This is a genomic window from uncultured Gulosibacter sp. (genome assembly GCF_963509965.1).
In the GTDB taxonomy this organism is placed as follows: Bacteria; Actinomycetota; Actinomycetes; order Actinomycetales; family Microbacteriaceae; genus Gulosibacter.
This window is the reverse complement of sequence record NZ_CAUPDE010000012.1, coordinates 1-57,671: the sequence shown is the minus strand read 5'-3', so window position 1 is coordinate 57,671 and position 57,671 is coordinate 1. Positions and strand designations below refer to the sequence as shown.

The window sequence follows — 57,671 nt, the reverse complement described above, 5'->3', positions numbered from 1 at the left end:
GTACTCTGGCGCGCCCTCGTCATGCCCGATCAGCTCCGTCACTGGCTCGGACACGTTGCCGAACCGCTGACCGAAGGCACCGACTTTGTGCTGAGCTACCTCAACGGCAGCGACCACCGAATCGTCGGCACAGTCATCCGCGCCGACGAGCCGAGCACCCTTGAATTCACCTGGCGCTTCAACGGCGGCTCTGAGTCGCGAGTGCGCGTCGACTTTGAAGAGACCGACGCGGGCACCAGGTTCATCCTCACCCGCTCGGGTGTCGAAATCGACCAGGCCGCAGCTGACGCCGCGAGCTGGCACGCCCAGATCGACTTCCTGTCGTTCTGGTTGCACGACCGCATCGCTCTGGGTGCCGCCCTCCGCGAGCGCCGGAACGAACTCATCGGCCAGTACGAGGCTGAGCTGGCAAACGCGCTCGGACAGCGCGTCTAGTTCTCGGGTCGGGTAGCACCCCGATTTGCCGGGCCAGACGCTATCCCGATGCATGCAGCGCATGCGCTCACAACCGAGCGCATGCGCTGTTTGCGTTCAACCACCCTGCCGCGAGGCGACTTAGAGCAATTCGCCGATCGCACGCAGTGGAATCTGCAGCCATTCGGGCCGGTGCTGCTGTTCATACAGCGCCTCATACACAGCCTTGTCGAGCTCGTAGGCTCGCAGCAGCGCGTCGCGAGCGCGCGCCTGCGCCCCGGTGATCGAACCAGCGTTGCCGAGCCCGGCACGATAGCCCGCCAAAAACGCCTTGCGCGCCGCCTGCGCCCATTTACGCGCATTCTGTAAGTGCCCCGGGCGCACCTCGAGTGCACCGGCAACATAGTCAAATGAGCGCAGCATCCCGGCCACATCGCGCTGCGGCACATCGGGCGCACAGCGGTCGGCAAGCGGGCGCAGCGGCTCGCCTTCGAAGTCGAGCAGCACCCAGCCGCGTTCGGGCACTGCGAGCACCTGGCCCAGGTGGTAGTCGCCGTGGATGCGCTGCAGCTGCGGCCAGTCGACGGTGGCTGCTTCGTCGTACACGGCGTTGATCCGCTGGGCGTATTGGCGCAGTTCGGGCACCGCTTCGGCGGCCATCCGGTAGCGGTCACGCATCTGGTTGATCGCATCCCGCACGATGGCGCCGCTCGGTTGCACGGTTGGCAGCACTCGCTGCAGCACCTCGTGCACCTCGGCGGTTGCTTTACCCAGCGAATGCGCCAGCTGCGAGAAGTCGTCGCCGCGTTCGGCCGCACGCAGCGCCACCCGCCACGCATCCTCAACACCGAAGAAATATTCGGTTGCGAAAGCGAGGTGTCCGGCAACCTGTTGCCCGCTGGCTTCGGGCCACACGCCCGCGAGCGCCCCGAATGCGGGCGGCACCCGATACGAACCGGCGGCGGCGATAGCGGTTTGCAGCACCACGTCGGGATTCTCGCCCGGGTGTAGGCGCCGGAAGATCTTAATAATGAGCGGGGGTGCGGCGCTGCCGTCATCGGCGCGGAACTCGCAGATGATCGACGTGTTCGACTGTTCGCCCTGCAGCACCCGCGAAGTCACAAATTGCCCGATGGTCGCCCCCGGCATTGGCTGCCCGTAGGCCCGCACCTTTTTGTTCTCGCCAGCAAGTTCGCGCTCGTCGGCGATGGTTTTGATCAGCGCGCCCACAAAAGCAGTGTCGTGGCAGCCATCCACTAGCGCCGCCCGGTCGCCGTGTTCGCGCACCTGACCGATATAGCCGAGCGCTTCGACTTCAGCGTCGACATCGCGCACCACCAGTGGCACCTGATAGGTGGCGCCGGTGGTGTCGTCGTAGACGATTGCGACGGTGATGAGCCGCACCTGCTCGGGTTCGGATGTGGCGAATTCAAAACTCCCCAATAGCCGCAGCTTGGCTGGTGCCTCCCCGGCCGCGTACCAGCGCTGTTTGGGCATCCATTCGGCCAGTAGGTCGAGCACCTTTGACATGAGTCTCCTTGATCGGGGGTTTTAGGCTATCGCCGAGCAGCTGGCAGCGGCGTGTATCGGCGGCATTGACGTACGCTTTCTACCATGGTGTTGCCACAGGTATGTGTCACGTATTTGCTGCGCGAAGCTGAGGGGGTTCCCGAGGTGCTGCTCGGTAGAAAACGGCGCGGCCTCGGGCTCGGAAAGCTTGTGGGGTTGGGTGGCAAGCTACATCCCGGCGAGCATCCGCGCAGCGCGGCGGTGCGTGAGATCGACGAAGAGTCGAGTGTGTTTGTCGCCAAAGAGTCGCTGCAGCCGGTGGGGATGCTCACCTACCTGTTTCCCGAGAAACCGGCCTGGTCGCAGGAGTCGTGGGTGTATTTGTGCCGAGATTGGATCGGTGAGCCGGTCGACTCGGATGAGTTGTCGCTGAGCTGGTATCCGGTGTCTGCGTTGCCGCTGGGTGAGATGTGGTCGGATGCGCGGTTTTGGTTGCCGGGCGCGCTGGGCGGCAGCTTTACCCGCACGAGTTTTGTGTTTGGAGCTGATCTGTCAACGGTGGTTGCCTGTGACAACCCCAACTATGGGTTGCCGGCGACGCCGCCGCCCGGTTCATTCGGCAGTTAGCAATTGGTGCGCGTGCTGCGGGTGACGATGAATTTCGCGTTGGCCGCCAGTTGCTCGGTGGGGCCGACGAGCCGTTCGAGCTGTGGCCGGTGCCGCAGATGCGAGTTGAACACGGTGTAGAGCTCGCCGCCGGGTGCGAGCAGCCGGGCTGCCGCTGCGAACAGGTGGTTTGCCATCGTGCGATCCACCTCGCGGCCCTCGTGAAATGGCGGGTTGAGCAGCACCAGGTCGGCGCAGGCATCGGGTAGCCCGGCTGCGGCGTCGGCCCGGTGTACGGCCACGGTCACCCCATTTGCGGCCGCGGTTGCTGTGGTCGAGCGTAGCGCGGCCGCTGAGCGGTCGGTGCCAATCACTCGCGCTGCGGGCCAGCGGCGTGCCGCCCAGCTGGCGAGGATGCCAGTGCCGCATCCCAGGTCGATTACGGTGCCGGGTTCTGCGGCCGGGGGTGTGGTTTCGAGCACTTCGAGCAGCAGCCGTGTGCCGATATCGAGTTTCGCACCGGCGAAGGCGCCACCAAATGCGCACACTGTGAGGTTGAGTTCGGCAATTTTTGCGGTGGCGGGGATGCGTTGCGGCTGCTTGGTGAGCGCTTCGCTTGCCACCAGGGCCCGCGATTTGCGGTATCCGAGGGATGCGCGCACGCGAGCGTAGTGCAGTTCGAGCACCTCGTTCATCGACCGGGCGAGGTGTTTCTCACGGGCACCGAGGATCACTCGCGCCCGTGGCAGTTGCCGGGCAAGTTCCTGCGTCTGTTCGCTCAGTTCACTCAGTGATTTGGGTAGCAGCCCCACCGCGAGTGCGATCGGGACGGTTGGGTCGGCAAGCTCGGTGATGTCACGTTCGATGGCGCCTTCGGGTAGCGGCACCGCAAAGCCCGTATCGCAGCAGGCGATCACCCGTTCGGCGCCGGCTGCGAGGGTGGCTCGCACGAGCTGTGCATCGGGTGCATCGAGCACCACGACTGTGCCGGTTAGGCCACCGGTTGCTTCGGCTTCACGCAGCACCACGTCGATTGGGCCGGGCACAGTCAGCGGAGTTGTCACAGATGACAAGTTACCGTCAACAGTGGTTGGTGGTTGTTGGCTACTGTGCGACGCCGAAGATTGCAAGTTCCCGTTACCCAAGCCCCGTAGCATGGTCGGAATGTGCGCCGCGTTCGTGACCGCACACTCGTTTCTACGGCACTACGGGAGATTCATTTGAAGATCGCAATTCTCGGTGGCGACGGCTTCTGCGGCTGGCCCACCTCGCTGCACCTGTCGAACCTGGGCCACGATGTCGTGATCGTTGATAACCTGTCGCGTCGTCGTATTGATGAGGAACTTGGCGCATCTTCACTCACCCCGATCACCAGCATCGAAGAGCGAGTGTCGACCTGGCGTGAGCTGACCGGCAAGTCGCTCGAGTTCGTCAACATTGATGTGGCGCAAGACTATGACGGCTTGCTTGCGTTCTTGGTCGACCAGTCGATTGACGCGGTGGTGCACTTCGCCGAGCAGCGTGCCGCTCCCTACTCGATGAAGAACGCGACCACCAAGCGCTACACCATCGACAACAACATCAACGCGACCAACAATTTGCTCACCGCCATTGTTGAGTCGGGTCGCGACATTCACCTCGTGCACCTGGGCACTATGGGCGTGTACGGCTACGGCACCGCAGGGATGAAGATTCCCGAGGGCTACCTCACCATCCAGGTCATGAGTGATGAGGATGCCGACGGTAACCCCACCGACGAGCACCTGGTGAGCCAGGAGATTCTCTACCCCACCAACCCGGGCTCGATTTACCACCTCACGAAGGTGCTCGACCAGAATATGTTCGCGTACTACGCGAAGAACGACCGGTTGCGCATCACCGATCTGCACCAGGGCATCGTGTGGGGTACGAACACCGCAGAAACCGCGATGGATGAGCGGCTCATCAACCGTTTCGACTACGACGGTGACTACGGAACCGTGCTCAACCGTTTCTTGATGCAGGCGGCCGTTGGCTATCCGCTCACCGTGCACGGCACCGGTGGCCAGACCCGCGCGTTCATCCACATCCAAGACACTGTGCGCTGCATCCAGATTGCGATCGAGAACCCGCCGGCAGCTGGCGAGCGGGTGAAGATCTTCAACCAGATGACCGAAACGCACCGGGTGCGCGACCTGGCGGCGCTGATCGCGAAGATCGCCGACGCCAAGGTTGAGAATGTGCCGAACCCGCGTAACGAGGCTGCCGAGAACGAACTACACGTCGTGAACGAAGCTTTCCTCGACCTGGGTCTCAACCCCACGAAACTTGCCGAGGGGCTGCTGCTCGAGGTCACCGATATTGCGCGTAAGTATGCCGACCGCGCCGACCTGTCGAAGATCCCGGCGCGGTCGCTGTGGACAAAGAACCAGCATGCCGGTGTGCCCGAGTCGGTGGCACAGGCAGCAAACAAGTAGTTACACCATGCGGATCGCGCTGTTCACCGAGGTCTTCCTGCCAAAAATTGACGGTGTGGTGACCCGCGTGCTGCGCACGATCGAGCAGCTCAGTGCCATGGGCCACGAGGTGCTGGTGTTCGCGCCGGGCCACCCGCCCTCGAACTATGCCGGTGCGCGGGTGGTGCGTGTGAACTCGGTGCCGATGCGGCCCTGGTATCCCGAGTTGAAACTCGGGCTACCCACCCCGAACATTGCCCGCGAGATTGAAGAGTTCGCGCCGCATGTGGTGCACCTGGTGAATCCGGTGGTGCTGGCTGCCTACGGCGCGCTTTCGTCGGCTCGGCGCGATCTGCCCATGCTCGCTTCGTTTCACACCGATACGCCGCAGTACGCGGATGCGCTGGGGCTGGGGAGCATTCGAAAGGCCGGCACCGCCTATCTCAGGTGGATTCACAATCTCGCCGAGGTGAACCTGTGTACGTCGCCGCAGATGGTGGCTCGGGCCGAGCAGATCGGTTTTGAGCGGGTTGATCTGTGGCCGAAAGCGATTGACACGGTGACCTACCGCCCCGACGCCGCTTCGACGCAGATGCGTGAGCGGCTCACCGACGGGCATCCCGATGACAAGCTCATGATCTATGTGGGCCGGATGTCGAAAGAGAAAGACCTGCGCGAACTGATTGCGCCGATCAAGCAGCTGCAATCGCGCGGGGTGCGGCTCGCGATGGTGGGTTCGGGGCCCGATCGTGACGAGCTGCAAGCCGAGTTCGCCGGCACCAACACGGTGTTTACGGGGTATATGTCGGGTGAAGATCTGGCTTCAGCGTTCGCTTCTGCAGATGTGTTTGCTTTCCCATCGACCACCGAAACGCTCGGTTTTGTGGCACTTGAGTCGATGGCTTCGGGGGTGCCGGTGGTGGGGGCCCGGGCGGGCGGTATCCCGTTTGCGGTGACCGACAACCAGTCGGGGCTGCTGTTTGAGCCCGGCGACACTGACGATTTCACCGCGAAACTCGAGCGACTGCTGTTCAACGACGAGCTGCGTCACGAAATGGGTGTGGCGAGTCGTGCCGAGGCGCAGCGGCACTCGTGGCGCAGCGCCACCGAGAAACTGGTGGAGTTTTATGAGCTGGCGATTTCGCGCCACTGGCAGCGCTCACATTTGCTCGACACCTATTCGATTCCGATGCGCTTTTTTGGTCGGCCACTGCCCCGCCCCACCGATCTTGATGCGGCGCTCACCGGCGATGCCGCATCCGGAAACTAGCCTCGAACGCAAGGGCCCACGGCTTATAACCGTGGGCCCGTGACGTTGTCGTCGAGTGCAGACCTACTCTTCGACGAGGGTGAACTCGACGTCGTTTTTGAGGTGGTTTTCAAAGTCGCTCTTCGAATACGACGGCCAGTCACCCGAGCTGGCGCCGGTGCCGCTCATATCTCCGCAACCGGCGATGAACACCACCGAGTCTTCCGACTCGGGGAATACCCGCATCGCCAGCCAGAACTCGCCCGATACCTCGTCGCTTTCGCCCTTGACGGTGGCCAGCTGAAATTCGACCGGGATGCCGTTGGTGTCTTCGAGAGTGATGGTGCCCTCGATCTTTTTCTCCATCCCCTCGGGCATCGGGCCGCTGTTCACCAGGTCTTCAAATGCTTCTTCGCGTGATTTGCCCTCGAAGTCGCTCGCATCAAATGACTGCAGGTTTCCGAACGCGAAGCAGGTGTTGTCGTCGTTCATCGCGGTGAACGATCCGGGGGTTTCGTATCCCGAGAGGGTGTAGTCGCCGGTGTATTCGATCGACATATCGGCAATACCGGTGTCGGCATCGAGACTGTATTTGCCTGCGCCGCCACCGAACAGCGCCATACCGCCGAAAATACCGCCCACAATCAGGGCAACGGCGGCAACCGCCACACCAACCCACACCCACGGGCTGGTCTTCTTCTTGCCGCTTGGTGTTGGTTGTTGGCCGTAAGCGCCCTGGGGTGGCTGTTGGCCATAACCGCCCGGCTGGCCATAGCCACCCTGGGCTGACTGCTGCGGTGCGCCGCCATAGGGGTTTTGCTGGGGCGGCTGACCGTCACCGGAGGGTGGGAGCTGGTTCGACACGGGATCTCCTTCACGTTGCTGCTTCACATCAAACGCTGCGGCGACTCTACCGGCCCCGCCTTACCGCGAGGGAGAAATCTGCCCACTCGGCGGCAAATATCATTCGCACGAACGAGAAGGCCCACGGCTTGTAACCGTGGGCCCTAACGTTTTCGCTGAGTGGAGAACTACTCTTCGACGAGGGTGAACTCGACATCGTTCTTGAGGAAGTCTTCGAACTGTTCCTTCGAGAACGAGGCGTCACCGCCGCCGCTGGTGTACGAAGTGTTCATGCAACCGGCTGTGAGCATCAGAGCATTCTCGCTGTCTCTGAACACGTGCACGGCCACCCAGATCTCGCCCTTCGACCCATCAGCCTCGCCCTTCATGCGGGCGAGCTGGAACTCAACATCGATGCCCTCGGTGTCTTTGAGCGTGATCGTGCCCTCGGTGGTGACCTCTACCCCATCAGGCATATTCCCGCTAAGGAGTTCATCTTTGATGCCCTCTTCGACCGACTTGCCCTCGATCAAACTCATATCAAGGTTGTTGAGGTTTCCCGCCGCATAGCAGGAGTAGTCACTCGTGGAAGCGCTGAACCCGTTATCGGGACCGTAACCGCTATCCTCATAGTCGCCGGTGTACTTCAGCTTCACGTCGGCAATACCGGTTTCAGAGTTGACGCCGTACTTGCCGCCGCTACCGCCGCCGAACAGGGCCATGGCACCGAACACACCGCCGACGATAAGTGCCACCGCGGCAACTGCTACAACGATCCACACCCACGGGCTGGTCTTCTTCTTACCGCCCTGCGGGGGCTGCTGACCGTAGCCGCCATAGTTCTGCTGCTGCGCGTAGGCACCGTAGCCCTGCTGCGCATCCTGGCCCGGTTGACCATACGCACCATAACCGGGCTGCGCCTGCTGGGCACCCTGGTCACCATACGAGCCATAGCCGGGTTGACCCTGCTGGCCATACGCACCATAACCAGGCTGCGCCTGCTGGCCACCCTGATCACCATACGAGCCATAGCCCGGCTGCGCCTGCTGGCCCGACTGGCCGCCCTGGTCACCGTACGAGCCGTAGCCTTGCTGACCGGGCTGGCCCTGCTGGCCATACGAGCCATAACCCTGCTGGTTGTAGTTCGACTGCGACTCGTATCCCTGGTAGCCGGGAGTCGAAGCGCCGTAGCCGCTGTTCGACTGTCCGCCGCCGTACGGCTGGTTCGGGTTCTGGTTCTGCTGTCCGTCGCCGGTGGGCGGGAACTGGTTCGACATTCCTTCTCCTCTGCGTCGAGCCGCTACTGCGTAAACGTGAACGGCATCGTCGTGAACGGGCGTTGTCATTACTCACTACATCAAGTGTCGCCTTAACCCGTGCGACGTTACCGGATAAATGTGTCAGCTTTGTGTGAGGTGGGTAAATCGGGGCAATTCTCGCCACAATATCCCCCGTTGGCCGTATTTTTTCGGCATGCGGCTAGGACACCGGAAAAATACGCACCATCACATCAGTGAGCACCTCACTCATTCCCTCGAGTGAGACATCCTCCTGCTTGGCACACAGCAGGGTGAGCAGCACATAGTCACCCGAACCGGCAAATACCCGCGCTGCGGTTGCCGTGTACACACCGTCCTGATATCCCTGCGGGAAATAAAGCAGCTCGGCGGCGGTGTGCTCGGCATCGATATCCACCTCGGTGCTACCTGCCGGCTGCGATTGCAAACCGCCCACCCGCATCACCTCAACCGTTGCATCCGCATCGTTATCGAAACGGTCGAGGTCGATTGTGCCGCGCACCACTGCACCGACCTGCCAAGTGAAGGCACACACATTCTCACCCTTGGCCGCAAGGCTCGCATATTGCGGCCCCTGACCAGATTCGGGATCGGCCGCCACAACATGCTGCCACGATTCGGAGCTGGGATCGAAACGCACCCGCGGGCTCGCACTGAGCGTGATGCGCTGCTCAATACGAAGATCTGGTTCGAGTCGCTGAAACCCCAACCAGAAAGCCAACACGACGCCCAGGATGAAAACGACCGTGCTGATCGCGGTGACAACGGGCGCGTTGCGGGGGTTATCTTTCGGTCGCGGAAGTCGCGAAAACAGTTCGCCAATCACGCGGTTTTGTCCGATTCAAATGTTTCGGGATGCGGTTTATCACCCGCGCCTTGCGGCTCGGGATCGTCGAGTTTCGGTTTCGAGTCGAGCAGCAACCCGATCCAACGCTTGTCGGGATCGGCATCGATGAGCACCGCCTTCACAAACAGCGTCGCCGGCAGCGCCAGCAACGCTCCCACCGGGCCGAGCGCAAATGCCCACACCAGCAGCGAAACAAACGACACCGTTGGGGTCACACCCACCGCATCCCCGGCCACTTTCGGTTGAATGAGCGATTGCAGCACGAAGTTGATGACCGACCAGATCACGATCACTAGCAGCGCACTCATCGGGCCGTTGGCTAGCAGCGCCATCAACGCCGGGGGAATAAGTCCGATCACGAAACCGATGTTTGGGATGTAGTTGGTCAAGAACGAGAACACACCCCACACCAGCGCCAGTGGCACCTGCATGAACTCGAGCGCGATGACGTCGAGCACCGCGACAATCACCCCGAAGAGCGTGGTCACCACCCAGTAGCGGCTCACTCCCCGCGAGAAAGTGTCGAGTGCGCTGCCGGCGTTGGGGCGCATCCGGCGGATGGCCTGCATCCGCGGTTCGAAGCTGATGGCATCAAAGAAGATGAAGAAGATCACCACCAGCAGCGTGGTGAGTAGCGCCGCAACCCCACCGATATTCGATGCCAGCCCCTGCAGCATGCTCACTATCGCGCTGGGTGAGAACGCTTGCTGCGCCTGCCGCAGAATCTCATCCTGGGTGATGCCGAAGGTACCCAGCCACTCGATGAGCGAGCTGTAGAGGGCACCGAATTGGTCGGAGTATTTTGGCAGCTCTTGAATGAGCATGGCGACCGACCAAATCATCAACAGCACAAAAGCAATCAGCAGCACATATACCGTCAGCGCACCGATGATGCCGGCGAGGATGCGCGGCACCCCGCGGCGAACGAACCAGTGCATCAGCGGGGCAACGGCCAGCACCAGATTCAGCCCCAGGAAGACCGGCGTGATAAACGAAGCCACCTGTTGCAGCGCCACCAGCCCGATGACCGAGAGCACAAAAGCGGCAAGCAGATAGAACGCGCGAGGATGCCGCCCGGTCACGGTTTCGTTCGAAGCTGCACTCATCTTTTGCCCTCCGCCCGTCATCGCATCCGGCGGCTAGTGATCGGGCCGGATGCTCACTGTGCGGAATTCTACGCGGGCGGTGGCGCAAATCCACCGCTTACCGGCGGCTGCTGACCGGGTGCGTAGTCGACGAATCGTGAGAGGTGCCCCTGGAAGAGCACCGTGACCGTGTCGGTGGGGCCGTTGCGGTGTTTGGCCACGATGATGTCGGCTTCGTAGGCGCGCGGGTGGTCTTTGTCGTAGGCGCCCTCGCGGTGCAACAGGATCACCATATCGGCGTCTTGTTCGAGCGAACCCGATTCGCGCAGGTCGCTGATGGCGGGTTTCTTGTCGGCGCGCTGTTCGGAGTTTCGGTTGAGCTGTGACAGCGCGATCACCGGCACTTCGAGTTCTTTGGCGAGCAGTTTCAGGGCCCGCGAGAACTCCGAGACCTCTTGCTGACGCGACTCGACACGCTTACCCGAGGTCATCAGCTGCAGGTAGTCGATCACGACGAGTTTGAGGCCAACTTTCTGTTTAAGTCGGCGGCATTTGGCGCGGATTTCGACGAGGGTCATATTGGGTGAGTCGTCGATATACAGCGGTGCATCCACGATTTGCCCCTGGGTGCGGGCAATGTTTTGCCAGTCTTCGTCGGTCACCTTGCCGGTGCGCAGCGACTGCAGTTTCACGCTGGCCTCGGCTGAGAGCAGGCGCATCGCGATTTCGGCGCGGCTCATTTCGAGCGAGAAAAAGATGGTGGGCAGTTGGTTATGCACCGCAGCGGAGCGGGCGAGGTCGAGCGCGAAGGTCGATTTACCCAAACCTGGTCGGGCCGCGATGATGATGAGCTGACCGGCATGCAGGCCGTTGGTGAGTGCGTCGAGGTCGCGAAACCCGGTGGGGACGCCGGTGAGTTCGCCGCCGCGGTTTTGGGCCGCTTCGATTTCGTTTTGAGCGTCGCCGAGGGCGATGCTTAGTGGCACATAGTCTTCGGTTTCGACGCCACCGGTGACGCCGTAGATTTCAGCCTGTGCCTGGTTGACGAGTTCAACCACTTCACCCTCGGCGCCGTAGCCCATTTGCACGATGCGCGTGCCGGCTTCGACGAGGCGCCGCAGCACGGCGCGTTCGGCAACGATGCCGGCGTAGTAGCCGGCGTTGGCTGCTGTGGGCACGATACCGGCGAGCGTGTGCAGGTATTCGGCGCCGCCGGCGCGTTGCAGATCGCCGGTTTTGGTGAGCTGGTCGGTGACGGCGATGACGTCGGTTGGTTCGCCGGCCGCGTAGAGAGTTTGTACGGCGTCGAAAATGATTTCGTGTTTGGGCACGTAGAAGTCGATGCCGCGTACGCTTTCGACCACATCGGCTACCGCGTCTTTTGACAGCAGCATTCCGCCCAGTGCCGACTGCTCGGCGAGCAGGTCGTGTGGCGGCGTGCGAACACTGTCGTGCTCGTCACGCGAGGTGTTGCCACCGGTGTGGGTGTCGAAGTCTGTAAGCGTCATTTTGGGGTTGAACCGTTCTTGTGCACTGAGCGAACCATACGATGATTTTCGCGGTTCCACGAGTCGACCTGTGGATAACTTGTGGAGCGATTGCCAGCATTTTGCACCGCTGTTGTGGATAACTATTGCTTCGCTGTGGATGTATCTGGGATGATTGCTAAAATAACCCTCGCCACCTGGGATTATTTTTCATTTTCAGCTGGCTTAATCTACTTCAAGTCGAGCTTGAAGGTTGCTGCTTTCGTCACTGTCATCAAACATTCAGCGACTTTTCCCACAGTCGTATTGACAGTTATCCACAGATCTGCAACAGAAACGGTGCGGGTCGCATCCCTTATATCAGGATGCGGCCCGCACCGTTTTTGATGCGCGCGGCGATCAGGCTAGCGAGCCTGGATCACCTGCAGTTTGGTGTTGGCCTCGATGTCGTTACCGAGCTTCACGGTGATGAAGTGGTCACCGAGGGTCTTCACCGGAGCCGGGAAGATCACCTTGCGCTTGTCGATGCTGCCGATGCCCTGCTCGGCAACGGCGTCGGCCACGTCCGCGGGACGAACCGAGCCGAACAGGCGGCCGTCGGCGCCAGCCTTGACGTAGACCTTGACGATCGCGGCTTCGAGCGAAGCCTTGAGCGCCTTGGCCTCTTCAACGGTCTTCAGCTCGCGGGCTTCGCGTGCCTTGCGCAGCGCGGCAACCTGCACCTCGCCACCGCTGGTCCAGTGCACGGCATAGCCCTGCGGAACCAGGTAGTTGCGGGCGTAGCCGTTTTTCACCTCGACAACATCGCCGGCCTCGCCGAGACCGTTCACTTCATGAGTGAGGATAACCTTTGCCATTTCTGTATCCCCTTTCGCTTAGCGGCCCGAGCCGGCGTAGGGAAGCAGTGCCATTTCGCGAGCGTTCTTCACCGCGCGAGCGATGAGGCGCTGCTCTTGAACCGAGACGCCGGTGATGCGGCGTGCGCGGATCTTGCCACGTTCCGAGATGAACTTGCGGAGAGTTGCGACGTCTTTGTAGTCGATGACGCCAACCTTGATGTGCTTTGCGGGTGCGACGGGCTTAGCCTTGGCGCCGCGACCCTTGCGGCGGTCGCCGCTTGACTTTCCAGCCATGGTTGCGAATTCCTTTACTGAGTTTCTCTCACGCTCACCGCATCCGTTCGTGGATGCGCGTGTTGCGCTGCATAGGTGAACGAGCGCGCCCTAGAACGGCGGCTCGTCGGTGAATCCATCCGACATGGGTGCGGCCCAACCGCCCTGCGATTGGCCACCCTGCTGAGGGCGCGAGCTACCCCACGGTTCTTCCGCCTGCGGGGCGCGCTGCTGCTGGGGGGCAGACGACTGCATCTGTCGCTGTTGGCCGCCGCCGCTGGTCGATTTGGTGACCTGTGCGGTGGCGTAACGCAGTGACGGTCCGATCTCGTCGATGTCAAGCTCGTAGCTCGTGCGCTTTTCACCCTCGCGGGTTTCGTATGAGCGCTGCTTGAGTCGACCCTGTGCGATCACTCGCATACCGCGAGTCATCGATGAAGCGACGTGTTCAGCGAACTCGCGCCATACGGATGCGCGAAGGAACAGCGCTTCGCCGTCTTTCCATTCGCCCGACTGGCGGTCGTACACCCGCGGCGTGGAGGCAATGGTGAAATTTGCCACTGCCAGGCCGTTAGGGGTGTAGCGCAGTTCGGGGTCGGCGGTGAGGTTTCCCACCACGGTGATGATCGTGTCGCCTGCCATGTTGACTCCCTGATGTCGTCTGGATGCTGCTACAGCTGAAGGTAGCTGTTACGCCTCTGATCCAGCTGCGTCGTCTTCGGCCTTGGCGGCCTTGAGGCGAGCGACAGCTTCTTCGGCACGCAGCACCTTGGTGCGCATGACGGCCTCCGAGAGCTTGAGCTGGCGGTCGAGCTCGAGAGCTGCATCGGGGGTCGAGGTGAAGTTCACGACGGCGTAGATGCCTTCGCTCTTCTTGTTGATTTCGTAGGCCAACTTGCGGCGGCCCCAGATGTCGGTGTTCTCAATCGAGCCGCCAGTGCTGCGGATTACGTTGAGGAACTTGTCGAGGCTCGGTGCGACGGTGCGCTCGTCGATGTCGGGATCGAGGATCACCATGAGCTCATACTGATGCACGAGTAACCCACCTCCTTTGGTCTTGAACGGCTGCAGGCGGTCTGCAGCAGGAGGGTTGTTGCATCGCTGCCACGGCACGGATGTGACGGGGCAACCTGTCGAGCGTAGCAGTTGCTACGCCCGACACGCCACCTATTTGTTGGTTGCTATTGCGAAACGGGATGCGGTTTACGCGACCTTATCGGCCGCATCCTGTGCCTTTTGTAGGCCTTCTTTCACCGGGGTCTTGCCGAGGAAGACCTCTTTGAGCGGCGGGGTGAAGGCTTCGGCCTGGGCGCCGTAGTTTTTGCCGAGCACCGGCGGGAAGGGTTCGCGGCCTTCGAGCACGGTGAAGAACGGGCTGGTGTCAACGCCCTGCTCGTCCCAGTAGGCGTCGTAGGCGGCGCGGGCGTCGGTGACTGCGGGGATCGCGGTGCCCGATTCGGCAATGTATTTCGCGCCCTCGGTCGAGCCGAGCCACTCGAGCAGTTTTTGCTGCGCTTCGGGGTACTTGGTGTTGACGTTACCGGCCACGATCACTGCCGGTGCGGTGGTGCCCTTTCCGGCGGGGCCGGCGGGGATTTCGGTGGTTTGCCACTCGAAGTCGGCGTTGTCGTTCACCTGGGCAAGGTTGTAGGTGCCCGACTGGAAAACGGCGAGCTTGCCCTGCAGGAAGAGTTCGCGGGTGTAGTCACCGTCATCGTTGGTTGATTCAGCCGGTGGTGCCACGTGGTACTTGTTGATGAGGTCGACGATGTACTGGTAGGCCTCAACGGTTTTGGGGTCGGTGAAGGTGAGCTTGCTGCCGTCTTCGGTCTGGTAGGTGCCACCGTTCGACGCGATGTAGTTGAGCTGGATGTTTTGCAGCTCAAGCGCGGCACTGTAGCCGTAGGTCTTCACCCTCTTCGCGTCGAAGTCGGGTGAGGCGGCGTTGTTGCCATTTTCGTCAATGGTCAGCTTTTGCAGCAGTGGCAGCAGCGTGTCTTTTGCGGGGTCTGGGTGCCAGGTGGCAGCTGAGAGTTCTTGTGGGGTGACGCCTGCCTCTGCCAGCAGCGCGCTATTGACATAGAGTGCGGTGCCGCCGTCGGTGAGCTGCGGAACACCGTAGAGCGCATCTTCGTAGAGGTATTGCTGTACAGCCGAGTCGGCCCAGCCTTCGCGGGCGTCTTTGCCGAGGGCGTCGTCGATGTTCACGAGCGATCCTGCTGCGGCATAGTCTTCGAAGTAGGCGCCGTTGAGCCAGAACAGGTTGTCGCCGCCACCCGAACCGACCTCGCTGCGGAGCGTGGTGAAGTAGTCGCTCCACGGCACCACGTTGAGTTCGACGTTGATGCCGGGGTTGGCTTTTTCGAATGCGGCGATCGACTCTTCGTAGACGTCGGCCACCTTTTCATCCCATAGGCGCAGGGTGAGTGTGGCTTCGTCGCTGCCCGCGCTGGTGCAGCCTGCCAGGGCCAGCGCGGTGGCGCCGACGGCTAGGGCCGCGGTGATCTTCCGAATGTTCATGACAACTGCCTCCAGTTAGGTGGTACACCGCTGTTTGTGACGCCGCCTCGGACGCGAAGCGCGGAGCATGAAAAATCATGTTGCGCCTACAACTTATGATGGCGCATTGATTTTTGCCATTGTGGCACCTTTCGTTGCGAGCTGCGCAGATGCATTCGTTCGCATGTAGTACGGCGTCATATTTCTCGGATGCAGCCCGCGCTCGCAGGTATGAATCCCAGCCACTTCTCGGGTGCCAAAACTAGGGTTCGGAGCGACAGGCCATACAACTCAAGGGGGAACGAAGATGTTTGGAAAAGAGCTCAAAGATCGCGTCGCACTCGTCACCGGCGGTGGCTCGGGTATCGGTGAGGCAACGTGCAAGCTGCTCGCCGAGTACGGCGTAAAGGTGGTTGTGTCGGATATCAACAAGGAGGGTGCCGAGCGCGTTGCCGGTGAAATTGAGGCGGCCGGCGGTACCGCGATTGCTGTTGTGGGCGACACCTCGTCGAAGGAAGACAACGAACGTATGGTGCAGGCGACCGTCGAGACTTTCGGTCAGCTCAACTATGCCGTGAACAACGCGGGTATCGGTGGGCCGCAGGCACCCGCCGGTGAGACCGACCTCGAAGCTTGGGACAAGGTCATCGGCATCAACCTCAACGGTGTGCTGTACGGGATGCGCTACCAGATTCCCGAGATGCTGAAGGCGGGCAGCGACAAGTCGGCGATCGTCAACATGGCTTCGATCCACGGCACGGTGGCGGCCATCGGCAATGGTGCGTACACCGCAGCTAAGCACGGTGTTGTGGGTATTACGAAGAATGCCGCTGCCGAGTACGGCCCCGAGGGTCTGCGCATCAACGCGGTGGGCCCCGCCTATATCGAGACGCCGCTGCTGCAGAACCTGCCACCCGAAGCCTTTGATGCGCTAAAGGCCAAGCACCCGCTGGGTCGTCTCGGACAGCCCGACGAGGTTGCGACGCTCGTAGTGTTTTTGCTGTCGGACTACGCATCGTTCATCACGGGTAGCTACCACCTGGTTGACGGTGGGTACACCACGGTTTAAGCGATACACGTCGTGCGGCTGAGCGCCTGCACGGGCTGAACATAAGCGGCAGCCACCGCCCTGGCCATGCCTCACGCATGGCGGCGGTGGCTGCCTCAGTGGCATCAGCGACCAACACTCCGAAGCCAAACCCGCAAATGTCCAGAACGTGCACGCTGCACATTCCGGTTTGCTAACCGGCCATTGCCACTCCCCTTCGCCAATAGCCCATGAAGGCCACTTGGCCGCGGTCGATTCCAAGTTCGTTCACCAGATGTCGTCGCAATGTGGTCACGACACCGCTTTCTCCAGCGATCCAAAAATATCGTCTCGCATTCGGCATCGTGCCGAATACAGGCTCACCGAGACCCGAGTAACCGGGAGTCTCCCAGACCAGGTCGACGCCCTCGGCAGCAGCGATCTCAGTGTCGGGAACTAGGGCATGTTCGGGTGCGGGAGCGTCCAGATAGTTCAGCACAGCTGGAAGCAAACGCGTCCCATGCGGCGATCCCGACCGCGGCAGCCACCGCACCTCGACGTCGGGCGGGGCATCGATGGCGAGTTGATCTGCATACTCCGGCACCTCCACGAAGGCCACACCCTGAAGATCCCTAGGGGCATCCTCCAAGATGCGCGCGATCGCCGGTGCAGCAGTTTCGTCGCCCGCCAAAACCACTGTTGTGGCATCCCCTGGGTCGTATTCAATCCCAGATCGGTCAGTACGCCCGCGCTGCGGTCCCAGCACGATCACCTCATCGCCTGGCACCGCCCGAGCGGCCCATCTTGAAGCTGGCCCGGTAGCGCCCGGTTCCAGGTGGAGCACAAAATCGATCACCAATTCGGTGTCGGCCCCATCGACTCGCAGCTCACGAATTGAGAAGGTACGAATCGGCCCTCGTTCCGCCGTAGGTAGAGCGAAATATTCCTGCCACCCTCCCGGCCCACTCGTCGTGAAATCCGGTAGCGTGCCGCCGCTTGGCGGGAATCCCACTTTAATGCGCACATCGTAGACGTCATTCGGGGTACCGATCCTGTTGACCTCGGGGCCGGTAAGAGTGATACGCGCGAAGTTCGGCGAGATGCGCGCGACTTCTTTGACCACCGCTCTGGCTGGAACATAAGAGACGCGCGAGCTTTTTCTAGCAGACATGATGCCTTCCAATTGCTGTGACCATAGGCTTTCCAGACACCGGATCGGTAGTGATCTGGTTCGATAGTCCAAAAACATCTTTCACGAGTTCCGCCGTCACGAGTTCGGACGGCGCCCCCGCCGCGTAGATGCGTCCGTGTTTTATCGCAACTATTACGTCGGAGTATCTGATCGCCAGATTCAGATCGTGCAGCACCATCACGATAGTGGTGCCACGAGTTCGACACAGGTCGGTGAGCAGATCTAGCACGTCGATCTGATGCGCAAGGTCAAGGAAGGTGGTGGGCTCATCGAGCAGCAAGATATCGGTCTCTTGCGCCAGGGCCATCGCAATCCATACCCGCTGTCGCTGGCCTCCTGATAACTCGTCAACGCTGCGGTCTGCAAGTTCAGTGGTACCGGTGGCCTCGAGTGCGTCAGCTACGGCCTGATAGTCGTGCTCGCCCCAGCGAGCAAGCACTTTCTGGTGGGGGTGGCGACCGCGTCCCACCAGGTCCGCCACCGCGATCCCCTCTGGCGCGATCGGCGACTGGGGCAAGAAACCAAGAATTCGCGCCACCTGCTTTGTCGGCTGCGTGTGGATGGCAGCCCCGTCGAGTACAACTTGGCCACCTGAGGGCCTCAGCAACCGTGCCATTGCCCGCAGCAGAGTAGATTTGCCACAGCCATTGGCGCCGACGATAGAAGTGATTTTTCCCTGCGACACGTTCAGGTCAAGCCCATCAATGATGGTTCGCTGCCCGTAGCCGAGCGTAATCTGCTCAGCACGTAAGGAGTGCAGGCGGGTCATAAAGAACCTCCCGATTGGTTCGTGCGGACCAGCAAGTAAATAAGGTATGGCGCACCCAGGACACCTGTGATCACGCCGACGGGGTATCGAGTATCGAAGGCGAACTGGCCCACAAGATCGCCGCCCAGCACCAGTAGGGCGCCGACCAGCGCGGACGGTGCCAACAGGTTCGCACCGGGGCCGACCAGCCGCGCCGCAATCGGCCCAGACATGAACGCGACGAACACGATTGGCCCGGTGGCTGCGGTGGCAACCGCCAGCAGGCAAACCGCACCGATGATGTAGGTGAGCCGGGTCGAATTCACTCGAACACCAAGACCAGCGGCCGAGTCGTCGCCCAGCTGCAACTTGGTCAGCGCACTTGCGCGCAACACGAGGAACGGCCAAATCACGACGCTCGCCAGGAGCACGGGGAGAACATCATCCCAGGAGGCATTATTCAAACTGCCTGTAAGCCAGCGCATCGCCGTCTGGATATCCCACTGAGAGGCGCGGGACAGGCTGTACGCGACGACGCTTTGAAGCATCGCAGCAATGCCAATACCAATCAGAATCAGCCGGGTGCCGGAGAAGCCACTGCGATAGGCCAGGAGATAGATCAGCCCCGCGGCGGCTAGGGCACCGATCAAGGCACCGGTCGAAACGATAAGACCAGAAAGCTGAAACACCGTTATCAGCACCACTGCCGCAGCACTAGCCCCCTGAGTGACGCCGATAATGTCGGGGGACGCGAGGGGATTTCGCAACAACACCTGAAAACAAATCCCCGCCACACCGAACGCCAAGCCTGCGAGAATTGCTAGCGCCGTGCGCGGAAGGCGTAGTTCGCCAACGGCGAAGGAAGCCCCGGGTACAGTTTCGCCCAGGATGACCTGCATCACTTCCGCGAATGAGTAGAACGTGTTTCCGACCATTAAAGCCGTGATGGCAAGAGCGATTAACGCCCCGGCCAGAACGAGCGACACGAAGATGTGCCGCTTGCGACGTCTACGTCGTCCCACGATGACTACGCTCACACTCATAGTTCCCGCACCTTTTGCCGTCGCACGATCCAGATAAAGAAGGGAGCTCCGATCACCGCGGTAATGATGCCGACCTGCACCTCTTCGCCCGATGGTGAGATCACCCGGCCGATAATGTCGGCCGTCACCAGCAGCACTGCCCCCGCCAACGCCGCGACTGGCAGCAACCATCGGTAATCACTGCCCACTAGGGCGCGGCACAGGTGTGGGATGACCAGACCGATGAAGCCAATTGGGCCAGCGATAGCGGTTGCTGCGCCCGCCAAGATAACTGCTCCTAGCGATGACATGAGCCGAGTGCGAAACACGTTCTCGCCGAGACTTGCGGCCATGTCATCGCCTAATGCCAGGGAGTTCATACCGCGTGCGGACGCGATGCAGATCAACGCACCCGCCGCAAGAGCAGGCGCGGTGATCGCGATGCGTGACCATTCGGCACCCCCCACGCCGCCAATCTGCCAAGACTGGAAACTCATCAGAATATTGACCCTGGGCAGCAAGATGACCGTGATGAGTGAGGCCAAGGCTGCTGATGTAGCTGCCCCCGCTAACGCGAGCTTGAGCGGGGACGCTCCACCACGTCCCAACGAAGCGATCGAATAGACGAACACCGCTGCGCCGGCAGCCCCAAGCACTGCCAGCCCCATTTGTCCCAATGGCGCCGTCAGCTCAAAGAACGCCAGGCCAATCACCACAGCCAGCGATGCGCCGCTAGTGACCCCCAGAATTCCCGGATCGGCAATCGGGTTGCGAGTAACCGCTTGCATGGCACTGCCGGAGAGCGCCAAAGCCGCGCCCACAATCACACCCAAGACAGTCCGCGGGATGCGTTTGGCCACCGCAGCCTGAGCGATGCTGTCACTTTGGCCGTTCAGTGCCGCTGTGATGTCATTCAACGACACTGAACGAACCCCGAATGAGATCGACAGAATGCATACCAATACGAGGAGTGCCACAAGGACAAGAATCCAGACAACGCGGGCCTGCGCCGAGCGTCGCAGTCTAACGGCGCTCGGCGCAGGTGCTCTAAGCGATGAAGTCACTGGTTGCGAAGCGGCGCCTCGAGCAGGTCAAAGTATTCCTCGAGCCCCCAAGCGATCGAAAGTGGCGACACAATCGCCGAAGCGGCAAGCGGTGTGTTGTCAGCCAATACGGCGACACGCCCCTCAGCAACCGCGGGGATCTTCGACAGTAGCGGGTCGGCTTGCAGCGCCTTCAGAAGAGAGTCGTCCCCGTAGGTGACGATGAGGTCGACGTCGTTAAATACATCAACGTTTTCGGAGCTTACTGACAGGTAGAACTCTTCAGAGTCAGAGTTATTCGCCACCTCTTGGGGTGCGGCCATTCCATGCTGAAGCAAAAAGCCCGTGCGGGGATCGGCTGCAGTGTAATACCCCACCTGACTCAGATCGCTGGGATCAATATAGGCGAACAAGACCTTAGCGCCCACTAGCTTTTGGTGTGCATCGAACGCCGTCGTGATCTCGCCGTCGAGCTTGTTGACCAGCTCCTCGCCCTCTTGCCTAGCGCCCAGAGCGGTAGCATTCATGCGAATAACCTCGTCAAGGGGCGTGGCCCAGGGGGTATCAGGATAGGCCACTACCGGTGCAATCTTCTAAAGCGTCTCGTAGTCCTCCTTGGTGATCCCCGAGTAGGCGGCCAAGATGACATCAGGTTTGGTGTCGGCGATCGCTTCGAAGTCGATGCCATCGCTCTCGTCGAACAACACCGGTACTTCACCGGCCTTCTCTGCCGCTTCGTCGCCAAGCTTGGAAGTATCGACACCCAGGTCGCTTAGTGCATCCTCCACCCAGGGAAGCACACCGTTGCCGTCGTCATCACCCCAAGTGACCTTGGCCATCCCCACCGGCACGATGCCCATCGCGATCGGCACTTCATGGTTAGCCCAGGCCACTGAAGCCACACGTTCCGGCTTTTTCTCGATCACGGTCTGGCCAAAGGCGTGATCGATGGTGACTGGAAAGGTGTTCGCTGTGTCTGCGGTCGCGTCGGGCGCGGAGTCGGCTGAGCTGCCTGCATTCGAGCAGCCAACAAGTCCGATAGACACAAGTGCCGCAAGGGCAATAGACAGGGTACGTGATATGCGCAACGGAGTTCCTTCGCTGTTGTGTTGTGCGCGCAGCGAGCCTAGATCCGACTCACCGCAAACCTCGGTAAACCTTAACTAAGGTTAGCCTTACCTAAGCTAGCAAGACCTTTGGGGTTCACGCAACGCGCACATATCGCCCGGTCAGGCAGCCGTTCGCTGTTACTGATCGCGTAAGCATTCGTATTTGCAGATGGTGGCGGAGGGCTTCTCACGGATGGTGCGGTTTGCCTGCAGGTGACGGGCCTGAGTCTTGGCTATGGTTTTGTTTCGATCGAGTGGCGGAAGAATTGGAATCGGGGCCTGCCAAAGAACTGCGCCCCAGAGCCCGCGTTGACGCGTTGAACCCCCGCGTATCACCGACTGGGCGCTATCGGGCTCCATGTCGACTTTGGCATTGCCGATGCAGGCGTTGACGTTGACGCCAGCACCTGGTGCGAGCTGGGGTCATTGAATCCACCAGCTCGGTTGGTGACAGCCACGACAACGCTTTGGCCGGGACTGTCAGCACGTCGTGCAAGAACGAGATCATTCACGGTCGTCGCTGGGGCGAAGAGCCTGACGGTTAGCAGCGTCGATGCGGGATGACCTGACACTCAACACGACCAGGCTGGGGCAGGAGTTAGAGGTGAAGAAGCTCTACCGGACGGTGGTTTTTAACTTCCCACTTAACTTCCCACTCGACATAACACTTTGGGAAGTTAGTGGGAAGTTAAGTGTGAAGCTTGTGGGAAGTGCGGCAGCGCGGCGTCATCCTCGATACCCGTCCGAGAAGATATTGCCGTTGATGTTGTCGCGGAACCAGATGTGCTGGGCCTCCTTGGGCAGGTAAAGGATCGGCCGCTGCTGGGGCAGCTGCTGCAGGTAATCGTTTTCTCGGGCCTTATTTGCCTCACTGAACGTGGGTAAGTTCCTACCGGTTTCGGTGAACGGCACCTCGTGAGCCCGTCCATCCTGGTCGCGGTAGTGCACCGTGAAGCGGTACGCAATGCTGTCTGATGAGTAATGCGTTTGTTTCCAGGTGTATCCGTCGGTTGTGGCAGGCATGCCGGCGAGCACAAAATCAGTTTTGGATGCCCCGGTGGGGCCACTGAGTCCGGCGGATTTGCTGCAACATATCCACACCAAAATGAGGGTCAGTGCCGGCGCGTAGATCCAGTGCGCCACATCGGTGACAACTCGCGGGAGTTCATCGAACGACACCGATTCATGCTGCACGATCCAGAGTGCAGGACCAACGATATGCAGCGCGGTGATGATCAAAAAACCCAGAGCCCACAAATAGTCAGCCTGTGTGCGCCAACCATTCTGGAACGCGAAGGCGTATCGCGGTTCGGCAATTCGCGGGTTCAGCCAGATCGGCACGAAGTAGGCGCCCTGCCGCTGTTGCCAGCCAAGGTGCTCTTTCAGCTGCGGCAGTGAGCCGTTACCACCAAGAAAAACAACACTATCGCTAACCTCGGTGCCGTTCAGGTTTGGAAAGCGCAACGCAAGTTTCCGATATGAATGCGAAGACTGGTTCACAGCGACAACGCGGGCAAACACCTGCTTCCCTTTTACCCGCAGGCGCCGCACCCAACCCGTGGCCACGCTGCGGATCAACCACCTGTGGTAGCCGCGAACGCCCAGGCATCCCATGTCCCCTTCTACAGGGTGGGCAGTCACGTTAGTGACTGCCCACCCCTATTTTGTGCCAGCAGCGACACAGCGCCGCTAGAAGTTCACGTTAGCCGCCGAAGATGGCGCGAAGGGCGAGAACGCCGACCGCTCCCAGAATCGCGGCCACCGGAACCGTGATCACCCACGCGAGCGCGATGGGTTTCATCAGCTTCCAGTTCGCAGCCCGGTTAACAATGCCCACACCGAGCACAGCGCCGATGAGGATGTGCGTCGACGAAACTGGCAGGCCGAGCACCGATGCCAGCATCACGATACCGGCGGCTGACAGCTCAGCAGCGAAGCCAGAGGCAGGGTGCATTTCAGTCAGCCCCGACCCCACAGTCTTGATGACGTAGCGTCCGATAAACCACAGACCGGCAATCAGGGCAACACCCGCGGTCAGCATGATGGCGGGCGGAATACCGGCCTCATCACTGATCTGATTGGTCTTGAACACATCGAAGATTGCCGCGAGCGGGCCGATCGCATTGGCGATGTCGTTCGAGCCGTGACTGAACGCGAACGCCGAAGCCGTGAACACCTGCATCCAGCTGAACAGCAGGAATGTTGACCGTGACAGGTCGCGCTTTTTCAGCGAACGCGCAAAGATGAACACCGCCATCCACACGGTTGCCGCGATCATGCCGAGGATCAGGAAGTTGCCAACCGAACTCAGCTCGAAGTTGAGGTTCTTGAGCCCCTTGAAAAGCATCATCGAGCCGATCACGACGGCACCGAATGCGGCCAGCAGCGGCACCCAGGTTTCGAGCGCGCGGTGCGCCTGAATTTCCTTCGCGCGCGTTTCTACCCGGTGCAGGTCGCGGTAATACTCAGATTCGAGCTCTTCCGGGTCGCAGTCTTCCCGCTGGTACACCGAGGCATCACGCGCCATAGCGTTGGTGTACGAGATCTGCTGCAACTCGTCGAGACGTTCAAAAGCCTGCTTGTGGCGGGTGCGCAGTTCGGCGCGTTCACGCTTGAGCTCACGCAGCTTGGCATCCATCTGGTCGTTGTAGACGAGAATGTGCTTCTTAATCTGCCCAAACAGCAGCCACGCGACAATGCCGCCAAGCAGTGGCGAAAGCACCCACGAAATGACGATCTTGCCGATTTCGCTCCACTGCACCATTTCGAAACCACCGGTGCCGGTTGCCAAACCCAAGCTCAGGGCCGCGCCGACAATACCACCGACGATCGAGTGCGTTGTCGAAACCGGCCAGCCCATGCGGGTAGCGACCAGCAGCCAGATGGCTGCGCCCAGTAGCGCCGACATCATGATGAACACGAAATCCATGGGTGCCAGGTCGATCGCACCCAGGTCAACGATGCCCGAGCGCACAGTCTCGGTCACCTCACCGCCAGCCAATACGGCGCCGCTAACTTCGAAGATGGCGGCGATGATGAGCGCCTGCTTCATCGTTAGGGTGCCGGCACCGACGCTGGTTCCGAACGAGTTTGCAACGTCATTGCCACCGATGTTGAAGGCCATGAACAGACCAAAAAGAACGGTCAGCACCAGGATGACCTTGTTCGTGCCCGCATCCACGTAGCTGAACGACCACATCATGAACACGACAAGCGTGACCATCATGAGGGTGCCGAAAGAAACATGCCACCAGCGGTCGGGCCCTAAGAACCCGTGACCGCCCGGCTTCACCGAAAAGTCTTGCTGGGGTTTGAACGAATGCGCCATAGAAAGCCTTTCCCTGATGGGATCATCGTGGGGCAGACGGTTGAAATGTAGGCTGCAACTACGTGAACGGTGAGTGACAACTCGGCGCGGAATGCGTGTACCAGGATGCGCAAGCAGGGGCCAGAGAAGTGACCCTGCGATGCGAATAATTGTCATCTCCGAGGCACACCGGCGCTGGGGTTGTTTTTGTGCTCGACATCTTCGTCAGCAAGCCGCGCAGGGTCAGCAGAGTTCCGCAGATCACCGCATACAGACCGAGTCGGCAGCAGAACACCAAGAAACCGTTGACGTCGCGAACATAATTGCCGTCGGCATCCAGATCGCTACCTAAAGCTCGTGATCCGAATCGACCGCACGATCTGCCGCTGGAAAATCACAAACATCACGATCAGCGGCAGCATCGCCGCCACCGAAGCCGCCATCACCAGCGTCGTGTTATTTTCATACTGGCCCTGCAGCGACGCCGCCGCCGTGGTCAACACGTGGATGCGGTTGCGCCCCACCATCAGCGGCCACATGAAATTATTCCAGTGCGTCACCACCGTGATCAGCAGCAGCGTGACCAGCGTCGGCCGCGACAACGGCACCACCAGCCGGCCGAGGATGCTCCACGTGCCCGCCCCATCAATGCGCATCGCATCGATCAGCTCCTGCGGAATCTGCCGAAACTGCTCGCGCAGCAAAAACACCGCATACGGCGACGCGAACACAAACGGCAGCACCAGTCCCGTAAAGGTACCGACCAGGTCCACCCTGGCGAACATGAAATATAGCGGGATGACGGTCACCACCTGCGGCACCATCAGCGTCGCCAATAGCACCCAAAACAGCAGCTCACGCCCGGGAAAACGCAGCCGCGCAAACGCGTAGGCCGCGAGCACCGAAAACAACAGCTGCCCTGCAGCCACCACGACCACCACCGCGACGGTGACCCAAAATGCGGCCACGAAATCAACCCTGGTATCACCCAGCGCCAAAAAGTTCGCGAAAGTGGGTGCATCCGGCACCCCCACGCCCTGCCGGTTAAACTCACGCTTATCGGTGAACGCGGTCAACACCGCCAGCACAAACGGAAACAGCGTCAGCGCAGCCGCGGTCAACAGCACCGCATACGTGCCGAAGATCGACAGCGGATTGCGGCGGGTGCCCGGCGCGAGTTTCGTGCCCTTAACGCTCATAGGTCGTCTTCCGTGAGAAATAGGCGTTCTGAATCAGCGTGATGATGATCAGCGCCACAAACAGGATGATCGCCAGCACCGCAGCCTGGCCGATATTCGACTGCGAAATCGCCTGCGAATACACCCGCGCCGCGATCAGGTCGGTGGTGCCGCCCGGCCCACCGTTGGGGGAGAGTGAATACACCAGATCGAATGACTGGAACGCCGCGATTATGCCGGTGACCAGCACAAAAAACATGGTCGGTTTCAGCAGCGGCAGCTTGATGCGCCAAAAAATTTGCCGCGCGTTCGCGCCATCGATGCGCGCCGCCTCAATCACCTCGTTGGGAATCGACCCGAGCCCCGCCATAAAAAACAGCGACACGTAGCCGATCTGGCTCCACGCCTGCACAAACGCCACGATCGGCAGCGCCGTCGCCTCAGATTGCAGCCACGGCACATGAATATCGAACAGATTGTTGACCACACCGTCGTACTGAAAAATCCAGCGCCACACGATACCGAGCACCACCGGCGCACACACCCACGGCAACACCAGCACTGTGCGAATCAACGCCGACCCCGGTAGTTCCCGCACGAGCAGCGTGGCAAGCCACAGCCCAATCGCGATCTGCGCCGGCACCACCAGCAGCACAAACATTGCCGTCACGCCCAGCGATCGCCACACCGCCGGATCGGTAAACGCGGTCTGCCAATTGTCGAAACCAACAAGTCTCGGTTCCGACAGCACATCCCAGCTGCTGAACGACAGCACCACCAGCACCAACACCGGCACCAGCATGAACGCCGCCACCCCAAACAGGGTCGGCGCCACGAACGCGTAGGCGGTCGCCGTTTCGCGCCGCCGCAGGCGACGAGACTGTGGACGTGCCAGCTGTTTAGGCTTCGCCGCGCTCATGCCACCAGGCTCGCAATCGACGCTCAGCTTCTTCGGGCCCCAGCGGGCCCTCATCCAGCCGCAGCTCCAGCAAATAGTTGCGCGCCTCGCCAACCGCACGCGACGGCTTCAAATCGAGGATGCGCATAATCTCGTCGCCATCCAAATCGGGTCGAATCGCGTCGAGCTCTTCTTGCTCACGCAGCTGCGCGAGCCGATCTTCAAGATCATCAATTGCGAACTGTAGGCGATCCATCTTGCGACGGTTGCGGGTGGTGATATCGGCGCGGATGAGCAGCAGCAGCTGGTCGAGCTGGGGGCCGGCATCACGCGCGAACCGGCGCACCGCCGAATCGGTCCAGCCAGCCTGTTCATAGTTGTAGAGCCGCATATGCAGTTCAATCAGCCGCGACACCGCTTTAATGGTGTCGTTATCGAACCGCAGCTTGTCGAGGCGCTTGCGCGCCAGCCGCGCACCCTTCCAGTCGTGCCCGTGGAAGGTGACCCGGCCGCCGGCAACAAACTTCCGGGTGGCGGGTTTACCGATATCGTGCAGCAGCGCCGCAAGCCGCAGCTGCAAATCGGCATCCCGGCCGCGTTCGCCCTCAAGCGCAATAGCGTTTTCAAGCACCTTGATCGAATGCTCGTACACATCCTTGTGCTGGTGCGCATCGTCACGTTCCAGCTGCAGCGCCGGCAGTTCGGGTAGCACGAGCTCGGCAAGCCCGGTCTCAACAAACAGTTCAATACCGGCGCGCGGCGAGTCGGTCAGCAGCAGTTTGACCAGCTCATCACGCACCCGCTCAAGCGAAATATTGTGGATGCGTGGCGCCAGGTCAACCACCGCCGAAAACGCGTCGCCGTCGAGATGAAAACCCAGCTGCGAGGTGAACCGCAGCGCGCGCATCATCCGCAGCGGATCATCCCCAAACGACACCTCCGCATCGATGGGGGTGCGCAGCACACCGTTCAGTAGGTCATCAAACCCGCCGGTGGGGTCAATCAATTCCAGCCTCGGCAGAGCCAGCGCCAACGCGTTGACCGTGAAATCACGCCGATGCAGATCGCCCGCAAGCGAATCACCAAACGACACCACGGGCTTGCGTGACTTCCCGTCATACACATCGGCACGATAGGTGGTTATCTCCACCTGTTCGCCGTGGATGCGGGCACCAATCGTGCCGAACTCGCGGCCAATATCCCAGTGGGCGCTGGCAATCGGACCAACGATTTCGATGATGCGATCGGGGTGGGCATCGGTGGTGAAATCAAGATCGGTGACCGGCTTACCCAAAAACGCATCCCGCACCGGCCCACCAACCAGTGCCAGGTCGTGCCCGGCGTCAGAAAACGCCGCGGCAAGCGTCGCCACAGGCTCGGATGCGGCCAGGTCGCGAAGCCGAGTCATGGCTGTCTGGACGTGTTGCATCTGGTCATTCTACGAGGGACGCCTAAACTGAACGCCATGTATGACGCGCCGCTACTGCGCGCGCCGCGACCCCTCCGTGGTCGGGCGCGCCCTCAAGTGGCCGTATTTATTGCACTGCTTGCGCTACTAGTTGCGGGCCTGCCGTGGAATCTGGGCACCGGTTCGGCAGTATCGATGGCGCATGCCGCCTCGCACGCGGCGCCAAGCACGGTGACTGCCGATGACGAAACCCAAAACCCACCCGTCGAGATCGCGCTGCTGCTCGACCACAGCGGCCGAGTCGACCCCACTAGCGACAAACTCACCGGCTCAGTGGTGTTGCGCAATAACACCGAGCAGCAGTTGCGTGCCGGCACAATCCGCTATCAGCTGCGCAAACAGCCGCTCGGTGGGCTTGCCGACTACGAGGCGTGGTCAAGCGGCAGCGACACCCCACAAGAGCTCACCACCCTGCTCACCGCCAAAACACCCGAGATCGCGGCCGGTAAATCACAAACCGTGTCGTTCAGCATCGATCTGACAACCGCAGAGTTGCCCTGGGCTGATGCGCCCGATGAGTTTGGGGTGTATGGCATCGCGGCCGACTGGCGCGTCGGTAACGAGCAGAGTCAGGGGCGCGGCGCACTCATCAACGGCAGCATCAACGGTTCAGCCATACAACTCACCACGGTGGTACCGGTAGTGGCGCCGATGGGTGACTCGGCGCTGTTGAGCGCATCCCAGCTCAAACAATTAACCGCACCCGATGGCGAACTCACCCAATTGCTCGAGGCCATCGGCACACACCAGGTGACCCTGGCCATCGACCCGCGCCTGCTCGCATCCATCCGAGCGCTCGGCAACGACGCCCCCGAAAGCGCGGTCAACTGGTTGCGCGAACTTGAGGCGCGCCAGCTTCCCGCGTTCCCTCTCGAGTTTGCGGATGCGAACCTGGCGCTGCAGGCCCGGGCCGGTGTGGATGCACCACTTACGCCCAACGGGTTTCGTTTTGTGAGCGACAAACACCAGCTACCCGAGGTCGAACCCGTCCCACAACCAAGCGCTGCACAGCCTGATGATGCCACTCACGGCCCCGATAACGGCACCGAACCAACCGGCACCCACCAAACCAGCAGCCCCGAGGCCGATGATGTTGCGGTGCTCACACAGTTCCCCTACAGCAGCGACGTGCGCTACCTGCCCGGCCCCGGCCTCGACGACGAGACCTTCCAAACACTGCTGCAGTGGCGACCCCAGCGGCTCATGGTCGATAGCGACCGACTCAGCGGAGTTGAGCGCTGCACCACCCAGGTAAACCTTGCCAACCGCGAAGTGATCGTCGCCGATAACGCCGTGGCCGAACGGCTCGCCGCCAGCGGCAGCACCGACCACACCCGCTCAGCCCTCGCCCGCAACGATGCGCTCGCACAGCTGGCCCTCACCGCAAACAACGAACAGCCCTGCCAGCTGGTCACGGCACTACCGCGAGCGCATCTTGAGCTGAGCGACGGATTTAACGAACTTCTCAGCGACGCCGAAGCGGTCGGAGCGGTCACCCTCGCGTCGCTACCCGAACCGATTGCCCCCGCTGCGCTCAGCAGCGTCAAACTCGACCCGCAGCCCCTTGCAGACGCCACCGTCACAGAACTCCGCACCGCCATCGACAACGAACAGTCGGGGTTGGCGCTCGTCAGCCTCTACGACAATCCAACCGGCACCAAACAACAGCTGCGCGCCGAACTCGTGCGGCTCTCGTCAGCATCCTGGCACGACAACCCCGATGCGCTGACTGCCGCGGCCGACAACTACACCACCTTTGCTATCGGCGCCCGAGACGGTGTGCGCATCGTCTCGGGCAGCGAGGCGCAGCTGATCGGCCACGAACTCACCCTGCCGGTGTTCATCGAAAACACCACCTCACGACGGGTAACCGTCGATGTGTCGCTTCGCGCCAAAACCGGGCATCTGCGTGCCGATACACCGGCAACCGTCACCATCGAACCGCGCAGTAATGCGCGCGCCCAGCTGCCGGTTACCGCCATCGCCAACGGCACCACCGAGGTGGAGATTCAGCTGGCCACCCCCGACGGGATGCAGCTGCCGAGCGACGCAGTGCTGCAGGTGAACATCCACGCCGAGGTCGAGACTGTGGTGCAATGGCTGCTCATCGGTGGTGCCGTAGCGCTGGTGTCGCTTGGCACATTCCGCATGGTGCGCCGCCGACGCCGCCTCGCCGGCCGAGCTCAAATTCGCGCGCGAGTGCAGCGGCAACGGCAACGTGTCGGCTCGATTGCTGCCGACAACCATCCAGCAACCCCTGACCAACCCGCATCCGGAACCGACTAATGGCAAAATCTCTCGGACGTACCAGCCTCATCCTTGCCTCGGGCACGATGATCTCGCGCGTGCTCGGCTTCGTGAAAGCCATCGTGCTGGCACAAACCATCGGGCTGGTGGGTTCAGTTTCGGCCGACGCGTTCGCCAACGCCAGCTCGCTGCCCACCAATATCTACAGCCTGATTGCGGGCGGATTGCTCAACGCCGTGCTCGTGCCGCAGATCGTGCGCGCAACAAAAAACGTTGACGGCGGCAAACAGTACGTTAACCGGCTTATCACCCTCGCCATCGTCGTACTCGGTTCACTCACGCTACTCATCACTCTCGGGGCCCCCCTTGTTGCCCAGCTATATGGGCTCACCCTCGATGACGAGCAGCTCAGCCTTGTGATCGCCTTCGCCTACTGGTGTTTGCCGCAGGTGTTCTTCTACAGCCTCTACGCGGTAATCAGCGAGGTGCTCAACGCCCGCAGCATCTTCATGCCATTCGCCTGGGCGCCGGTGATGAACAACGTCATCAGCATCGCCGGGCTGATCATGTTCTCACAGCTATTTGGTGCCGACCCTTCCGGCCATGGGCGCACGGTCAGCGACTGGACGCCGCTGATGACCGCAACCCTCGCCGGCTCAGCCACGCTCGGTGTGGTCGTGCAAGCAATGGTGCTGTTCGTCTTTCTGCCGCGCGCCGGGTTCCGCTACCGGCCCGACTTCCACTTCCGTGGCACCGGGCTCGGACGCATCGGCTCGGTGGCAAGCTGGTCGCTGGGTATGGTCGTGGTAATTCAGGTGGTGGCCTGGGTCGAAACCCTGGCCATCAACGTTGCCTTCGGTCAGACCGTGTCGCTTGCCGCCAGCCGCAACGCCGAAATGATATTCCTGCTGCCGCACGCGATCATCGCCGTGTCACTGACCACGATGATGTTCACCTCGCTGAGCGAATACGCGGCCGAACGAAAAACCGAAACCGTCATTAGCGAGTTCTCGCGCGGCGCCCGCACCATAACTATGTTCATGGTGTTCTCAACAGCGGCACTGATGGTGATGGCGCCACCGTTCGCACGTATTTTCTCGTCGTCGGCCGAGCAGGCAAACCAGCTGGCGGTGGTGCTGATGGCGCAGCTGCTGGGGCTCGTGGGATTCTCGCTGTTCTACTTCTCAAACCGCGTCAACTTCGCCTACGAAGACACCCGCACCGTCTTCATCATCTACGCGTCAACCGCGCCCATTCACATTGCCGGGGTGACGGCCGCCGCCATGTTCCTGCCGGTAGAGTTCATCGCCGTCGGAATCGCCCTGCTCAACGCCTTCCTCACCACACTGCGGCTGTTAATTCAGCTGCAGGTGCTGCGCAAACGCGTCCTCGGACGCATCGACGGTCACCGGCTGGTGAGCTCGACCGTGCGCTTCACAGTTGGTGCCATCCCCACCGCGGCCATCGGCGTTGTCATCGTGTGGGCCATGGGCGGCTACAGCCTCGACGGTTGGGGACGCAGCACGCTCCTCAACGCCTTCATCACCTGTGCACTGTCGGGCATCGCCATGATCGCCGCCTACGCGGCCGCCATGGTAATGCTGAAATCACCCGAGTTCGACGCCTTCTTCGCCCCCGCGATCCGCCGCATCTTCGGTGCCCCCGGCCGCCACGCAGCCAACGCCAACCGTCACGCCGCACACACTGCCGCAGCCGACCGCTTCGCCGCCGAACACGGCACCCTGTTCACACTCGAGTCGGTGGCCGCCGACTACGCCGCCGCATCCCCGGTGGTGCCAAGCAACCCCGACACCGAACTCGCCTCAGATGCCATGACCACCACCGCGCGCATCCCAAGCCGCCGCGAACTGCGCGATTACGCGCGACAGAAACAGGTCGAGGCCTACCTCAACCGGGTGGCCGATGATGACGAGACGCTGATCTAACACCGAACACCCAGACGCAACCACCCGAAACCGCGGCGGGAATAAGGAAGCACACGGATGCGTCAGCAAAGATGGAAGCATCCGGCGCGCCCCACACCGGCGCGCCGCGCGATCTCGAAGGAGCACCCATGCACAATGTCGCAATTATTGGTTCTGGACCGGCCGGCTACACCGCCGCCATCTACACCGCCCGAGCCGGGCTCAAGCCGGTGCTGTTCACCTCATCTGTGACCGTCGGTGGCGAATTGATGAACACCACCGACGTTGAAAACTTCCCCGGCTTCCCCGAAGGGGTGCTCGGCCCCGACCTGATGCAGAAGATGCAAGAGCAGGCCGAACGCTTCGGCGCCGAACTCGTCTACGACGATGTCGAAGCCGTCGAACTCGACGGCGATATCAAACGCATCCGCACCGCCTACGAGGGCGAGTTCGAGGCGCTCAGCGTTATCATCGCCACCGGCTCGGCCTACCGCCGACTCGGCCTCGAATCAGAAGACCGCCTCGCCGGGCGCGGTGTCTCGTGGTGCGCCACCTGCGACGGCGCGTTCTTCAAAGAGCAACACATCGCCGTCATCGGCGGCGGCGACTCGGCCATGGAAGAAGCAACCTTCCTCACTCGCTTCGCCGACCGAGTCACCCTCATCCACCGATCCGAAAACTTCCGCGCCAGCGAGATCATGCTTAACCGCGCCAAGAACGACCCGAAAATCGAGTGGCGCACCAACGCCGAGGTCGTCGAGATCCTCGGAGGCGACCAGGTTTCGGGTGTGAAACTGCGCGACACCGTCACTGGCAACGTGAGCGAACTCGACGTCACCGGCCTGTTCGTCGCCATCGGTTCGATTCCGCGCACCGAACTGGTCGCCGAGCAGCTCAAGCTCACCGAAACCGGCGTTATCCAGGTTGAGGGCCGCAGCTCACGCACCTCACTCGCCGGAGTGTTTGCCTGCGGCGACGTGGTCGACGACCACTACCGCCAGGCCATCACCGCCGCAGGTTCGGGATGCACGGCAGCCCTCGACGCCGAACACTACCTTGCCGCGCTCCCTGCCGAACTACTCGCGCAAGTCGATGCCGAAGCATCCGACACCCCGTCAACCAACACGGCCGAACCGGCCAGCGGAATCACCCTGAACCCCGTCGCCCTCAACATGCAGGCACTTGGAAAGGACCAGTAATGAACCAGCCAATCGACGCAACCGCCACCACCTTCGACCAGGAAGTGCTGCAGGCCGACGGGCCGGTCATCGTCGACTTCTGGGCCCCCTGGTGCGGGCCCTGCCGCCAGGTTGGCCCCGTGCTCGACCAGATTGCCGCCGACAACCCCGCGGTGAAAGTGGTTAAAGTCAACGTCGACGACGAATTCGACCTCGCCACGAAGTATCGCGTGACCAACATCCCGGCGATCAAACTCTTCAGCGAGGGCGAAGTGAAGGCCGAGATCGTGGGTGCTCGCCCCCGCAAGGCCATCGAAGACGAGTTCGCCGACTATCTTGGCGCCTAGTTGCAACCGCCGGTCTCCGGTTGCCAAACGCCTCCCTCGCCACACAATTTTCGCGGCAGACATAGACTGGAGCATCCGCTACTAAGAAGGACTCATCGTGACGTCGGCACCCCAGTCGAATAGTGCGGGCCAGAATTTTGACCCGTGGTACTCCAGTTACGCCTCGCGCACGCGAGGTCTCACCGTAAGCGAGGTTCGCGCCCTGTTCGCGGTGGCCTCGCGTCCAGAAGTGGTTTCGCTTGCCGGTGGTTCACCGTTTGTCGAGGCACTTCCCGACGAGCTGGTTCGGGCCGCATTTGACCGCATGATGGCCGAAAGCGGCCCGAAGGCGTTGCAATACGGCGGCGGCCAGGGGCTGCCGCAGCTGCGCGAACGCATCCTCGACCTCGTTGCCCTCGAGGGCATCACCGGTGTATCAGCCGACGATGTGGTCACCACCACCGGGTCGCAACAGGCGCTCGACCTGGTAGCGAAACTCTTCCTCGACCCGGGTGATGTGGTGCTTGCCGAATCACCGAGCTACGTCGGGGCACTCGGCACCTTCAAGTCGTATGAGGCCGATATCCGCCACCTCGAAATGAATGCAGACGGGCTCGACCCCGAACAGCTCGCCAACACCATCCACGCGCTGCGAGCCGAAGGCAAACGCATCAAGTTTCTCTACACGGTGCCGAACTACAATAATCCCACCGGCGTGACCATGTCGGCCCGGCGCCGCCAAGAGATTCTCGACATCTGCCTGCGCGAAAACGTGCTCATCCTCGAAGACAACCCCTACGGGCTGCTCTACTTCGATCAGCCGGCGCCAAATGCGATCCGCTCACTCAACGAGTCGCATGTCGTTTACCTCGGCTCGTTCTCGAAGATCCTGTCGCCAGGCGTGCGCGTCGGGTTCGTGATCGCCCCGCACGCGGTGCGCGAAAAACTCATCCTCGCTGTCGAATCATCGATTCTGTCACCCTCGATGATCAACCAGTATCTGGTCACCGAATACCTCGAGGGCACCGACTGGCGGGCACAGATCGACACCTTCCGCGGCATCTACCGCGAACGCCGCGACGCCCTGCTGGGGGCAATGGAAGAGCACCTGCCGCAGCTGAGCTGGACCACCCCCATGGGCGGATTCTTTTCGTGGGTCGACTTACCACCGCAGCTCGACTCGAAGCAGATGCTGCCGCGCGCGGTGAAAGAACTTGTGGCGTACACACCCGGAACCGGCTTTTACGCCGATGGCCGCGGCCACACCCAGTTGCGGTTGTCGTTCTCGCTGCCAACCCCCGACCGCATCCGCCAGGGTGTTCGCCGACTCGCCACCGTGATCAACGACGAAATCGAGCTGCTCGAAACATTCGGTGACCTGGGCAGCCCCGCCGCCGAAGCGGCCCGGTTCGACCAGGCCCCGCCCGATCTGCGCTAGCCGCTCGGTTAGCGTTCGAAAATTGTGAACCTGAACGAATCAGAAGGAATCCGAATGAGTATCGAAGGTCGTCACGTTGTTATTCTGTCGGGCGGTATTTCACACGAACGCGAGGTATCGCTGCGCTCGGGCCGCCGCGTTGCCGATGCGCTCACACAGGCCGGCGCCCGCGTCACCGTGCGAGAGCCCGACGAGACACTGCTGCCGTGGCTGCAAGAGGCCGAGTACGACGTTGTCTGGCCCGTGCTGCACGGCGCCTCGGGTGAAAACGGCGCACTCTACTCGCTGCTGCGTGCACTGGCTGTGCCCTATGTCGGTTCGCGTCCTACCGCGGCGAAACTCGCATGGAATAAGGCCACCGCGAAAGCGCTCGTGAAGCGCGCCGGGTTTTCGACGCCGCAGTCGATCGTGCTGCCCAATGAAACCTTCCGTGAGCTTGGTGCCGCAACCGTCATTCGTGCGGTCGCGCAGGGCATCGACTATCCGGCCGTGGTGAAGCCCGCAGAGGGTGGCTCTTCGCAGGGCGTGACCTTCGTGAACAGCCTCGCTGAGTTCTCGCGCGCGCTGGTGACGGCCTTCACTTACGGTGAGACCGTGATCATCGAAAAGCAGATCATTGGCACCGAGGTGACCGTCGGTATCTTCGACCGCGGCAATGGGCCCGAAGTGATGCCGCCGGTTGAGATTGTGCCCAACAACGGTGTCTACGACTATGCCGCCCGCTACAACGCCGGTGAAACCACCTATTTCGCGCCCGCGCGCCTCAACGACGACACCCTTGGCCGCGTCAAGCAGGTGGCGCTCGACTCGTATGCGGCGATCGGTCTTGCCGATATCGCGCGCATCGACTTCATGGTCGACGAGCAGGGCGAGCCATGGTTCATCGAGGCCGACCCGATCCCCGGGATGACCGAGATGTCGCTGGTGCCGCTGGGTATCGAAGCCGCCGGCCTGCAGATCTCGGATGTGTATGCCGACATCGCCGAGCATGCAGCCGATCGCGGACCACGAGGACAATAACATAATAGGACGGTGATCAGGGATTTATCTGATCACCGCCCTATTGCTTTTGGGCGCCGGCTGGTTGTGCTGCCGGGGCTTGAGTGCGAGCCTTACTGTTCGCTATCTTCACCCAGCTCGGCAAGGATGCGACGCAGATCGGCCAATGACGCGTAGTCGATCGTGATCTGCCCCTTGGTTTTGCGCAGGGTCACCTTCACGCGAGTGTTCAGTCGGTCGCCGAGACGCTCACCAACCTCGTTGAGATAGCCGGTGACCGAATCGTTCTCGAACTCGGGTTTGGGTGTGTTCGTGTGAGTGGTTGCACGCATCGAGCCACGCGCGGCAGCCTGTTCTGCGTCGCGAACCGAAAGGTTTTCGTTGACGATCTTGTCGGCAAGCTGCTGCATCGCTGCCGGTTCACCCATCGAGAGGATGGCGCGCGCGTGCCCTGCGCTGAGCACACCGGCTGCGACCCGCTGCTGCACCTCGACCGGCAGTCGCAGCAGCCGCAGCGTGTTCGAGATCACCGGCCGCGAACGGCCGATGCGTTCGGCGAGCTCGTCTTGTGTGCATCCGAAGTCGTCGAGCAGCTGGCGGTAGGCGGAAGCCTCTTCCAGCGGGTTGAGATCGGCGCGGTGCAGGTTCTCGAGGAGGGCATCGCGAAGCATGTCTTCGTCTTCAGTTTCGCGAATGATTGCCGGAATCTCGGTGCGACCAGCAGCCTTCGTGGCTCGCAGACGTCGCTCACCCATGATGAGTTCGTATTCGGCCTCACCAGCACGCGGATCGTCGCTGCGAATCGGCCGCACCACGATCGGTTGCAGCACGCCGAACTCGCGCACCGAGATGATCAGTTCGTCAAGCGCATCCTGGTCAAACTCGTGACGCGGCTGCCACAGGTTGGGAACAATCGTCGACGGGTCGAGCACCCGCAGCGAGGCACCGGGAACCGGCAGCAGTTCGGCATCCTCGGGCTGCTGTGGCGTCTCGCTCACCGCATCGTCGCTGGTCTTGATCCCCTCGACGTTCTCTTCGCGGTCAGCGCTTTCTGGCCCCTGTGAGCGCTCAGCGGTTTTGGTGTGCTTGGCGCTCGGGGTGGTTGCTCGTGCCTTGGGTTCGGTCTTTGGTGCGGCCTTTTTCGCGGGTGCGCGCTTGGCGGTTGCGGTCTTTTTCGGCTCCGACTCGGTGGTGGTATTGGGCTGCGTCTTCGCTGCTGCCTGGGTGCGACCACTGGGGGCACTGCCATCGAAAAATACATCGACTGCGCGCTCATCTTCGGGAGTGTTGGTGGGGATGAGTGCGCTGAGTCCGCGACCGAGCCCTGCCCGCTTCTTCGTTGCCATTATTTCGAGTGTCCTTGCTGAGTGATTTCAAGTGCCGCTTCTTTGTAGGCAACGGCACCGATGCCATTGGGGTCGTAGGTGAGCACGGTCTGCCCGTAACTCGGAGCTTCTGAGATGCGCACCGAACGCGGGATGATGGAGTTAAGCGTCTGTTCGGGGAAGTGTTTGCGAACTTCGTCGCGAACTTCCTGCGAGAGATTGGTGCGCTTGTCGTACATGGTGAGCAGGATGGTGCTCAGGTGCAGATTTGGGTTCACGCTGGCGGTGAGTCGAGTGATGGTTTCGAGCAGCTGGCTGAGCCCTTCGAGTGCGTAATACTCGCACTGGATAGGGATGAGCACCTCTTTTGCGGCGGTGAACGCGTTCATCGTGAGCAGGCCGAGCGACGGCGGACAGTCGATGAACACGAAGTCGTAGCGTTCACCGGCGCGCTCTGTCTCTTCGAGATGGGCGTTGAGCACTCGGCTCAGCCGAAGATGACGGTCATCCAGTTCGATGAGTTCGATTTCGGCTCCGGCGAGATCGATCGTTGCCGGTAGGCACAAAACGTTAGGAATTTCTGGCGATTGTTGGATGAGCTCGGAAAGCGGGGTGCCGTCAATGAGCGCCTCATAGGTGCCGGCAATGTCGAGGCCGTGTTCTACTCCGAGCGCCGTGGATGCGTTGCCCTGCGGGTCGAGGTCGATTACCAGCACTTTCATGCCGAGCACACCAAGTGCTGCAGCCAGGTTGACGGCAGAGGTGGTTTTACCTACGCCGCCCTTCTGGTTGGATACAGTAAAAACCCTGGTGGCAGCGGGTTTTTTAGTCTTGGTTTGATTCAGTTGACGGCGCCGTTTGTTGAGCTCTGCCAGTTGGCGAGCGATGGGCGAATCGAATATGTCGTTCATGAGTGGCAGTCCTTCACGTTGGCGCTAGGCAACCGTTGCTCGGATGACGTGGGTGGGTTCGGTGTCGAGCGCTGCGCCGACCAGCTCAACGCGCACATCCTCGAGATGAAATTTGCGGATGAGTTTCGCGGCTTTGGTGACCTCGGCTTCGGCGTTCTTGCCTTTGAGCAAGACGAGCTCGCCGCCATATTCGACCAGCGGCACCGTCCAGGGAATGAGCTTTGAGAAAGCCGCCACGGCGCGCGCAGTAACCACATGAAAGGCGTTCTGATCAGCGATTTCTTCTGCTCGTGCGCGGATTACGGTGACGTTGTTTAGGCCGAGATCGGCGATAGTTTGCGTGAGCCAATCAGAGCGGCGCTCCATAGGTTCGATGAGCGTGAACTGCAGCTCGGGTCGAGCGATAGCCAGTGGGATGCCGGGCAAACCGGCACCCGAACCAACATCACCGACGGTGCCGCTGAGCAGTGGTGCGATCAGAGCTGAGTTAATGATGTGCCGAGTCCACAGTCGAGGGTATTCTTGCGGCCCGATAAGTCCGAGTTTTTCACCATCTCGAACGAGCAGATTTGCGTACTGATCTGCGATTTTTACTCGTTCGCCGAAGATTTCTTCGGCCACTGCGGGGCGAAGTTCCACGTGAAACGTTTTGTCGTGATTTGCCCCGTCGTGCTGTTCAGCATTGGACACCACGCTGCGCTCCCTCCTGTGTGCGTTCAGTACGCTCGAATGCCCATTCTTTCATGCTCCAGGCCTGCACTGCAGATTCCCCAGGTTCGGTAATGATCGTCCTATATCTGGCTGAGAATCAGCGAGTTATCCACAAATTTGTGGAGAGTTTGGTGGATACCTGTGGATTACTTGTGGATGGCTTGTTAGTGTCACCGGCACACGTGCATTTTCTGTCGATGAGGGCGTGATATGCAGCCGATTCGCGTGGAGGCATTGCAGACTTCGCCGATAGAGATTGGTTTGTTTGACAACGCAGTTTCACGTGAAACACGTTTCAGGGCTGTGGATGAGCCAGTTATATGTCAATGCTGCCAGTTCGACTTATGTTGAATTGGTGTTGTTGTCGGATTTTCTGCGGTCTACCGACCGGATGCGACCCTGGTGAGACCTCCCCGGTATGACGTTTCCTGTTCTGCGTACGGATGGTCTCGGCTGCTTCTGCAGTCACCTACTTAGAACTCACTTTGGTGCATTGCGCGCAACAGGTCCGTTTCACGTGAAACGTGTAGGTACTTCATCAATGCACTCTCAGTCGATCTTGGTTCGTTGCCGACTTGCGATTCAGTGTTTTGGCATCAACACACTCTTCGCATGGGTGCGTCTCGTGACAGTCGCCCGAACCTACACCACCGTGACGTTGCGAGAGTGGTGTTGTTTCATAGTGCTGATTGGGTAGTGCGTTACTGACGAAATAGAACCGGCCGCGGCGCAAGTATGGCTTACCCCGGATGTTGTGACGTCTGAGTTTCGGGGTCTTTGTTCCAGCACACGAGCGGTGTTTCACGTGAAACATGCGAGTGCTTGTTGGGTGCACTTTTGCTCTGTTTCGTTAGCTGCACTTTGGCATCTGGTACGCGTCTGAGTCATGAATGTTCCACTTCTGTGATGCGTCCGCACGTTATTGATTCTGACGCGTCCTTCGAGGAATGCTGCGGCGCGAGCGTGAAAGGAAACCGGTTACGTCAAGCCTCACCATTTGATGCACGATCGTTTCGGGTGCGGGCGTGGAGTGCCTCGCTGTCCGGGGAGATTCGGGGGCTATCGTCAGCTTCCGTGCACGGGTGCCCAGAAACTGCGCAGTGAAAGTGGTGACTGGCTCAAACGTATGTTCTCAGGGATGAACGGGTGGAAAGTTTGGTCGGTGCTGCTCTGCTGCGCTGGGCGCACAGTTACACACACTTGGTTTAGACATTCTCGCCCAAACGCCGATGAGAGTGCGGTGTTGCCTTCGGTCTTGACGCTTCCATTTGTGCGCCGTCCATTAGCGGCCCGTGTTTCACGTGAAACACTTCTGTGATCAATTCACTGCTTCGGCCGTGAGTTTCGGCTTGCATCTTGCCTGATCAGCGCAGTTCACACCTTTCGTGCCCGCATTCGACCGGGTCACTGTCCCTCTCGCCGATATCGGAAGAGGCTCAGGTGCCCTCGCTTTGTTCGTATTCTCGAAACCGTCCCATGCTCGTTATTTCGAGAGCACCCTTTTTGGGTTGCCTGGGTATCCACTAAGCGACCAGTGTTAGGTGGTCATGTTTCACGTGAAACATAGGTGCACTCGTTCGGCTATGGGTGTGCTCATTCAGTACGGCGGTGCCGTGTGTCAGTTCGCCAGGTATTGCAACACGTCATCGTTGCGCTCGGGTGCTGTACAGAGCGAGGCGCACGCGTCCACTGATTGTAGGCAGCCGCGCGCAGGCATTGGCTACCGCACCTGCAGTCCATACTTTTCGACTGCGCAGCACGGTTGGTAGCGACCTCGCACACTGCATGCCACGCAGCTTCGAGTACGCCGGCTTCGTATTTGTGGCTCTCGCGAACATCATCGACAACTGTCAGTGCTCTCAAGTGACGTTTCACATGAAACATGATCATTGGTTATACGCACTAGGCGCACTGCGTCAAATTCCCCGAGATAGTTCCGACTCGATGTAAGTGGCCGCGGGTGCCGACGTAGCGACGGGCCCGCCGTAGTTCACAACGAGACACAGTCACCGTTGATCGCTCCGTTTCACGTGAAACCGAATCCAACAAATGTGCACCTTGCCAGGCACGTGCCGGGTCGAACGCCATTGTTGGTCTGTCAGCTGGTACTTGCCCGGGCATTGGCCTAAATGAATTGCAAGTTTTTGCAGGTCTCGGCTACGCAAGCTCGGCACCGATGCTTCCCATGCCCTACGCTGCATTGGCGGTTTGTTTCGTCCACCAATTATTGCCTCTACACGTACAAACGTACAAACCTCTTGTGCGGTGTGATCGACTCGTAGTGGAGAAGCTAGGGAGCCCCCAATTGAACCGGCCTTCGCCTGGTGTCACTCGGGTCATCCGGGGTCGATTGAAGAGAACCTAGCGAACTCGTCCTTCACTCTACCCGCGTTGTACCGCCGCTGCGGTACGCACCTACAACTCCGATGGTGGAGCACGTGTGGTACGACGCAGCTTCTGTTTCACGTGAAACAGCGGCGAGGGCTAACACCTTCTAATTTCCCGGCTTGTTCTGCTAACGGCTAGATCACTCGGAGCGGCACGTTCTCGCGCATCGCTGGCAATGGCTAGACCATTGTTCGGTAATGCCAATCTTTGTTGTTGAGCTTGATGCCTCTCGAGTAAACCACCCGCACCGTGTTCCGCCACACTGAAGCCGGATAGGCATAGGATCACAGCGCCATTCGTTTCACGTGAAACACGAGTGGTGGGTTGCACGCGTGAAGTTCCGGATTGATAGGAATCGATCCTGGCGAGTCCGAGCGCTGCGAGAGGTCGGCACTTTCGTTGCCCGTACCGTCTTCGCACTGCTGGGGGCGACTCACGGTCGCTCGCGTTCAGCCCATCGCTACTTATCACGCAACCTGCACGCCAAGAAGCTGCCTAGCAACCTGCGCGCCAAGAAGCATTCTCCAAGCCAAAGTGACCTGCGCCCCGGTTGCGGAGGCCGTTTCACGTCAAACACCGCCAGGCAAGTATTGCTGACAGCATCGGGGGTTGACTTCCCACAGCGACATCTTCGTCAGCAGCGGATTGAACCCTGCGGTTCAGCAAGCCAAAATCTCCTGCATGCCAGATATCGCCCCTGCAATTCGCCTCGCTAGTACTTGCGAAGTCAGCCTGGCAATCGCTCCCCATACCGACATTGGCCTGGTGGTGAACTACCGCGGTTTGGTTCACGTGAAACATTCAGGCCAATGCCACAGGCGACAGGCCAGTAAGTTCAGCGACGATATTGACGCACGTGAGGTTCTCGAAGCTCTACAAGCCGTGTGCGAGAGGGTTGCTGCCGGTGAAGCCCCGCGAATCCACTCGCATCCAGTCACTCAGCGTCAGAAGTAGAACGAGCGCGCGTGGCGCCTCGCCAGATGCCGGCCGCAGCCTCTAGTGGTTAATGCACTTCATCGCCCAAGCAGGCAGCTACGCCGTTAATCTTGTCAGATAGTCGGCGGGCGCCAACACATTCCGTTTCACGTGAAACAGTATTCAACTGGGAACTCTAGCCGTGCTCCCAATCCGCACGTACGGAACATCATGATCTGTAAGACGCGAACGGGCCGAAACCAGCAATACGCTCTGCAGCGAACACAACAGACCACCGTCAATTTGCACGTCTCCGCTGTTCGCGCGAACACACTTCCCAAGCTCGCACGCTCTTCGATTTGCTGCAGCCCGCCACCGGCATCATCCGTTTCACGTGAAACAACGACAATCAAGTTTCACGACCACAGACAGTCATGGGTTCTTGCCCCGCGGGTGAGCGTTCAGAGCCACGCGATTCCAGAGGTGAAACGCTCCCGCTCGGTCAGCACCAACCGTCTCTTGAGTTCACATCTCGAGGCCACACATACACAAGGCGACCCTTGAGGCAGTATCCGCACTGGTTAGTGCTCCAGCAGTCCACAATCACGCTGAACTTTGTGCCACCCCTTTTCTGAGAGCGCCACTTTGAAGACGAGCGTGTTTCACGTGGAACACCCAAAGACGACCTTGCTCATCTAGATGCAGTTGACGGTTTGCGGGCATCCAGATTGATAGGGCCACAGCTAACCTGACGATGTCTTCTTTCTGGATGGATCGGTCAACCAGCTACACCTTCTAGGCAGCCTTCGCCGACCGCCTGCACCCGGAATCCGCACACCAAGCCCTCCACCGGATTGATCGAAAGCTGAGGCAGAAGCACTTGCGGTATCACGTGAAACAATCACGTGAGATGCTGTCCATATCGTTCGAGCACCCGACTCACTCCACGCGGTGGTTGAACGAGATTCAGATTCCCGCAGTAATAATCCGCAGCGTCTACGGCTCGGCGGCTGTGACGTATATGGGTGTTTGATAAGCGGAAGTGCACTCCAGCCGCCACACATCTGCGGAACTCTTTCTTAATCCGTCTCGGACAAGATCGTCGAACAACCTCATGCGTTTCACGTGAAACAACTGACTGATGCCAGCAAGCCCCTGACAATCGCTCGAGAGGTGGCTATCGAGCAATACACCGGGTCAGCCGGATAACAAAGTGGTGGGGCACCAAATCTGGCACCCCACCACTCAAGAAATCGCTACCTGGCCTGCAAAATCCCTATCTGATCAGGCATTTTATCGCGAACAGGGTGACATTTCACCTCAAACGTTTTTATGCTCTGACCTGGGATTTTTTACAGGAGCGATTCTAAGCAGAAGTTTCTGCAATAGGACGGATCACCGTGTGGCGTTCACGCCCCTCACCCTCACTGTCAGAACTGTATCCACGTTCCGCCGCCACATCGTGCACGAGCTTCCGCTCATACGAAGACATAGGCGGCAGTGCCGCCGATGCAGCACCCGCTTCAATACGGGCGATTGCCTTCTCGACCAGTTCATCGAGTTCACGCTTGCGAGCCTCACGCGAACCATCCACATCAAGAATCAGCCGCGAAAACTCACCAGTCTCGGCCTGAACCGCCAGGCGCGACAGCTGCTGCAATGCATCCACGGCATCCGCACCACGCAGTCGCTGCAGGTTCGACTCACCCTCGGTCACCACCGACACATAGGTGCGACCATCGCGAACGTCGATTTCTAGGTCACCGTCGAGATCAGCGATATCGAGTAGTTCTTCGATGTAGTCGGCAGCGATATCGCCCTCATCGCGAATTTCGTCATCCTCAAGCACTTCATCGCCGGCAGCCGCGTCGACCTGCGACTGTTCACTTTCGCCCGCCACCGGCTGCTTGTCACGCTCAATCTCGGTCATACTCATTCACTCCATCCACGGTGCCAATCGGCGTAATTCGACCATACTGCGAGATCGTCAGAACTACTTGCCGCCCTTATTCTTCTTTTTCTTCTTCGCGCGGGCCTTCGACATCGGCTGCTGCCGCTGACCGCTCTGCTGGCGCACAACCGGGTTGCCATTGGCATCCTTTCGGTTGGCCGGGTTATCGGGATGCGTGTCCCACTTGCCCTGCGCGCGCAGGCGTTCCTCGCGCTTCTTCGCGGCCTCCGAACCGGGAGTCGGCATATTGCGAATGGTCCACCACTGCTGACCCATGGTCCACAGGTTCGACATCATCCAGTAGCTCATCACACCGATCGGGAACATGACGCCCGTTACCGCCATGACCAGCGGCAGCACGTACATCATGATCTTCTGCTGGCGGTACATGGGCGATTCCTTCGCCGCCTGCGAGACGTTCTGCGCGGTGATCTGGAACTGAGTGAAGAACTGGCTCACCACCATCAGCACGATGATGGTGATTGCCACCACCACCACGGCGCCGTTATCACCGTTGGTGCTGAGCGTGTCGCTCAGGCGGGCGCCGAAGATAGTCCCGTTCGAGAACGATTTTGCCAGCTCAGCGCTCATCAGACCGACACCGGCCTCGTGGCGGTTCGCCGCATTCAACACTTGAAACAGAGCGAAGAAGATCGGCATCTGAATCAGCATCGGCCAGCAACTGGCAAGCGGACTCGAACCATGCCGCTTATAGAGTGCCATCATTTCCTGCTGCATGGCCTGCTGCGAGAACTGGTCGCGCTTACCCTTGTACTTCGTCTGAATCTTTTTCAGCTCGGGCTGCAGCTCCATCATGCCGCGCATCGACTTAATCTGGCGCAGCATGAGGGGAATCATGGCGGTGCGCACGACGAGCACCAGCACGAGAATCGATAGAATCCACGTCCAGCCACTGTCGAAGTCGAGTCCCAGCGCGGTCAGCCCGGTGTGCGCGCCCACGAGGATGAGCTCGATGACCCACCGCAGCGGCCACAAGATGATTTGGAAGATATCCATTCGCTCGGATCAACCTTTCCTTTGCAGGTTCGAAAGCACAAAACCGTGTTTCGTAAGTCTGATGCGCTCGGGCCGCTTGAGCTCGGGCACGTAGTCAAAATCGGGCTTCGCCCACGGGTTGCAGCGAAGAATCCTCCAGGCAGCCATACAGCTACCGCGAAGCAGTCCGAATCGCTGCACTGCACCTAAACCATACGCGGAACACGTGGGGTAATACCGACACACGTCACCATAAATGGGTGAGACGAACCGCCGATACAGCAGCAGCAAGACCACACCGGCATTCCGCGGTACGAGCGCGACATTGTGCAGGGCGCGCCGCAGCTGCACCTCGACGTCACGCATTGGTGACCTCATCGCCACATGAGCCACAGTCTTCAGCTTGCGGGCGAATTTTCTCTGACGCCGCCAGCAGTTGCCGGCGGCAGTGTGTTCGAAGTGTCTGAAAGTCACCTGCGGCACCATCCGGATGCACGCGAATCACGAACTCCATCCCGGCCGGTAGTAGCGGCAGTGCCTCGAAACAGATGGCTTTCAGTTGCCGACGCAAGCGATTTCTCACAACAGCAACACCCACCCGCTTGGTGATGATGAATCCAAAGCGGGTGGGTGCGTTTGCGTCATCGCGCAGACATGCGTGAACGGCGACAAGGCGACCCCCAACTCGAGCACCCCGCGAGATTCGTCGATAATCGACGCCCCGGGTGACTCGATGCTGTGGTGCAAGCACCGCCGACCGCGCAGCCGGGCGCTTAGACCGACAGGCTCTTGCGACCCCGTGAACGACGGTTCGCGAGGATCGCGCGGCCCGCGCGGGTGCGCATACGTGCGCGGAAGCCGTGCTTCTTGTGACGACGACGGTTATTAGGCTGGTAAGTACGCTTCGACATGAGAATTTCTCCGGTTCGAGGCCCCTATGGGCGCACTACGAATCTAGCCCGGGTACTGGGCAACCAAGCCAGATTACGCCCAAGCACGATCTTGGTCAAGACCGTCGAACATATTCCGTCGATGACTAACACCGCGTGAAGCGATTCGACCGGCGACTCGCCGTGAACTCAGAAATGGACTGTCTTTTCCAGGCTCGGTGGTCGTATGCTTGAGCACCTAACCCCCCGATCGCTAACTCAACCGGTTACGAGCGAGTGGGGTTATACACAGCACTTGTGGATAACTTCCACACGACGCAAAATGTATATCGCCCGTTCTCAGTGCAAGTACTTCGACGATCCTCGAGACTGCGTCGACGGGTTCTATTTTCATGCCCATAAGCGAAGGGAGCCCGGTTGTCGCTCGATGTTGAAGCCATTTGGCGAGCTCTCTTTGACACCATGCGCACCAACCCGGATGTGCCCGCCTCAGTGCGTGGTTTTTTGTCGCTTGTCACACCGAAAGGCGTGATGGGAGGCACAGTATACCTCGAAGTTGCGAACGATTACACCCGCTCAACAATCGAGCAGCGCGCACGCGTCCCGCTGCTCGATGCAATCGGTAAGCTCGACAATCCCGAGGTGGTCAACTTTGCCGTGATCGTGAACCCCGAGGTCGAACCGGTTCCGGCAGCCACGCCACCCGATTACGAGGCCGAGACGCACCAGAGTGCCACCGAAGCCGCTGAAACCGTACTGCAACAGACATCGTTCACCGATCTCTCCACAAGTTATCCACAGCCTGGGACGCAGGCGATCACCGCCGACACCGCGGTCGATCTCCCGCCGCTCGGTTCCGGTCAGCTGCTCCATCTTGACGACACCGATCAGACCATTCCTCACGATTCACGGCTCAACGAGCGCTACACCTTCGACAACTACGTCATTGGCAGCTCAAATAGGTTTGCTCATGCCGCTGCCGTCGCAGTAGCCGAGGCACCGGCGCGCAGCTACAACCCGCTGTTCATCTATGGCGGTTCGGGCCTCGGCAAAACACACCTGCTGCACGCCATCGGTAACTATGCCGAGAGTATGTACCCCGGCATCCGGGTGCGTTACGTGTCGAGCGAAGAGTTCACCAACGACTTCATCAACTCGATCGCCAATAACAAGGGTCAGCAGTTCCACGCACGCTACCGAAGCAACGACATTCTGCTCATCGACGACATCCAGTTCTTGCAGGGCAAAGACTCGACCGTCGAGGCATTCTTCTACACCTTTAACACGCTGCACCAGCACAAAAAGCAGGTGGTCATCACCTCGGATGTGCCGCCAAAAAAACTCACCGGCTTTGAAGAACGCATGGTGTCACGGTTCGAGTGGGGCCTCATCACCGATGTTCAATCACCCGACCTCGAGACCCGCATCGCTATTCTGCGCAAGAAGGCCGAGGCAGACAGTGTGCCCATTCCCGACGAGGCGATCGAGTTCATCGCGGCGCATGTGACCGGCTCTATCCGTGAGCTCGAGGGCACGCTCATCCGCGTAACCGCGTTCGCGAATCTCAACAAGCAGCCCATTGACCTCAACCTGGTCACCACGGTGCTGAAAGATCTGATTGTTGATGATGAGCCACAGGTGGTCACACCAGACGACATCATCACCATCACAGCCGACTACTTCCGCATTTCGACCGATGAAATTTTCGGCTCGAGCAGGTCGCATTCGATCGCGAATGTTCGCCAGGTGGCGATGTACCTTTGCCGCGAGATGACGAGTCTCTCGCTCCCGAAGATCGGCCAATTGTTTGGCGGCCGCGACCACACCACCGTCATGTATGCGCACCGCAAAATCAGCAAGCGCATCAATGACGACCGACAGCTGTACAACCAGGTGACCGAGCTGACCTCACGCGTGCGCCAAAACAATCGCTAGCCCGATACCTCGCGTCGGTTTCCACACCCGCCCCGCATCCCTGTGGGTCGGGTTTTCGTGTTGCGTTCTCCCCAACGACACTGAAGTTATCCACAGGGCACTGTGGATAGAACTGTGAAATGTCGTGGACAGATTGGGGAAAGTGTGTGATTTGTCCATCACGGCTCAAGCTGTGGATAACTTGTGCACAACAGTGTGCATCCGGCGGACAGAATGTGGATAACCATGAACCAGCTGTGTAATCGTGGTGTTTACTCACATTCTTGATCGCGATCAATCACTTTCCCCTCACGGACCGGTCACAACTTACAGTCATGTAGTTCCTTACGAAGCAACGCTCGCGACAGAGTTATCCACAGTCTCCACAACCCTTATGACTGCTATTAAAGACAAAACTTTAAAGAAGCGGTTCAGTGACACCATCTCGCCCGGCTAGCATGGGAGATCAACCGATACGAGAGGACTCACCGTGAAGTTCGAGGTCAACCGCGACATCTTCAGCGATGCCGTGTCGTTTGTCGTGAAGCTGCTGTCGCCGCACCCCACACAGCCGATTCTCACGGGTGTTCTGCTTGAAGCGCGCGACGGTGAGCTGGCACTTTCGTCATTCGACTATGACGTGTCGAGCCGCACCGCCATCGAAGCTGCTGTTGATACTGCCGGCGCGGTACTGGTGCAGGGTCGTTTGCTTTCAGAAATTGCCAACCGTCTTCCTGACGCACCGGTGACGATTGAATCGGATGACCGCAGCATTAAAGTAACCTGCGGCCGTTCATCCTTCTCGCTACCAACAATGCCAACCGAAGAGTTCCCATCGCTGCCGAGCGTCGAGGGTGTGCAGGGTGTTGTTACCGGTAGCGATTTCGCGGATGCGGTGGCGCAAGTTTCGGTCGCGGCTTCGCGTGACGACGTTGCCCCGATGATCACCGGTGTGCATCTCACCTTCGGCCCCGACAACCTCAGCCTGGTTGCAACCGACCGCTACCGTGTTGCGGTGCGCGAGCTCGGGTGGCAGTCGAACTTCACTGAGGGTGAAGATGCCCTCGTTGTCGCCCGCACGCTCAGCGATATTGCTAAATCGTTCGCGCAAGCCGAACAGGTGGTCACCACCCTCATCAGCGAGGGCGACCGCAAACTCATCGCTTTCAGCGCCGGTGGCCGCACGGTCACTTCGAGCCTGCTCAAGGGGAAGTTCCCCGCGGTGGGTCGTCTCTTCCCGGCCGAAACCCCGCACTTTGCTGTGATTCAGAAGAGTGATGTGATGGATGCCGTGCGTCGAATGCAGCTCGTGCTTGAACGCGAACAGGCGCTGCGGTTTTCGTTCACCCAGGACGGGCTCGCACTGGATGCGGTTGGTGCCGAGCACGCCGCCGGTTCGGAAGAGCTTGGCGTGCAGCTCACCGGCGACGACATTGTGGTTTCGTTGAAGCCCTCGTTCTTGCTGGATGCACTCAGCCAGATTCACTCGGCCTTCGTGCGCATCGCATTCACCCCCACCGACAACCCGAACAAGCCTGGCCCGGTGCTGCTCACCGGTCAGACATCGCTGGATGAGGCAGCAGAAAACGACACCTATCGCTACCTGCTGCAGCCAAACCTGCTCATGCGGTGATCGGTGTACGTTCGTCACCTCACCCTGCGGAACTTCCGCAATTACGCCGATGCCGAACTGAGTCTTGGCGTCGGCGTTCAGGTGTTTGAGGGGGCAAACGGGCAGGGCAAAACCAACCTGGTTGAGGCCATCGGTTATCTCGCCACGCTCTCATCGCACCGAGTGTCGTCGGATACGGCGCTGGTGCGGTTCGGTGAGAAGTTGGCCATTGTGCGTGCCGAGCTTGCGCACCGCAATCGGGTGCTGGCAATCGATGTTGAGGTGCAAAAATCAGGCTCGAACCGGGCGCGGGTGGGCGGTCAACCGGTGCGGGCGCGCGAGTTGTCGCGATATTTCACGACCGTGCTGTTCGCTCCCGAAGATCTCGCGCTGGTTCGCGGTGAACCGCAGCAGCGGCGAGATTTTCTTGACAGTCTCTTGGTGACCCATTCATCCCGTCTGGGTGAAGTGTTGCAGCAGTACGACAGGGTGCTGCGGCAGCGAAATTCGCTGCTGCGCAGTGCCAAATCACAGCGCTTGGATGCGAGTGCCCTCACCACACTCGACATTTGGGATGAGCAGCTCATCACGCATGGTTCGGTGATTGTTGCCGAGCGGCTGGCGCTTGTTGAGCGACTTGTGCCGCACTTGCAGGATGCGTACGAGTCGCTGGTTAATGCGAACCACCATCCCGAACTCACTATGCGGGTGACCGCACTCGCTGACGGTGGTCGATTGATGGATGATGACGACACCGGTGAGCAGCGCGGCACGGTCACGCTGGCCGAAATTGAGACGCGATTTGCGGAACGCTTGCGCGCCGCCCGCGAAAAAGAACTTGAGCGGGGCGTGACCCTTGTTGGCCCGCATCGGGATGATGTGACGTTTTGGCTCAACCAGCTCCCGGCACGTGTCACCGCAAGTCACGGTGAGTCGTGGTCGTTTGCGCTGTCGCTGAAGCTTGCGGCAGCACAGCTGGTGCGCAGCGAGTCGCGCACCGGTGACCCGGTGCTGATTCTTGACGATGTGTTTGCCGAGTTGGATGCCGCGCGTCGGCAGCGGTTGGCAGCGGCGATCGACGGGTTTGAGCAGGTGCTCATCACCTGTGCGGTGCTCACCGATATTCCTGAGTCATTGCGCGAGCATACGATTCATATTCGCGCCGGACACATCATTGACCGTGCGGATGCAGACCGCGAAAATGCACCGACAACCGACCCGGAGGACGGCGATGACTGAGCAGCAGCTTTCGGAATCGACCGTGGTGTGGCTGCGGTTGAAAGAGGTGTTTGGTGGCCAAACCACCAGTTTCCGCCGCCGTCGCGAGCTCGCGGCCGCGGCAAAACAACCCACCGCTGCAGAAGAGTTGCCGTTCGGTCCGCGGCGCGATCCGGTGTCGAGTGGTGATGTGCTCGCATCGCTGTTTCGCAGTAACGGTTGGGATGCATCCCTCGCTCAGGCCGAGGTGCTTGAACGCTGGCCTGAGATTGTTGGTGACCGGGTAGCCCAGCATGCCCGCGCGCTGTACATCAACGAGCAGGTGCTGGTGGTGCAGTGCGACTCAACCGCCTGGGCCACGCAGCTGCGATTACTGTGCACCACGCTGGTCGCCAAAATTGCTGAAGAAATTCCGGCCGCTGACGTTACCAACTTGAAGCTCCTCAATCCCGGCGCACCCTCGTGGCGGTACGGAAAATGGTCGACGCCAGGTCGTGGCCCGCGAGACACTTACGGATAGTTGCTACGTAGGGAACCACGCAAGCGGGGGTAAAACGCCGCAGCGGCCAGTTTCAGGCCGGATAGCTCAAGTGCTTGCTAAACTGAATCGTTGCACGAAACACGTGTGTCAATTTTCGTGTGTGTTTATTCAAGGAGCGCGATCCGATGAGCGATACCCCCATGTCTCACGAGCCTGAGTCGACGTCGAACCCCGACGCGGCTGCCGGGGCAAGCGAGCACTCGCACACCTCATCGCACGCGGCGCACGAGCGTCACCGGGTTGAGCACGATTACGGTGCCAGCCAGATTCAGGTGCTTGAGGGTCTCGAGGCGGTGCGCAAACGCCCCGGTATGTACATCGGGTCAACCGGGCCCGAGGGTCTGCACCACCTGGTTTACGAGATCGTTGACAACTCGGTGGATGAATCACTCGCCGGCTACTGCGACAACATCACCATCACGCTCCAAGACGATGGTGCCGTGACCGTGGTCGACAACGGTCGCGGTATTCCGGTTTCGACCCACCCTGTTGAGGGCATCTCAACGCTCGAGGTGGTGCTCACCAAACTACACGCCGGCGGTAAGTTCGGTGGCGGCGGATACGCGGTGTCGGGTGGTCTGCACGGTGTGGGTTCGTCGGTGGTGAATGCGCTCTCGCACCGTTTTATCGCCGAGGTGAAGCGCGACGGCTATCTGTGGCGGATGGAGTTCCGTGACGGAGTGCCGGTGGGGCCGATTGAGCGTGGCGAGGCCACCGAAGAAACCGGCACCAAAATCACTTTCTACGCCAACGGCGACATTTTCGAGACCACGCACTACGACTACGAGACCCTGCGACTGCGTTTCCAGCAGATGGCGTTTTTGAACCGTGGCCTGCGGATCACGCTCGTTGATGAGCGTCCCCTAGACGACCAAACGCAGTCACTCACCACAGTCAGTGAGGTGCTCGCCACCGACGATGCACCCGCATCCGAGACCGATGTCGACGAACCGGTAACCGCCGACACCGTCGAGGCGAATGCCGTAGCAACAGGGCCGCGCAAAGTGTCGTTCTGCTATGAGCGGGGCCTGGTCGACTATGTGCAGCACCTCGTGAAACGCCGCAAAGTCGAGCCGCTGCACGACGAAATCATTGAGTTCATTGAAGAAGACACCGAGCAGACCGTCTCGGTAGAACTCGCCATGCAGTGGACCTCGTCATACTCCGAGTCGGTGCACTCGTTTGCAAACACCATCAACACCAAAGAAGGCGGCACCCACCTTGAAGGTTTCCGCACCGCAATCACCTCGGTGATGAACCGCTATGCCCGTGAAAAGAACCTGCTGAAAGAAAAAGACGAAAACCTCACCGGTGACGATGTGCGTGAGGGGCTCGCGGCAGTGATCTCGGTGAAGCTTGGCGAACCACAGTTTGAGGGGCAGACAAAAACCAAGCTCGGCAACACCGAAGCAAAAACCTATGTGCAGCGCGTGGTCACCAACGGTCTCAGCGACTGGCTCGACCGCAACCCGCAAATGGCGCGCGAAATCATCCGCAAGGCAACGCAGGCCTCGGCAGCGCGCCTGGCAGCCCGCCGCGCCCGCGAACAAACCCGCCGCAAGGGGCTACTCGAATCAAGCGGTATGCCCGGCAAGCTGCGCGACTGCACCTCACGCAACCCGGCCGAATCCGAAATCTTCATGGTGGAGGGTGACTCGGCAGGTGGCTCGGCCGTGCAGGGGCGTAACCCGCGCACCCAGGCCATCCTGCCGCTGCGCGGCAAGGTGCTCAACGTTGAAAAAGCACGCCTCGACCGTGCCCTGCAGAACAACGAAATTCAATCGATGATCACCGCCTTCGGCACCGGCATTGCCGACGAGTTCGATGCTGACAAGGCCCGCTACCACAAGGTGATCCTGATGGCCGACGCCGATATCGACGGTCAACACATCACCACACTGCTATTGACGGTGCTGTTCCGATTCATGCGGCCGCTGATCGAAGCCGGCTATGTCTACCTCGCGCAACCGCCGCTGTACCGACTCAAATGGTCGAACGCCGACCACGAATATGCCTATAGCGACGCCGAGCGCGATGCGCTGCTTAGCGCCGGCCAAACCGCCGGCAAACGCATCCCGAAAGACAACGGTATCCAGCGCTACAAGGGTCTGGGCGAAATGAACTACAACGAGCTGTGGGACACCACTATGAACCCCGAAACTCGTACCCTCCGCCAGGTGCAGATGGCCGACGCCGAAGCTGCCGACGAAGTGTTCGCCACCCTCATGGGCGAAGACGTCGAAGCCCGGCGCGCGTTCATCCAGCACAACGCACACGACGTGCGTTTCCTCGACATTTAGCGTGCATCCCAACGCAGATTTCATCACCAACTTGACTGAGGCGAAGCAGTAATGGCTGACCAGCACGAAGAAACCCCAGAGACCAACGAAACCGCCGGCGAAATCGTTGCCGGTCGCGTGACACAGGTTGATCTGCAGCTCGAGATGCAGCGCTCGTACCTCGACTACGCCATGAGCGTGATCGTGGGCCGGGCCCTTCCCGAAGTGCGCGACGGGCTCAAACCCGTGCACCGGCGCGTGATCTACGGCATGTACGACGGCGGCTACCGACCTGAAAAATCGTTCTCGAAGTGCGCGCGTGTGGTTGGTGACGTGATGGGTCAATACCACCCGCACGGTGACTCGGCGATCTACGACACCCTGGTGCGTTTGGTGCAGCCGTGGTCGATGCGCTATCCGCTGGCGCTCGGTCAGGGCAACTTCGGTTCGGCCGGTAACGACGGCGCTGCTGCCCCGCGTTACACCGAAACCAAGATGGCGCCGCTGGCCATGGAAATGGTGCGCGACATCGAAGAAGAAACCGTCGACTTCATGGAGAACTACGACGGTCAAACCATGGAACCCACCGTGCTACCGGCACGGTTCCCGAACCTACTGGTCAACGGTTCTGAGGGTATCGCCGTGGGTATGGCCACCAAAATCCCGCCGCACAACCTGCGCGAGGTGGCCGAGGGCGCACTGTGGGCGCTCAAGCATCCCGACGCCAGCCGCGACGAACTGCTTGATGCGCTCATCGAACGCATCCCCGGCCCCGATTTTCCCACCGGCGCGCAGATTCTCGGCACCAAAGGCATCCACGAGGCCTATCGCACCGGCCGTGGCTCGATCACCATGCGTGCCGTGGTCAATGTTGAAGAAATTGGCTCGCGCACCTGCCTGGTGGTTACCGAGCTGCCCTACCAGGTCAACCCCGACAATCTCGCCAACCGTATCGCCGAGCTCGTTAAAGAGGGCAAGCTACAGGGCATCGCCGATATTCGCGACGAAACCAGCGGCCACACCGGTCAGCGTCTCGTGCTCGTACTCAAACGGGATGCGGTTGCCAAGGTCGTGTTGAACAACCTGTACAAGCACACGCAGCTACAAGACACGTTCGGTGCCAATATGCTCGCCATTGTCGATGGCGCGCCCCGCACCCTCACCCTCGACGGCTTCATCTCGGCGTGGACCTCGCATCAGGTGGAAGTGATTGTTCGACGCACCCGCTACCGCCTTCGCAAGGCCGAAGAAGAGGTGCACATCCTGCGCGGTTACCTCAAGGCGCTGGATGCGCTCGACGAGGTGATTGCGCTGATCCGCGCCTCTGCGACCGTCGAGATTGCGCGTGCGGGACTGATGGAACTGCTGGATGTTGATGAGATTCAGGCTTCGGCCATTCTCAACCTGCAGCTGCGGCGCCTCGCTGCGCTCGAGCGTCAGAAGATCATGGATGAGGCCGCCCGCCTCGAAGCACTGATTCTCGAATACAAAGGCATTCTCGCTTCGCCCGAAAAGCAGCGCGAGATCGTTGCTGATGAACTCACCGAGATTGTGCGCAAATATGGTGACGATCGCCGCACCGAGATCATTCGCGGCTACGAGGGTGGCGTTTCGGATGAGGATCTCATCCCGGTTGAAGAGATGGTTGTTACTGTTACGCGAGGTGGCTACATCAAGCGCACCCGCAGCGATAACTACCGTTCGCAGCACCGTGGCGGTAAGGGTATCCGCGGTGCACAATTGCGTGCCGACGATGTGGTGGAGCATTTCTTTGTGACCACCACCCACCACTGGCTGCTGTTCTTCACGAACTTTGGCCGGGTGTACCGCGCGAAGTGTTACGAGCTGCTCGAGGCCGCGCGCGACTCGAAGGGTCAGCACATTGCCAACCTGCTGCCGCTGCAGCCGGATGAACAGGTGGCGCAGATCCTCGACCTCGAAAATTACGAGGCACACGATTATCTGGTGCTCGCCACCCGCAACGGGCTAGTGAAAAAAACCGCGCTGTCGCTGTATGACTCCCCGCGTCAGGCTGGCATCATCGCGATCAAGCTGCGTGACGGTGACGAACTGGTTTCGGCGATGTCGGTGAACGAGGGCGATGACATTTTCATGTTCTCGAAGGCGGGTCAGTCGCTGCACTTCATCGCCGATGACGAGCAGTTGCGCCCCATGGGCCGTGACACCTCGGGTGTGAAGGGCATGTCGTTCCGTGATGACGACTACCTCATTAAGGTCGCGGTGGGTGACGCCGAGGATGATCTGTATGTGTTTACCGTGACCGAGCAGGGGTTCGCCAAGCGCACTCCGGTTTCCGACTACCGGGTGCAGGGGCGAGGTGGCCTGGGTATCAAGGTGATGAAGACCACCGACGACCGTGGCGCGGTGGCCGGTGCGCTGCTCGTGCACGAGGATGACGAGGTGCTGGTCATCATGACTTCGGGCAAGGTTGTGCGCTCGGATGTGAGTGAGGTGCCGGCAAAGGGACGCGACACTATGGGAGTGGTGTTTGCCCGCCCTGACCGGGGAGATATCGTGTTGGGTCTGGCGCGTAACTCGGAGCGCGACCTCGGTGAGGATGCGATCGCCGAGGGTGACGAACAAGCGGCTGCGAATGAGGTCGACACCGAATCGACCGTGGCCGACAATGAGTAGCGCTAGGATCGGATGCCATGACTTCTGTCGCCGATAAACTCGCCCGTAAATCTGAACGGCGCACCGCCACCAAACAGGTGCGTCTTCGCCTCGTGAAGGTGGATGTGTGGTCGGTCGTAAAGATCGCCGCAATCCTCGCTCTGTGCATTGCGGTGGTCATGGTGGTTGCCGCGGTGCTGCTGTGGCTGGTGCTGCAGCAGACCGGTGTGATGCAGTCGATTGACGACTTACTCAACGATGTGACCGGGTCGAAGGGTGTCACGGTTGAGTCGTTCGTGAGCTTCCCGGGGATGCTGATGTTCTCGCTGATCACGGCCGTGTTGCAGTTTATTGTGACCACGGCACTGGCGGCTATCGGGGCGGCGGTTTACAACCTCATTGCGCGCATTACCGGCGGTTTGGTGTTCGGTTTCACCAACCAATAATCCACCGCCGGGTCGGGCACTGAAGTGGTGTGACACGGCCGCAGAAACTGTGGTAGAGTCGTTCATCGTGCCGAAGAGATTCGGGCACAGCAATCGAGATCTGGGGCTATAGCTCAGGCGGTTAGAGCGCTTCGCTGATAACGAAGAGGTCCGAGGTTCAAGTCCTCGTAGCCCCACCACTCTCGAGGGGCCTTAGCTCAATTGGTAGAGCGTCTGTTTTGCAAGCAGAAGGTCGGGGGTTCGATTCCCCCAGGCTCCACAAACGAAAAAGACCTCCGAGAGGGGGTCTTTTTCGTTGCGCGCGTGGCGCGGGCGCTGTGCGTGCCCGTGCTCGCGCTGTGCCGCGCCCGCTGCATCCGCCGCTGTGTGCCGTGCACCCCTCGCCTCAACCTGGCAGTGGGCTGACCCCGTTTCGTAGGTCCGGTGGTTCTGAGAGTCGTCCTGTCGCCCG

At 60.3% G+C, this 57,671-nt stretch carries 49 protein-coding genes and 2 tRNA genes (1 of these 51 running past the window's edge); 20 read left to right on the top strand and 31 right to left on the bottom strand.

All coding sequences use genetic code 11. The annotated features are described in order from the left end of the window. A protein-coding gene (locus RQ865_RS08270) for an SRPBCC domain-containing protein (protein WP_311478771.1) crosses the window boundary here: on the top strand, positions 1 to 435 show its 3' portion. Its footprint begins 84 nt before the window's first position; 435 of the gene's 519 nt are visible here — the last part of the coding sequence; its start codon lies off the left edge, out of view; the stop codon is at positions 433 to 435. A gap of 120 nt (positions 436 to 555) precedes the next feature. On the opposite strand, the gene RQ865_RS08265 is transcribed toward RQ865_RS08270, so the two are convergent. Beyond that, positions 556 to 1,944, bottom strand: coding sequence for a maltokinase N-terminal cap-like domain-containing protein (locus RQ865_RS08265; protein WP_311478769.1), 1,389 nt, complete (start codon positions 1,942 to 1,944; stop codon positions 556 to 558). An 84-nt stretch (positions 1,945 to 2,028) separates the two neighbouring features. On the opposite strand from RQ865_RS08265, the gene RQ865_RS08260 reads away from it, so the two are divergent. Continuing rightward, entirely contained in the window at positions 2,029 to 2,550 is a 522-nt protein-coding gene (locus tag RQ865_RS08260; RefSeq protein ID WP_311478767.1) for an NUDIX domain-containing protein, read from the top strand. On the opposite strand, the gene RQ865_RS08255 is transcribed toward RQ865_RS08260, so the two are convergent. Further along, on the bottom strand, positions 2,547 to 3,593 hold the full coding sequence (locus tag RQ865_RS08255) for a methyltransferase (protein WP_311478765.1): 1,047 nt from the start codon (positions 3,591 to 3,593) through the stop codon (positions 2,547 to 2,549). The two genes, RQ865_RS08260 and RQ865_RS08255, sit on opposite strands and share 4 nt — an antisense overlap. Before the next feature lie 156 nt (positions 3,594 to 3,749). On the opposite strand from RQ865_RS08255, the gene RQ865_RS08250 reads away from it, so the two are divergent. Continuing rightward, positions 3,750 to 4,985: an NAD-dependent epimerase/dehydratase family protein gene (locus tag RQ865_RS08250; RefSeq protein ID WP_311478763.1), complete on the top strand. Its 1,236-nt coding sequence runs from the start codon at positions 3,750 to 3,752 to the stop codon at positions 4,983 to 4,985. 7 nt (positions 4,986 to 4,992) lie between these two features. Continuing rightward, positions 4,993 to 6,234 carry a glycosyltransferase family 1 protein gene (locus RQ865_RS08245; RefSeq protein WP_311478762.1) on the top strand — a complete coding sequence of 414 codons (1,242 nt, stop codon included), beginning with the start codon at positions 4,993 to 4,995 and terminating at the stop codon, positions 6,232 to 6,234. Positions 6,235 to 6,297: 63 nt separating this feature from the next. Here the strand turns inward: RQ865_RS08245 and RQ865_RS08240 are convergent, their stop codons facing one another. From RQ865_RS08240 to RQ865_RS08195, 10 genes are all read right to left on the bottom strand, one after another. Beyond that, the gene (locus RQ865_RS08240; protein ID WP_311478760.1) at positions 6,298 to 7,077 is read right to left on the bottom strand and encodes a hypothetical protein; all 780 of its coding nucleotides are present in this window, start codon (positions 7,075 to 7,077) and stop codon (positions 6,298 to 6,300) included. A 167-nt stretch (positions 7,078 to 7,244) separates the two neighbouring features. Beyond that, complete coding sequence (locus RQ865_RS08235) at positions 7,245 to 8,333, bottom strand: hypothetical protein (protein ID WP_311478758.1); 1,089 nt, start codon at positions 8,331 to 8,333, stop codon at positions 7,245 to 7,247. A 202-nt stretch (positions 8,334 to 8,535) separates the two neighbouring features. Next, complete coding sequence (locus RQ865_RS08230) at positions 8,536 to 9,180, bottom strand: hypothetical protein (RefSeq protein WP_311478757.1); 645 nt, start codon at positions 9,178 to 9,180, stop codon at positions 8,536 to 8,538. Beyond that, positions 9,177 to 10,307 carry an AI-2E family transporter gene (locus RQ865_RS08225; RefSeq protein WP_311478756.1) on the bottom strand — a complete coding sequence of 377 codons (1,131 nt, stop codon included), beginning with the start codon at positions 10,305 to 10,307 and terminating at the stop codon, positions 9,177 to 9,179. Before RQ865_RS08225 ends, RQ865_RS08230 begins: the two co-directional genes overlap by 4 nt. 68 nt (positions 10,308 to 10,375) lie before the next feature. After that, on the bottom strand, positions 10,376 to 11,794 hold the full coding sequence (gene dnaB, locus RQ865_RS08220) for a replicative DNA helicase (RefSeq protein ID WP_311478754.1): 1,419 nt from the start codon (positions 11,792 to 11,794) through the stop codon (positions 10,376 to 10,378). 383 nt (positions 11,795 to 12,177) lie between these two features. Next, positions 12,178 to 12,630 carry a 50S ribosomal protein L9 gene (rplI, locus tag RQ865_RS08215; protein WP_311478753.1) on the bottom strand — a complete coding sequence of 151 codons (453 nt, stop codon included), beginning with the start codon at positions 12,628 to 12,630 and terminating at the stop codon, positions 12,178 to 12,180. An 18-nt stretch (positions 12,631 to 12,648) separates the two neighbouring features. Further along, complete coding sequence (rpsR, locus tag RQ865_RS08210) at positions 12,649 to 12,906, bottom strand: 30S ribosomal protein S18 (protein ID WP_201517825.1); 258 nt, start codon at positions 12,904 to 12,906, stop codon at positions 12,649 to 12,651. A gap of 90 nt (positions 12,907 to 12,996) precedes the next feature. Beyond that, positions 12,997 to 13,527, bottom strand: a complete 531-nt coding sequence (locus RQ865_RS08205; protein WP_311478751.1) for a single-stranded DNA-binding protein — start codon at positions 13,525 to 13,527, stop codon at positions 12,997 to 12,999. A 48-nt stretch (positions 13,528 to 13,575) separates the two neighbouring features. Then, complete coding sequence (gene rpsF / locus RQ865_RS08200) at positions 13,576 to 13,920, bottom strand: 30S ribosomal protein S6 (RefSeq protein ID WP_311478749.1); 345 nt, start codon at positions 13,918 to 13,920, stop codon at positions 13,576 to 13,578. A 168-nt stretch (positions 13,921 to 14,088) separates the two neighbouring features. Continuing rightward, positions 14,089 to 15,405, bottom strand: coding sequence for a sugar ABC transporter substrate-binding protein (locus RQ865_RS08195; RefSeq protein ID WP_311478748.1), 1,317 nt, complete (start codon positions 15,403 to 15,405; stop codon positions 14,089 to 14,091). 286 nt (positions 15,406 to 15,691) lie between these two features. On the opposite strand from RQ865_RS08195, the gene RQ865_RS08190 reads away from it, so the two are divergent. Continuing rightward, positions 15,692 to 16,453: a glucose 1-dehydrogenase gene (locus tag RQ865_RS08190; RefSeq protein ID WP_311478746.1), complete on the top strand. Its 762-nt coding sequence runs from the start codon at positions 15,692 to 15,694 to the stop codon at positions 16,451 to 16,453. A 172-nt stretch (positions 16,454 to 16,625) separates the two neighbouring features. On the opposite strand, the gene RQ865_RS08185 is transcribed toward RQ865_RS08190, so the two are convergent. The 11 genes from RQ865_RS08185 to RQ865_RS08140 form a co-directional block, all read right to left on the bottom strand. After that, positions 16,626 to 17,534 carry a siderophore-interacting protein gene (locus RQ865_RS08185; RefSeq protein ID WP_311478744.1) on the bottom strand — a complete coding sequence of 303 codons (909 nt, stop codon included), beginning with the start codon at positions 17,532 to 17,534 and terminating at the stop codon, positions 16,626 to 16,628. Positions 17,535 to 17,571: 37 nt separating this feature from the next. Continuing rightward, complete coding sequence (locus tag RQ865_RS08180) at positions 17,572 to 18,372, bottom strand: ABC transporter ATP-binding protein (RefSeq protein ID WP_311478742.1); 801 nt, start codon at positions 18,370 to 18,372, stop codon at positions 17,572 to 17,574. Continuing rightward, positions 18,369 to 19,394 (bottom strand): iron chelate uptake ABC transporter family permease subunit, encoded by a 1,026-nt coding sequence (locus tag RQ865_RS08175; RefSeq protein WP_311478741.1) that lies wholly within the window; start codon positions 19,392 to 19,394, stop codon positions 18,369 to 18,371. Before RQ865_RS08175 ends, RQ865_RS08180 begins: the two co-directional genes overlap by 4 nt. Next, positions 19,391 to 20,350 carry a FecCD family ABC transporter permease gene (locus tag RQ865_RS08170; protein ID WP_399521818.1) on the bottom strand — a complete coding sequence of 320 codons (960 nt, stop codon included), beginning with the start codon at positions 20,348 to 20,350 and terminating at the stop codon, positions 19,391 to 19,393. Before RQ865_RS08170 ends, RQ865_RS08175 begins: the two co-directional genes overlap by 4 nt. Positions 20,351 to 20,433: 83 nt before the next feature. Next, entirely contained in the window at positions 20,434 to 21,006 is a 573-nt protein-coding gene (locus RQ865_RS08165) for an ABC transporter substrate-binding protein (RefSeq protein ID WP_399521822.1), read from the bottom strand. A 3-nt stretch (positions 21,007 to 21,009) separates the two neighbouring features. Continuing rightward, complete coding sequence (locus RQ865_RS09820) at positions 21,010 to 21,504, bottom strand: hypothetical protein (protein ID WP_399521817.1); 495 nt, start codon at positions 21,502 to 21,504, stop codon at positions 21,010 to 21,012. 747 nt (positions 21,505 to 22,251) lie between these two features. After that, entirely contained in the window at positions 22,252 to 22,989 is a 738-nt protein-coding gene (locus RQ865_RS08160) for a hypothetical protein (RefSeq protein WP_311478738.1), read from the bottom strand. Between the two features lie 238 nt (positions 22,990 to 23,227). Beyond that, positions 23,228 to 24,853, bottom strand: coding sequence for an inorganic phosphate transporter (locus RQ865_RS08155; RefSeq protein WP_311478737.1), 1,626 nt, complete (start codon positions 24,851 to 24,853; stop codon positions 23,228 to 23,230). 323 nt (positions 24,854 to 25,176) lie between these two features. Then, the gene (locus RQ865_RS08150; protein ID WP_311478736.1) at positions 25,177 to 26,031 is read right to left on the bottom strand and encodes a carbohydrate ABC transporter permease; all 855 of its coding nucleotides are present in this window, start codon (positions 26,029 to 26,031) and stop codon (positions 25,177 to 25,179) included. Further along, entirely contained in the window at positions 26,021 to 26,929 is a 909-nt protein-coding gene (locus RQ865_RS08145) for a sugar ABC transporter permease (protein ID WP_311478735.1), read from the bottom strand. Before RQ865_RS08145 ends, RQ865_RS08150 begins: the two co-directional genes overlap by 11 nt. Further along, positions 26,910 to 28,337, bottom strand: a complete 1,428-nt coding sequence (locus tag RQ865_RS08140; protein ID WP_311478734.1) for a CCA tRNA nucleotidyltransferase — start codon at positions 28,335 to 28,337, stop codon at positions 26,910 to 26,912. Before RQ865_RS08140 ends, RQ865_RS08145 begins: the two co-directional genes overlap by 20 nt. Before the next feature lie 96 nt (positions 28,338 to 28,433). Here RQ865_RS08140 and RQ865_RS08135 point away from each other — a divergent pair, with 96 nt between their 5' ends. The 6 genes from RQ865_RS08135 (at position 28,434) to RQ865_RS08110 (ending at position 36,510) form a co-directional block, all read left to right on the top strand. Next, positions 28,434 to 30,662 carry a DUF6049 family protein gene (locus RQ865_RS08135; protein ID WP_311478733.1) on the top strand — a complete coding sequence of 743 codons (2,229 nt, stop codon included), beginning with the start codon at positions 28,434 to 28,436 and terminating at the stop codon, positions 30,660 to 30,662. After that, positions 30,662 to 32,569 carry a lipid II flippase MurJ gene (murJ, locus tag RQ865_RS08130; protein WP_311478732.1) on the top strand — a complete coding sequence of 636 codons (1,908 nt, stop codon included), beginning with the start codon at positions 30,662 to 30,664 and terminating at the stop codon, positions 32,567 to 32,569. The genes RQ865_RS08135 and murJ overlap by 1 nt, the downstream gene beginning before the upstream one ends. A 128-nt stretch (positions 32,570 to 32,697) precedes the next feature. Then, positions 32,698 to 33,747, top strand: coding sequence for a thioredoxin-disulfide reductase (trxB, locus tag RQ865_RS08125; RefSeq protein ID WP_311478731.1), 1,050 nt, complete (start codon positions 32,698 to 32,700; stop codon positions 33,745 to 33,747). Next, entirely contained in the window at positions 33,747 to 34,073 is a 327-nt protein-coding gene (gene trxA, locus RQ865_RS08120; RefSeq protein ID WP_311478730.1) for a thioredoxin, read from the top strand. The genes trxB and trxA overlap by 1 nt, the downstream gene beginning before the upstream one ends. Positions 34,074 to 34,170: 97 nt before the next feature. Continuing rightward, the gene (locus tag RQ865_RS08115) at positions 34,171 to 35,490 is read left to right on the top strand and encodes a PLP-dependent aminotransferase family protein (protein WP_311478728.1); all 1,320 of its coding nucleotides are present in this window, start codon (positions 34,171 to 34,173) and stop codon (positions 35,488 to 35,490) included. Between the two features lie 54 nt (positions 35,491 to 35,544). Beyond that, a complete protein-coding gene (locus tag RQ865_RS08110) occupies positions 35,545 to 36,510 on the top strand; it encodes a D-alanine--D-alanine ligase (protein WP_311478727.1) in 966 nt (321 codons plus the stop codon). Between the two features lie 92 nt (positions 36,511 to 36,602). On the opposite strand, the gene RQ865_RS08105 is transcribed toward RQ865_RS08110, so the two are convergent. The 8 genes from RQ865_RS08105 to rpmH form a co-directional block, all read right to left on the bottom strand. Next, positions 36,603 to 37,835: a ParB/RepB/Spo0J family partition protein gene (locus RQ865_RS08105; protein WP_311478726.1), complete on the bottom strand. Its 1,233-nt coding sequence runs from the start codon at positions 37,833 to 37,835 to the stop codon at positions 36,603 to 36,605. After that, positions 37,835 to 38,725 carry an AAA family ATPase gene (locus RQ865_RS08100; RefSeq protein WP_311478725.1) on the bottom strand — a complete coding sequence of 297 codons (891 nt, stop codon included), beginning with the start codon at positions 38,723 to 38,725 and terminating at the stop codon, positions 37,835 to 37,837. Before RQ865_RS08100 ends, RQ865_RS08105 begins: the two co-directional genes overlap by 1 nt. 24 nt (positions 38,726 to 38,749) lie before the next feature. Then, positions 38,750 to 39,415, bottom strand: a complete 666-nt coding sequence (gene rsmG / locus RQ865_RS08095) for a 16S rRNA (guanine(527)-N(7))-methyltransferase RsmG (protein WP_399521821.1) — start codon at positions 39,413 to 39,415, stop codon at positions 38,750 to 38,752. A 4,690-nt stretch (positions 39,416 to 44,105) separates the two neighbouring features. Next, positions 44,106 to 44,669, bottom strand: a complete 564-nt coding sequence (locus RQ865_RS08090) for a R3H domain-containing nucleic acid-binding protein (RefSeq protein ID WP_311478724.1) — start codon at positions 44,667 to 44,669, stop codon at positions 44,106 to 44,108. Between the two features lie 63 nt (positions 44,670 to 44,732). After that, on the bottom strand, positions 44,733 to 45,707 hold the full coding sequence (gene yidC, locus RQ865_RS08085) for a membrane protein insertase YidC (protein ID WP_311478722.1): 975 nt from the start codon (positions 45,705 to 45,707) through the stop codon (positions 44,733 to 44,735). Between the two features lie 9 nt (positions 45,708 to 45,716). After that, positions 45,717 to 46,052: a membrane protein insertion efficiency factor YidD gene (yidD, locus tag RQ865_RS08080; protein WP_311478787.1), complete on the bottom strand. Its 336-nt coding sequence runs from the start codon at positions 46,050 to 46,052 to the stop codon at positions 45,717 to 45,719. Then, complete coding sequence (gene rnpA / locus RQ865_RS09815; protein ID WP_399521816.1) at positions 46,045 to 46,437, bottom strand: ribonuclease P protein component; 393 nt, start codon at positions 46,435 to 46,437, stop codon at positions 46,045 to 46,047. Before rnpA ends, yidD begins: the two co-directional genes overlap by 8 nt. A 22-nt stretch (positions 46,438 to 46,459) precedes the next feature. Continuing rightward, positions 46,460 to 46,597: a 50S ribosomal protein L34 gene (rpmH, locus tag RQ865_RS08075; protein WP_311478720.1), complete on the bottom strand. Its 138-nt coding sequence runs from the start codon at positions 46,595 to 46,597 to the stop codon at positions 46,460 to 46,462. Between the two features lie 441 nt (positions 46,598 to 47,038). Here rpmH and dnaA point away from each other — a divergent pair, with 441 nt between their 5' ends. The 9 genes from dnaA (at position 47,039) to RQ865_RS08030 (ending at position 57,479) form a co-directional block, all read left to right on the top strand. After that, entirely contained in the window at positions 47,039 to 48,511 is a 1,473-nt protein-coding gene (gene dnaA / locus RQ865_RS08070; RefSeq protein ID WP_399521820.1) for a chromosomal replication initiator protein DnaA, read from the top strand. 469 nt (positions 48,512 to 48,980) lie between these two features. Beyond that, complete coding sequence (gene dnaN / locus RQ865_RS08065; RefSeq protein ID WP_311478719.1) at positions 48,981 to 50,123, top strand: DNA polymerase III subunit beta; 1,143 nt, start codon at positions 48,981 to 48,983, stop codon at positions 50,121 to 50,123. A 3-nt stretch (positions 50,124 to 50,126) separates the two neighbouring features. Then, complete coding sequence (gene recF, locus RQ865_RS08060; protein WP_311478717.1) at positions 50,127 to 51,341, top strand: DNA replication/repair protein RecF; 1,215 nt, start codon at positions 50,127 to 50,129, stop codon at positions 51,339 to 51,341. Then, entirely contained in the window at positions 51,334 to 51,840 is a 507-nt protein-coding gene (locus tag RQ865_RS08055) for a DciA family protein (protein WP_311478715.1), read from the top strand. The genes recF and RQ865_RS08055 overlap by 8 nt, the downstream gene beginning before the upstream one ends. 161 nt (positions 51,841 to 52,001) lie before the next feature. Next, a complete protein-coding gene (gyrB, locus tag RQ865_RS08050) occupies positions 52,002 to 54,161 on the top strand; it encodes a DNA topoisomerase (ATP-hydrolyzing) subunit B (protein ID WP_399521819.1) in 2,160 nt (719 codons plus the stop codon). A 51-nt stretch (positions 54,162 to 54,212) separates the two neighbouring features. Beyond that, complete coding sequence (gyrA, locus tag RQ865_RS08045) at positions 54,213 to 56,795, top strand: DNA gyrase subunit A (RefSeq protein WP_311478711.1); 2,583 nt, start codon at positions 54,213 to 54,215, stop codon at positions 56,793 to 56,795. Between the two features lie 17 nt (positions 56,796 to 56,812). Next, positions 56,813 to 57,220: a DUF3566 domain-containing protein gene (locus RQ865_RS08040; RefSeq protein ID WP_311478710.1), complete on the top strand. Its 408-nt coding sequence runs from the start codon at positions 56,813 to 56,815 to the stop codon at positions 57,218 to 57,220. A 102-nt stretch (positions 57,221 to 57,322) separates the two neighbouring features. Further along, positions 57,323 to 57,399 (top strand) — tRNA-Ile (locus RQ865_RS08035). Between the two features lie 7 nt (positions 57,400 to 57,406). After that, positions 57,407 to 57,479, top strand: a tRNA-Ala gene (locus RQ865_RS08030). The last annotated feature ends 192 nt before the right edge of the window (positions 57,480 to 57,671 follow it).

Coding starts and splice junctions, on each gene's coding strand:
- RQ865_RS08040 (WP_311478710.1), top strand. CDS start 56,813: ATGACTTCTGTCGCCGATAAACTCGCCCGTAAATCTGAACGGCGCACC.
- RQ865_RS08265 (WP_311478769.1), bottom strand. CDS start 1,944: ATGTCAAAGGTGCTCGACCTACTGGCCGAATGGATGCCCAAACAGCGC.
- RQ865_RS08190 (WP_311478746.1), top strand. CDS start 15,692: ATGTTTGGAAAAGAGCTCAAAGATCGCGTCGCACTCGTCACCGGCGGT.
- RQ865_RS08150 (WP_311478736.1), bottom strand. CDS start 26,031: ATGAGCGTTAAGGGCACGAAACTCGCGCCGGGCACCCGCCGCAATCCG.
- trxA (WP_311478730.1), top strand. CDS start 33,747: ATGAACCAGCCAATCGACGCAACCGCCACCACCTTCGACCAGGAAGTG.
- RQ865_RS08205 (WP_311478751.1), bottom strand. CDS start 13,527: ATGGCAGGCGACACGATCATCACCGTGGTGGGAAACCTCACCGCCGAC.
- trxB (WP_311478731.1), top strand. CDS start 32,698: ATGCACAATGTCGCAATTATTGGTTCTGGACCGGCCGGCTACACCGCC.
- yidD (WP_311478787.1), bottom strand. CDS start 46,052: ATGCGTGACGTCGAGGTGCAGCTGCGGCGCGCCCTGCACAATGTCGCG.
- RQ865_RS08260 (WP_311478767.1), top strand. CDS start 2,029: ATGGTGTTGCCACAGGTATGTGTCACGTATTTGCTGCGCGAAGCTGAG.
- RQ865_RS08175 (WP_311478741.1), bottom strand. CDS start 19,394: ATGAGTGTGAGCGTAGTCATCGTGGGACGACGTAGACGTCGCAAGCGG.
- RQ865_RS08145 (WP_311478735.1), bottom strand. CDS start 26,929: ATGAGCGCGGCGAAGCCTAAACAGCTGGCACGTCCACAGTCTCGTCGC.
- RQ865_RS08195 (WP_311478748.1), bottom strand. CDS start 15,405: ATGAACATTCGGAAGATCACCGCGGCCCTAGCCGTCGGCGCCACCGCG.
- rpsR (WP_201517825.1), bottom strand. CDS start 12,906: ATGGCTGGAAAGTCAAGCGGCGACCGCCGCAAGGGTCGCGGCGCCAAG.
- rplI (WP_311478753.1), bottom strand. CDS start 12,630: ATGGCAAAGGTTATCCTCACTCATGAAGTGAACGGTCTCGGCGAGGCC.
- RQ865_RS08140 (WP_311478734.1), bottom strand. CDS start 28,337: ATGCAACACGTCCAGACAGCCATGACTCGGCTTCGCGACCTGGCCGCA.
- RQ865_RS08055 (WP_311478715.1), top strand. CDS start 51,334: ATGACTGAGCAGCAGCTTTCGGAATCGACCGTGGTGTGGCTGCGGTTG.
- gyrA (WP_311478711.1), top strand. CDS start 54,213: ATGGCTGACCAGCACGAAGAAACCCCAGAGACCAACGAAACCGCCGGC.
- gyrB (WP_399521819.1), top strand. CDS start 52,002: ATGTCTCACGAGCCTGAGTCGACGTCGAACCCCGACGCGGCTGCCGGG.
- RQ865_RS08155 (WP_311478737.1), bottom strand. CDS start 24,853: ATGGCGCATTCGTTCAAACCCCAGCAAGACTTTTCGGTGAAGCCGGGC.
- RQ865_RS08100 (WP_311478725.1), bottom strand. CDS start 38,725: ATGAACGACATATTCGATTCGCCCATCGCTCGCCAACTGGCAGAGCTC.
- dnaB (WP_311478754.1), bottom strand. CDS start 11,794: ATGACGCTTACAGACTTCGACACCCACACCGGTGGCAACACCTCGCGT.
- RQ865_RS08245 (WP_311478762.1), top strand. CDS start 4,993: ATGCGGATCGCGCTGTTCACCGAGGTCTTCCTGCCAAAAATTGACGGT.
- RQ865_RS08110 (WP_311478727.1), top strand. CDS start 35,545: ATGAGTATCGAAGGTCGTCACGTTGTTATTCTGTCGGGCGGTATTTCA.
- RQ865_RS08090 (WP_311478724.1), bottom strand. CDS start 44,669: ATGACCGAGATTGAGCGTGACAAGCAGCCGGTGGCGGGCGAAAGTGAA.
- RQ865_RS08105 (WP_311478726.1), bottom strand. CDS start 37,835: ATGGCAACGAAGAAGCGGGCAGGGCTCGGTCGCGGACTCAGCGCACTC.
- murJ (WP_311478732.1), top strand. CDS start 30,662: ATGGCAAAATCTCTCGGACGTACCAGCCTCATCCTTGCCTCGGGCACG.
- RQ865_RS08180 (WP_311478742.1), bottom strand. CDS start 18,372: ATGACCCGCCTGCACTCCTTACGTGCTGAGCAGATTACGCTCGGCTAC.
- rpmH (WP_311478720.1), bottom strand. CDS start 46,597: ATGTCGAAGCGTACTTACCAGCCTAATAACCGTCGTCGTCACAAGAAG.
- RQ865_RS08225 (WP_311478756.1), bottom strand. CDS start 10,307: ATGAGTGCAGCTTCGAACGAAACCGTGACCGGGCGGCATCCTCGCGCG.
- dnaA (WP_399521820.1), top strand. CDS start 47,039: ATGCGCACCAACCCGGATGTGCCCGCCTCAGTGCGTGGTTTTTTGTCG.
- yidC (WP_311478722.1), bottom strand. CDS start 45,707: ATGGATATCTTCCAAATCATCTTGTGGCCGCTGCGGTGGGTCATCGAG.
- RQ865_RS08235 (WP_311478758.1), bottom strand. CDS start 8,333: ATGTCGAACCAGTTCCCGCCCACCGGCGACGGACAGCAGAACCAGAAC.